This is a genomic window from Tenuibacillus multivorans, from assembly GCF_900103915.1.
Lineage (GTDB): Bacteria > Bacillota > Bacilli > Bacillales > Alkalibacillaceae > Tenuibacillus > Tenuibacillus multivorans.
On the sequence record NZ_FNIG01000002.1, the window covers coordinates 18,608 to 76,278 of the forward strand.

The following is a 57,671-nucleotide window of genomic DNA, read 5'->3' on the forward strand; positions in this document are numbered from 1 at the left end:
CAATTAAAATTGTAAAATTATCAAATGACTTGAGTACACCGCGTAATTGGAAACCATTCGTTAAAAAGACAGTTAAAGGTACCTTTTCCTTCCGCAATTTGTTCAGATACGTATCCTGTACATTTGTTGAATTAGCCATTACAAACTCCTCCTCTATCTCTGCTACTAATACCTATTCGATAAACAATCAATCATTCCTTCTACTTTTTGAAAAATATTTTCAAATGTATCCATATAGTAATCTGGGTCAATATTGTACCAATAGACATCAGGGATTTTATTGCGATAATACGTCAACTGTCGTTTAGCAAACCGCCTCGTATTTCGCTTAATGAGTCGGATAGCTTCTTCTTTTGAATATTCATCTTCAAAGAAAGGAATCCATTCTTTATAACCAATACCTTGCATTGGTTGAACGTCTCCACCATAACGTGAATATAATTCCCGAACCTCTTCAATTAAGCCTTGTTCAACCAATTGATCGACACGCTTATTAATTCGTTCGTATAACGTTTCTCGTTCCATATTTAAACCGATGATGATCGGTTGGTATGCTGACCCTTCCTTCTGGTTACTTTCGATTTCGGATAAAGTTTGACCAGATGTCGCATAAACCTCTAGCGCACGAATGACTCTTCTAATATTATGCGGATGAACTTTCTCGGCTTGTATAGGGTCCACTTGTTTCAACTTCTCATAATATGGCTCAATTCCATTTATTTTGATTTCTTGAAGGGCTTTTTCAACATAATCAGAATCCCGCTTGACATCTGAAAATTGAAAATCAAATAAAGCAGAATGGACGTAAAAGCCTGTACCACCTACAATTAAAGGTTGCTTTGACCTTTGGGTTAGTTCCTGTACTTTGTCATATAGATCTGACTTAAATTCAGCAGCAGAGTATTCATCGAGAGGATCTAAATGGTCGATTAAATGATGTGGAATGCCATCTGCTTCATCTTCCGTTACTTTAGCTGAACCGATATCAAAGCCTTTAAAAAACTGCATCGAATCCGCATTTATAACTTCTCCATTTATGCGTTTGCTTAATTCAATCCCTAGTTTTGTTTTTCCAACAGCTGTCGGTCCAATAATACTGATTACAATTGGTTGATCCATGATAAACTCCTCAGGTTACATAATTCGTTTAAACATGCGTTGTAATTCATATTCACTAAAATGAATCACAATCGGTCTACCATGCGGACATGTAAATGGGTCATGGCAAGTCCGGAGCTCACTCAATAAGTATTCCATTTCTTGATGATTCAAATAGTGGTTTGCTTTAATGGAACGTTTACAAGACATTAAAATTGCCGCTTCTTCTCTAATTTTTTCAATATCAATCGAACGGTTTTGAATTAAATCTTCAACCATATCTCGAATGATTTGTTCCTCTTCGCCATTTGGGAACCAACTTGGATAAGATCTTACAATATAACTATAATCTCCAAATGGTTCCAAAAATAAACCTACCCGTTCGAATGCCTCTTTATGTTCTTCGATGATAATAGCCTCTTTACCTGTGAACTCAAATGAAATCGGTACGGATAATGCCTGAACTTCATTCGGCGGATCACCAAGCTTCTTCTTAAAAAACTCATATTTGATCCGTTCTTGTGCTGCATGTTGATCAATCATATAAAGCCCTTTTTCATTCTGAGCTAAAATATAAGTGCCATGCAGTTGACCGATTGGATACATAAGAGGCATGCGTTCCGTTTCTTCATCTAGTTCTTCACTCTCTGATCCTATATCGTTAGGATAAGGTGGTTTCTGACCATTTTCTACTGGATGATTGTCAGCATCATCAAAGTGACTCGTAAAAGATTCCTGTATATGAAAACCATGGCCAATATCCTCTAACTGTTCTTTCTCATCATGTGTTTTATCTTGGCGTGTCATCGGATCAAATGATAATGTTGTTTGTGTCGATTTAGGCTTTTCCTTTTTAGCACCTGATGGAATTAATCGTTGTTTATGTAGGACATCATAAATCGACTGCTTCACCACATCAAATAATTCTTTTTCCTTACTAAAACGGACCTCGGTTTTTGCTGGATGAACGTTGACATCGACTAAGTATGGATCCATTTCAATTTGCAATATAACAATGGGATAGCGTCCAATTGGTAGAAAGGTATGGTACCCATCAAAAATCGCTTTGTTAATGACAGGATTTTTTATAAAACGCCCATTAACAATAAGCGAAATAAAATTGCGATTGGATCGCGTCACTTCAGGTTTACAGATATAACCCGAAACCTTATAATCTAATGAATCATCTTCTAGTTGCAACATATTTTGGGCTATCTTTTTGCCATAGATTTGTTGAATCACCTGCAGTAAATTCCCGTTACCCGGCGAAAAAAAGATTCGTTTACCGTTGTGATAACATTCAAAACGAATATCAGGATGGGATAAAGCCATTTTATTGATCGTATCTGTCACGTGCCCAAGCTCAGTATGAATCGTTTTTAAATATTTTAAACGAGCAGGTGTATTATAAAATAGATTCTCGACTATAATTTCTGTCCCTTTTCGTTTCGTGTGCTTTTGCTTGTCTTTAATGTCGCCCCCATGTACGACCAACTCATTTCCGGATTGGTCACCTGTTGATGTTCTTAATGTTAATTGGCTAACGGATGAAATACTAGCGAGCGCCTCGCCTCTAAACCCTAGCGTTTTGACCCGAAACAAATCAAATTCATCTTCTATTTTACTCGTCGCATGGCGGAAGAAGGCCGTCTCACAATCATCAGGGTCAATGCCATCACCATCATCAATAATTTTAATTGAGCGAAGCCCCGCTTCTTCAAGTTCAATTTTAATCCACTGACTATTCGCATCTACACTATTTTCTAAAAGCTCTTTAACAACAGATGCTGGACGTTCTACAACTTCCCCGGCTGCTATTTTATTTGATAATTCATCTGGTAATTGAACGATTTTACCCATTGATTATCCCCCTTTAGTCCAGCTTTTTCTTAATTTCATATAGAAGGTTCATCGCGTCCATTGGTGTCATATTCAGTAAATCGCAATCTTTTATTTGGGTTAATACCTCGATATCTTTCGTTAATTGGATGTCACGTTGCTCTTCAAAAAGTGTTAATTGTTCTTCTGTAGATTCTTGCTCGCGTATCGAACTCGTAGCTTCAAATGTTTCTAATAAGTAGTTAGCTCGGCTAATAATGTCATCCGGTAGATTTGCCAGCTTAGCTACGTGGACACCATAGCTTTTATCTGCCTTACCTGGTTTTATGTTGTGTAAAAACACGACTTCTCCTTCGTGTTCGTCAACCTCAACATGGACATTTTTTAAATGCGTCAATGAATCTTCTAATGAGGTTAATTCATGATAGTGGGTGGAGAATAACGTCTTAGCGCCAATATGATGGTGTATATATTCAACGATTGATTGGGCTAAAGCCATGCCATCGTACGTACTTGTCCCTCGACCAATTTCATCAAATAAAATTAGACTATTTTCAGTAGCGTTTTGAACCGCATGCTCAGCTTCTAACATTTCCACCATAAAAGTACTTTGTCCAGAAACTAAGTCATCGGCTGCACCAATACGGGTGAAAATTTGATCAAATACCGGTAATTGAGCTGCTTTAGCTGGGACAAAGCATCCGATTTGAGCCATAATCACAATTAAACCGAGCTGTCTCATATATGTACTTTTACCCGCCATGTTTGGTCCAGTGATGAGAAGTATATCTGTTTCTTCATCTAAGTTAAAATGATTCGGTACAAACTCTTCTTGCATTACTTTTTCGACCACTGGGTGCCGTGCATCTTCTATTTGAACGACATGTCTGTTAGCCATTTCAGGTTGAACATAATTATTTTCTTCACTAATAATCGCAAAGCTTAATAAAACATCAATTTGACTGATTTTTTCTGCCAATAGTTGAAGTGCCGGAATGTACGCTTTCATTTTCTCTCTAATATCGATAAACAGATTGTATTCTAATGCCATGCTTTGATCATTGGCTTCTAAAATTAAGCGTTCCTTTTCTATCAATTCTGGTGTGATAAATCGCTCGGCATTCGTTAAGGTTTGTTTTCGTTCATAACGCGATAAATCTACATTCGCAAGATTAGCTTTCGTTACCTCAATATAGTAGCCGAATACTTTGTTATAACCGACCTTTAGTGATTTTACTCCGGTTTTTTCTCGTTCTTCTGCCTCTAAATTCGCTACCCATTGTCTACCGTTACGTGATGCTTCACGGTATTGGTCTAATTTTTCATGATAGCCATCTTTAATAATACCGCCTTCCATAATCGATATCGGTGGCTCTTCCGCGATTCCTTCTTCTAATAATTGATAGATTTCTTCATACGGCTTTAAATCAGGTAATAAGGCTTGAATCGATGGATGATCAATCGTTTCGATAATCCGTTTAATGTTTGGCAGACTACTTAGCGAACGTTTTAGCTGTAATAAATCACGAGCATTAACATTTCCATATGAAATACGACCCGCTAGACGCTCAATGTCGTAAATATCCTTTAATGCCTCTTTTAGTTCGTCCCGTTCAAAAAAGTGATCGATCAAAGCCTGTACCTGCTTGTGTCGCTCTTCAATACTTAATTTAGATAGTAATGGGCGGTCTAACCATTTTTTAAGACGTCTCGCCCCCATCGCGGTAGATGTTTTATCTAAAACGGTTAATAAGGTTCCTTTCCTACTTTGGTCGCGAATGGATTCCATTAACTCTAAGTTTCGCTTAGAATACAAGTCAAGTTTCATATATTGTGTGAGTTCAATATATTGGACTTGTTGGATGTGAGATAAGAAACGCTTTTGTGAATGATAGATATATTGAAACACACGACCAAAACCACGTATTAGCCGTTTGTCCGTTAGATTGCCGAGTAAATATTGATAATCTTCCATAACGTCTTCCCCGTCTTCGATTGAAATCGTCACATTTAAGTAGTGAGACAGCTGTTCTTTTGCTTCAGAATCAAAAGCCTCAGGAATGACAATTTCTTTAACAGGGCGATTATATAACTCACTTAAAACATCTTTAAACTCGTTTTCAATTAAACTAACAAAGCTCTCGCCCGTAGATAAATCAATATAAGCAATCACATAATCTTGTTGAATAGGCGTAATCGAAGCGATGAAGTTATTTTCGTCTTCTGTTAGCATGCTTCCTTCCATTATTGTCCCAGGTGTTATAACTTGTACAACTTCACGTTTCACAACACCTTTAGCTACTTTAGGATCCTCAACCTGTTCACAGATTGCTACTTTATAGCCTTTTTCAATTAATGTTTTAATATATCGCTCAGCTGAATGGTATGGGACGCCGCACATCGGAATTTTTTCTTTTCCGCCATCACGTTGTGTCAGCGTAATTTCTAATTCTTTTGATGCTTTTAAGGCATCATCGAAAAATAATTCATAAAAGTCACCGAGTCGGAAAAATAAAAATACATCTTGGTTGGCTTGTTTAATCTGTATATATTGTTCCATCATTGGCGTGTATTTAGCCATGTATGTAATCCCCCAATTATCCTGTATCTCATCGTCATTATAGCATAGATAACCATTATTTTTCATAAGCAGATGATCATTCATCGTGATAAGGCAAAAGAAAAAAGGCTGAAAATTTTCAGCCCTTCTTCTAATCTTTTTCATCGACTTCAATCTCTTGAAATTCTGCTTCGAGTTCATCAAAGTCCACATCATCTTCATCGAAACCATTTGGCTCAACTTTTGCCCATACTTTTGTTTCTCCAATGATGTCAACGACAAATTCGCGCTCTAGCTCAACTTTGATTCTACCATTATCATCAATCGTGCATTCAAGCGTATTAGGTTGTTGAGTTGCACGAGCTACCACGTCAAATTTGTTAGAGATACATTTTTCATCCTTCATGACGACAGGTACTTTATCGACATATTGTTTTCTTTCAGTCACAACTTCTGTCTTGGTATTGTCATTATATGAGTACCATACGTTGATGTCATATGCTCCTGACACCTCTACAACATTCCCTTTTTTCTTCGCTTCATATTGATGGTTAATCACCCAGCACCCTAATATGCTTGTTGATTTATGATTAGGTGAAACCATATGAAGTGTTTCGGTAAATTTTTTACCTTTACCACAAACCGCTTTCGTAATAATTTCGCGATAATCGCGGTCGAACATGCCTAATCCTCCTCCTTTATTAGCCATTTTATTTTATGCGAATTAGGTATTTGTTGTGATTCAATGCCGCGATGATTTATGTTTTATACTCATTCATATGTCAATGCCCATAAATGTGTTAATAAAGAAGGTTATATTTATAAAAATGATGTGATGAGCTGAATTTATTCAGAAAAAGCCCCATGGTATACCCATGGGACTTCGTTAATGTTATTGATATCGTTTCACTTTTGAGCCGGTTTCACCTTTTAACACGTCTCCACCGGTGGAGCGGATAATTTCATCCGTGACTTCATTAGCAATCGTATTCGTAATTCGTTGTAAGATATCGTTAACCACAACCTGTGAATCTTTAAATTCTTGTACAATCGGAATTGCATCTAACTCCTGTTGGAACCGATCTAATTCTTCCTCTACTCGTTTTAAAGCTTCGCCCTTACCGTAATGCTGTAAATTAACAGCTTGTTTTTGGAGAGCTTTAATTTTTGTAATATAGCTTTGCACCTTATTATTATCATTTATTTTGGCTTCAAGTTGCTTAAAACGTTCTATTTCATCAATATTAGCTAGTTTTTTAGCTAAGTCTTTTGCTTCTGCTACAATTTGTTGTCGTGTATATTCAGCCATTTAAATCACCTCTGCTGGCTCTGTGACAGCTTCATCGACCATTTTGCCGTCTAATGTCCATGTTTTTGTATCTGTAATTTTAACATTCACAATATCACCAATGACTGATTTCGGTCCGACGAAGTTAACAAGCTTACCTCTTTCAGTATAGCCTGCAAGTTTTTCTTCATTGTTTTTACTTGTACCTTCTACTAAGACCTTAACCGTTTTGCCTTGGTATTGTTCCATTGCCTTTTTAGAATAGTCGTTAACCACTTTATTTAATCGCTGAAGACGTTCTTTCTTAACATCCATAGATACGTTATCCTCAATGCGGGCAGCTGGTGTACCGTCACGTGGTGAGAAAATAAATGTATAGGCGCCTTCAAAACCAACTTCATGGTATAACGTTAATGTCTCTTCAAATTGCTCATCAGTTTCATTTGGGAAACCTACAATGATATCTGTTGTTAACGCAGCATTTGGAATTTGTTCTTTAATTTTTCGAACTAATTCTAAATAGCTTTCACGTGTGTAACGACGTGCCATAACTCGTAATACTTCAGAGCTACCAGACTGAACCGGTAAATGAATGTATGGCATAAGGTTGCCGCCTTTTGCTAAGACTTCGATTAAACGATCATCAAAGTCTCTAGGGTGTGAAGTCGTAAACTTAACACGTGGAATATCAATTTTACGAATTTCATCCATTAGGTCACCTAAGCCGTAATCAATATCTAAGTCTTTACCGTAAGCATTGACGTTTTGGCCTAATAATGTAACTTCTTTATACCCTTTTGCCGCTAAATGACGGATTTCTTGAATAATATCTTCAGGGCGACGACTACGTTCTTTACCACGCGTGTATGGCACGATGCAGTATGTACAGAACTTGTCGCAACCGTACATAATATTAACCCATGCTTTTATGCGACCTTCACGACGTTTTGGTAGGTTCTCAATAATGTCGCCTTCTTTAGACCAAACTTCTACGACCATCTCTTTACTCATAAGTGCGTTGTAAACGAGATTTGGTAGTCGGTGAATATTATGTGTACCGAAGATTAAGTCAACATATTGATATTTCTTCAATATTTTATTAACAACCGACTCTTCCTGCGACATACAACCACAAACCCCAATAATTAAGTCAGGGTTTTCACGCTTAAGAGCTTTTAAATGACCGATTTCACCGAACACTTTATTTTCCGCGTTTTCACGAATCGCACACGTGTTTAACAGAATAATGTCAGCTTCCTTTTGATCGATTGTCGATTCATAGCCCATTTCGGATAAAATACCAGACATAACTTCTGTATCGTGTTCGTTCATCTGACAGCCATAAGTACGGATTAAAAATTTCTTACCTTTACCTAAGCCTTGCATTTGCTCTGGAATTTCAAAATCATCGTGGTATTGAACTTCTTTTCGCAAACGCTTTTTAGCTTTTTTCATATTTGGTGGTTCATAGGTTGCTTCAAAGTATTTTACAAAATCATCAGAAGATTTCTTTTTCAAACGCTCCAAGTTACCCTGGTCGGATTTTACGTCCGCTGGATCAACTTGCTTAATTTGGCTCTGCTCTTTCCGTTGCTCTTCGTTCATTTATTTAAACTCCTTTCATACAAAATAAAAAACACATGTATACATTATTACAGTATAAATCCTATCCATGATTTTAACAATACAAGACAACGGATTACAAAGATTTCACCTCTAAATGTCATCGTTCATACACATTTAAAGAACAAAAGCTCAAGCACCCGTTTAGCGACGTATGGACTGGACTGAGTCGCAGGAGATAAAGGAAACACGACGAGGATACGAGTCGATGTTGACTTATCATACGGAGGCGAGGGAAGTCTCACTAGTCGCTGGGCGCTGGAGCTGGATGTGACTAACGAGTAAAATTAAATGTCAACATACCAACAATTTTTAATTTCATAGGCATTAATAAAAAAACGTCCAAACCTATATGCTAAAAGTTTGAACGTATACATTCATGATTGTTCCCTATCTTGGTTCAACAATGAGTTTAATGGCCGTTCTTTCTTCTTGGTCAATCATGATATCTGTAAATGCTGGAATACAAATTAAGTCAACACCACTAGGAGCAACAAATCCTCTTGCAATCGCTACTGCTTTAACAGCTTGGTTTAGCGCACCCGCACCAATTGCTTGAATTTCTGCCGATCCGCGTTCTCTTAAAACGTTCGCTAACGCTCCAGCTACAGAGTTTGGATTTGACTTTGCTGAAACTTTTAATATTTCCATTACTAGTTCCTCCTTAATTGACTATTATGATTTTCATAACTAATTTATTCAGCATTCTATTGTTCTATTCCTTTTATTATGAACTAGTTTTCCGAAAAATTCAAATATTCAATAAGGTTTATTCAAAATTTATATGATCCGGATTAATTAAAATACGTTTAATACTCTTAGTTTTACCCGTTTTATCATCAACTGAAACGGTTATACCACTTAAAACAGTTCGTTCAGTTTCAGGAATTTCAAATTTAACAGGTAATCCGGTCTTAAATTTTCGAATAATGGAATCCTTCTCCATTCCTAAAATACTATCATAGGCACCTGTCATCCCAACATCTGTAATATAACCAGTTCCATTAGATAAAATACGTTCATCAGAAGTTTGGATATGAGTATGGGTACCTACTACCGCTGTAACTTTACCGTCTAAATACCACCCCATCGCCTGCTTCTCACTCGTCGTTTCGGCATGAAAATCAACAAAAATGATATCCGTTTTTTTCTTTGCATTTTTAATTAAATAATCAATGACTTGAAATGGATCATCTAAAGGGTTCATGAAGGTACGGCCTTGAAGATTAATAACAGCAACTGTTATCTGATTTACATTAACAAATTGCATGCCTATACCAGGTGTCCCTTTTGGATAATTTGCGGGCCTTACTAGTTTTTCAGCATCATCAATAAAATCAAAGATTTCTTTTTTATCCCAAGCGTGATTACCTAACGTTATGATATCTGCACCCAATTCTAAGAATTGGTGATAAAACTTCTTCGTTAACCCTTTTCCGTGCGCTGCGTTTTCACCATTTACAATTGTTAGATCAGCACGATGCTGTTCTTTAAGTTGATGGATGTGCTGCTCTAAAGCAACCCGCCCTGGTTTACCTACAATATCACCTATAAATAGAATATTCATACTTTGTTTCCTTCCTAATTATGAATTTACTTAAATCGTTACATAAACTCATTTTGAAGTCAAAATAAAAACGGCCTACTATTGGCCGTTTTTATTTCGCATATTCAACTGCTCTTGTTTCACGAATGACTGTCACTTTAATATGTCCTGGATAGTCTAGTCCATCTTCTATTTTCTTACGAATATCTCTTGCTAATTGTGTCGCCTTTGCATCATCAATGTCATCAGGTCGAACCATGATACGAACTTCACGTCCTGCCTGAATCGCAAATGATTTTTCAACACCTTCATAAGTATCAGCAATTTCTTCAAGCTTTTCAAGACGTTTAATATAGTTTTCAAGTGACTCACTTCTAGCACCTGGTCGAGCAGCTGAAAGGGCATCCGCTGCAGCAACTAGTACGGATATAATACTAGTTGGTTCTTCATCACCATGGTGTGAGGCTATCGCATTAATAACAACCTCATGCTCTTTGTACTTTTGTGCTAATTCCTTACCGATTTCAACGTGACTACCTTCAACTTCATGGTCGACTGCTTTACCGATATCGTGTAATAAGCCAGCACGTCTTGCTAAGTTCTCATCTTCACCAAGTTCGCCTGCTAATAATCCGGATAGGTAGGCTACTTCTAACGAGTGTTTTAAAACATTTTGACCGTAACTCGTGCGATATTTTAATCGACCGATAATTTTGATTAAGTCTGGATGAATGCCATGTGATCCAATATCAAATGTCGCTTCTTCACCAACTTCGCGAATATACTCATCAACTTCACGACGAGATTTTTCAACCATTTCTTCAATTCTAGCTGGGTGAATACGTCCATCTTGCACAAGATTCTCTAAAGCTATTCTTGCAATCTCTCGACGGATTGGATCAAAACCAGATAAAATAACGGCCTCTGGAGTATCATCTATGATGAGATCAATACCAGTTAACGTCTCTAACGTACGGATATTACGACCTTCTCTACCGATAATACGACCCTTCATTTCGTCATTCGGTAAATTAACTACTGATACGGTAGTTTCAGACACATGCTCAGCTGCACAACGCTGTATCGCAAGTGATAATACGTGTTTCGCTTTCTTATCTGCTTCTTCTTTCGCACGATTTTCTGCTTCTTTAATCATAAGAGCCGTTTCGTGCTCCATTTCTTTTTCAACACGATCAATAATCACCTGTTTTGCTTGATCTGTTGTCAAGCCTGAAATGCGTTCAAGTTCAGCTTGCTGTGACTCTAATAACTCATCCACTTTGCTTTCGGTTTCATTTAGTTGTTGTTGTTTTTCATTCAACGATTCCTCTTTCTTTTCCAACATTAGCTCACGTTTATCTAATGTTTCACTTTTTCGATCAAGCGTTTCTTCTCTTTGTAAGAGTCGATTTTCTTGTTTTTGAGCTTCAGTTCGTCTTTCTCTCAACTCGTTTTCTTGCTCTTGACGTAATCGATGATTTTCATCCTTCGCTTCTAAAAGAGCTTCACGCTTTGCCGACTCTGCATTTCTTCTACCTTCTTCGACAATCTGTTTTGCAAGTTCTTCTGCGCTGGAGATCTTTGCTTCAGCGATCGATTTTCGAATCATATAACCAACAACAATACCGACAACTGCGAGCAAAATGGAGATGAGTATTGCCGTAGGATCCATACCTTCACCTCCTCTTGCTATTCCAAATTTCTTTTTCTTTCATTCATTTCAGTCGGTAATGTACAATCATTCATTTCATCATTTTTATAAGCAAAAATGAAAATTATACAATTTAATTTTAAGCTTGTCTATACCTCATGTCAAGGAATGGTCACACTATTTCAGTGTTTGCCAGTTATTCTGTCCAAAAAATATGTGAAACTTTTCATGCTTATGCCCTTTTATTTGACAAATTCTTTTCACATATTAAAAAACTCTCTCAGCTAACGACTATTAACTGAGAGAATCAATATAGCAATATTAATCTAATTCTAGTTCCTCTTGCCCCTCTGCAACTTCCTCTGCATCCTCATCAATATTAAAGTGTGAGCGGATCTCACCATTAACCTTTTCATACACATCGGGATTATCTTTTAAGAATTGCTTAGCATTTTCTCGACCTTGACCAAGCTTCTCACCTTCATAAGAGAACCAGGCTCCACTTTTCTGTATAATATCTAAGTCTGCACCAACATCTATTAATTCGCCTTCTTTAGAAATACCTTCTCCATACATGATGTCCACCTCGGCTTTTTTGAACGGAGGTGCGACTTTGTTCTTCACAACTTTAATTCTTGTTTTATTACCTACCATATCATTACCTTGCTTTAATGTTTCAGCACGACGGACTTCAAGTCGAACTGAAGAATAGAATTTCAATGCACGCCCACCAGGTGTCGTTTCTGGATTACCGAACATAACCCCAACTTTTTCACGAATTTGGTTAATAAAAACAGCAGTTGATTTTGATTTATTAATCGCACCCGATAGCTTACGAAGTGCTTGGGACATTAAACGTGCCTGTAAACCGACATGTGAGTCTCCCATTTCACCTTCAATCTCTGCTTTTGGAACTAAGGCAGCTACTGAGTCAACAACAATAATATCGACTGCTCCACTTCTAACAAGGGCTTCGGCAATCTCCAATGCTTGTTCTCCCGTATCCGGCTGTGAAAGTAATAACTCATCAATATCAACACCTAGTTTTCTAGCATAAACAGGATCAAGAGCATGCTCTGCATCGATAAACGCAGCTTGACCACCCTGCTTTTGTGCCTCTGCAATCGCATGCAGTGCAACAGTCGTTTTACCAGAAGATTCAGGACCATATATTTCAACCACACGTCCACGTGGATAACCACCTACTCCTAATGCAACATCTAATGATAATGAACCACTAGAAACGGTTGATACGGTCTGTCCTTCCTGTTCACCGAGCTTCATAATAGAGCCTTTACCAAATTGCTTTTCTATTTGCTTTAGGGCCATATCTAACGCTTGTTTTCGATCACTCATTATAAAAAATCCCCCTTCGACTTAAGTACTTCTATCATACTATGATTTTATCACTTTGCCAACAAAAAAGCGAATATTTGTTCTGTTTATATGTGATGGAAAATGCGTTTTTCCCTAAAGGAAAAATCAATTTCCTCCTAGAGAAAAACTTTTTTTCTTATCAATTAAAATTTTTTATAAAACGAATTAAATGTTTAATTCCTTCAGTTACAGCTTCTTCACGGATAGCATTTCGATTTCCTTTTAACTGAACCCGTCTGACAATTGTTTGGTTTAGGTTACTTATACCGATAAAAACCGTTCCCGGTGGATAACCATTCACCGGTTCTGTTCCTGCTATACCAGTAAAGCTAATCGCGATATCACTCTGCAATTGTTTTCTTGTATGTTCGGCCATGGCATCCGCACATGGCTCACTTACAGCACCGTATTCTCGTAAAATATGTTCAGGTACTCCAACGGCGTGTTGCTTTACCTTATTTGTGTAGGAAACAATCGAGCCATTAAAAATAGATGAAGCGCCATCATGCTGAATAATGGTTGAGGCGAATAATCCACCTGTCACACTCTCACATGATGACAATGTTAGCTGCTTTTCCTTTAATAATTGCATTAAACCAACCTCTAAAGAGATTTGTCCATAGCCGACGAAATATGAGCCGACACGATTTAAAATGGATTCTTCCAAATCACTTATTAATTGCTCGCCTTCGTCCCTCGTAATAGCTCTTGCCGTTATACGTAGGGTTACATAACCATTTCCCGCAAGAGGAGCAATCGTTGGGTTCGTTTGGGCTCGAATAATATCTTGTAATTCAGTCTCAAGTGCAGATTCTCCAATACCTTGAAAGCTCAACACCCGACTATAAAGTTGTTTTGTTAATAGCCCTTCATCTTTTAAATAAGGTAAAATCTGCTCATCAATAATCCATTTCATTTCCTTAGGAACTCCTGGTAAGAAGAACCACGAAGCACCCTCATGTTTCATATGTAATCCTGGCGCCATACCAACCTCATTTTCGAAAACACGTCCACTAGGAAAACATTGAGCCTGTTTTCGGTTGTTTTCAGTCATAATCTGTTGACGACGTTTGAAAAAAGATTCAATCTTATTTAAGGTTGGCTGATGTATGTCTAGTTCACAATTAAATAGTTTGGCTGCTACTTCTTTTGTTAAGTCATCATCAGTCGGGCCTAATCCACCTGTTACAAAAATGATATTGGACCTTTCTTGTGCCTTTTCAAACACAGAAAAAAGGCGATTAAAATTATCGCCTACAGTCTGTTTATAATACACGTTAATTCCAGCTTCCGCTAATTTGTTCGATAACCAAGTTGAATTCGTATCATTGATTTGGCCAAGTAATAACTCGGTGCCAACTGTAATAATTTCACACTTTGTATCCTCAATCATTTAGAATCCCTCATAACATGCCAGTTTTTCACAAAGTAATCTAATCCGGAAATTACCGTAATAAGTGCCGCTAAATATAACAAAATCGTACCAATCGGTATGCTCATATAAGAAAACGGAAAGTGATGTAATAGTAAAAAACCTGCTGCTGCTATTTGTAAGGTCGTTTTTAATTTTCCCATTTGACCAGCTGCCAAAACAATGCCTTCGCCAGCTGCGACTAAACGTAATCCTGTCACGGCAAATTCACGACTGATAATAATGATGACAAGCCAAGCAGGTGCTAATCCGATCTCAACCAAACAGATTAAAGCAGCGGAGACTAATAACTTATCGGCTAATGGATCGAGAAACTTGCCTAGATTTGTAACAAGATTATATTTTCTGGCATAGCGTCCATCTACCCAGTCGGTTAACGATGCGACTAAAAACAATATAGCCGCCACCATATGGTGAACGGGTAATTCATATTCGCCAATCGAATAAGTACCCCAATCAAATGGTACCGCTAATAGTACAATAAATATTGGGATTAAACAGATGCGAGAAATCGTGATTTTGTTTGGTATATTCATTTGTAGACCTCCATTTAGTAAAGAAAACTCGTCGATTGACAAGCTTTTTTAGGCGAAGTCAGAGACGTAGTTGCGCTAATGCAGGTAAAATAATTTTTTTACTACCTGCCACGAAATAAATCCTTTGCGTTTAGCATTGCAAAGGATTCTATAATTATTCTGTCTTTAATTCTATTAAAATATCTTGAGAAATATACTGCCCGGTATCAAGGTTCGGTACCAACGTATATTCTAAGGTATTTCCATTCACTGTAATGGTTAAGTCTTGAGCCCGACCGATATTTAAAAGCACTTGACTCTCTTCAATACTATATTCTAAAGGAGAGTTACCGGTTTCAGCAAAGCCTGAAAAGTAATTAGTTTCTTTTTGACCTTGATTAGCACCATCTACATCTAACCAACTCTTACCGCTCGATTCAATTACAAGGTTTAAATGATCGGCGTTTGTTAATTGATAATGTGTCAATGCTTGATTTTCATCTGATGATACAACTTCTAAAGTCGGGACAGGCTCTTCCTCAGTTTCCTCAGACTCAGGTTCTTCGGGAGTCTCTTCCTGAGGTTCTTCTTCTGTGTTATTTTCCTCTTCATCTTCATCTGGTGCTGTTACAATATCGTTATTATTGGGTGACTCATCGTCTGACGAATTAGGCTCAAATAAACTAATGATGCCATAATAAATCCCAAAAGCAATCGCAATAACTAGAATAACCACTAATAACTTTGGTAAAAATTTAAAAATTGGACTGGATCCACTAGAAGCATGACGACTTGCTCGAGAAGGCGCCACATATTCATACTGGGTGTCAACCGTGGATGGTAATTCATTGGCATGTTCTTCTAACAGGGAGTCCCCATCTAAACCAACGACAGCTGCATACTCACGTATAAAAGCGCGCACGTAAAAACTGCCTGGAATTGAAGACCAGTCATTTTGTTCAATAGACTCTAAATACCTTTTCTGAATTTTAGTTTCATTTTTGATATCTTCAATCGCTAAATCCTTCTCTAATCTTGCTTCTCTTAGCTTTTCACCTAATTCCATTCATAACACCGTCCAATTTTAAAAATCAAACATTGAAAATCCATCTTCTTCATCAAACTGTGGTTGATTGATTTCCTCATACGTGATCTCTTCATCTACATTATTCCGTAATTCAATAATATAGTCAAAATCATCAAGTGAATACTCGGTGTGTTGTACGAAAACATCTGGGTGTTCAACGACTTTCACAGCTGGTAGCTGCATCACTTCTCTTATAACCTGCCAATGTTCCTCATTCGACCTTTTAACAGATACAATGCCATCAACAATATATAAATTATCATTGTGGTATTCATGTTTAATCAGTTTACTTCTTATGGTTTGCTTCAATAATGTACTCGATAAGAAAAGCCATCTCTTATTTGCACATACGCTAGCTGCCACTACAGATTCTGTCTTACCGACACGTGGCATTCCACGTATTCCAATTAATACGTGACCATCTTTATTAAATAATTCAGCCATAAAATCAACTAAAATACCTAATTCATCACGTACAAATCGAAATGTCTTTTTATCATCCGTATCACTTTTTATGTATCTGCCGTGCATAACGGCTAATTTATCCCTTAATTTTGGGCGACGTATTTTTTTAACCTGAATGGTTCCCATCGTATCCAAGATTGTAATCAATCGCTTCATCTGTCGGTCTTCTTTGCATAATAATAACATGACACGATGATCATCTTCGACACCGTTAATCATGATAATGTTAATCGACAGCATACCTAGCAATGATGAAATGTCGCCTAACAAACCTGGTCGGTTATAAAGAATTTTATATTCTAAATACCAGTCCTTGCGCTCATCCATCGTTTTTTGCCCTCCAACCAAGTTCTATTATACGCATCAGCCAAAATATGATGTTATTTATATCATAAATTATTTTTCGCTATAATAAAAGGATGTTTGTCATATTTTACATAGAAAAGTTTAATTTTGTAAAGAAAACTTGCCGAGTGGCGAGCCTTAAGGCTAAGACAGAGGCCTAATTGCCCTTATACTTTTATCCTTTAAAGAAATTAATCTTTCTTAAAAGTGTAAAGAAAATCCCGAAAGATGTTTGACACCTTTCGGGAGTTGGTTTTAACGATTGCCCTCATTTTGTACTAATTTTACCATTAAACCTGCAATCGCGTGGCGCTCATCCTCAGAAGCCACATTCCATAAATCACGTAGAATCGCTTCCTCATCATTTTTGGCATCAACTTGAGACGCTAAGTGTTCACCAACTTCATAAGCGAGTTGATTAATCGTCTCATTCGGTACGCCACTGTCTTGAGCTTGATTTAATCGGTCACTCAGGAAATTCTTCCATTGGTCAAAATTATCTAACACGGACATGATTCATCCTCCTTTACTTACTTTCAATTCTTATTTTTAACGGTAGATGAAACATTATACATTCTTTTTAAAGCTGGCCACCGTTCACCCTAAACACTTGTCCGTGAACGTATTGATTATCATGAGAACAAAGAAATCGGACTGAATTTGCTACGTCCTTAGCTGTTCCAATACGTTTAAGCGGAATAGATTCTACGAATGCATCCCGATCTTCAGGCTCAAGCACATCATTCATGTGTGTATCAATTAAGCCAGGACTAACCGCATTTACAAGTACACCTGATGAACCAATTTCTTTGGCTAAAGCTTTCATAAACGAGAGTTGGGCTCCTTTCATCGTAGAATAAACCACTTCATGGCTTGCACCAACCTCTCCCCAAATCGACGATATAATAACGATTTTGCCGTTTCTTTGTTGAATCATTTCTGGTAAAAATGCCTTTGATATTAGCATGGTCGATTTGACATGAGTATGATATAGTTCATCCATTTTATACGGATCTGTATCCTGTAGTAATTGATAATAGGCTTGACCTTGAGCAAAGATGATAATGTCGATATTAAATGGAATCGAATCAATCAAATTCTGAATACCTTTTTCATGTGACAGATCCGCTTGCGCTGTCATTAACACTTGATCTGAAGCTAATACATTTACAAGATTGTGTATTGTGTTTTCATTTTTAAAATAATGTAAAACAAAATGATAAGGTGAATTCGCTAATTCGCAAACGACTTCGGAGCCTATTTCCCCACTTGCACCTATAACTAACACGGTTTCTCTTCGTTCCAAATCTTACTCATCCTCTGGTAAGATCATAAACATGGTCATTCGATCTTCATCGATCCATTCATCTACAATCTGACTAACTTCATCAAGGGTTATCCGTTCAAGCACGTCAAATACATCACGGTAATCAATCCCTAAATGATGAAAGTGAATAAACGTATTAGCCGTTCCTTCTAATTCGTTAAACTCTCGAATGAGTTCACCATATTTTTTATTCCTTGCACGTTCAAAGTCATCCTGATCGATGTTCCCAGTTTTAATTGACATAAACATTTCTTTTACCCGTTCGCCAAATTGTTCAGGTTTCGTCGTACTTCCACCTATAGCGGTAAATCCAAATGACTCCTCTAGATATAATTCAATTCGTAGTTTATCAATAACTAAACCTTGTTGATAAAGCTCTTCATAATAAGATCCACTCTTTGAGAAATAAAGATCTAAAATCATATCACGTACGAGCTCGTTTTTCAGTATATGATCCTTATCTAATTGGTCTTGCTTTTCTTTAACCGCGACCATACATTTTGGTGTACTGACGGGCATCTTAATTTTTTCAACCGATTTATAGACCGTATCCTTTTCATCACCATAAAAACGATCTATACCATTTGGTTTTTCAAATGATTTTTGTTGTTGGTTTTCGCGAATTAAATTTGCCATGCTGTCTAAATCAAAGTTTCCAACAACAAATATGGACATGTTAGATGGATGATAGAACGTTTCATAGCACGTATAAAGGTCCTCATGTGTAATTTTATAGATAGAGTCAACCGTCCCAGCTATATCAATTCGAACTGGATGATTCTCATATAGTGAACCAATTGTTCCAAAAAACAAACGCCAATCCGCTTGATCATCGTACATTTTGATTTCTTGTTCAATAATACCTTTTTCCTTTTCTACCGTTTGTTCAGTGAAATAAGGATCCTGAACAAAATTAAGTAACGTTTCAACGTTGTCTTCCTCAGAGTTTGTACTCGAAAAAAGATAAGCTGTTTGTGTAAAAGATGTAAAGGCGTTGGCTGAAGCACCACGCTCTGAAAAATATTGAAATACATCACCATCTTCTTTTTCAAACATTTTGTGCTCTAAAAAATGAGCAATACCATCCGGAACCGTTACCTTATCGGTTTTCCCAAGAGGCGTGAATGTTTGATCAATCGAACCATACTTCGTTGCAAAAATAGTAAATGTTTTCTCGACCTCTTTCTTCGGATATAGAAAAACATCTAAACCATTATCTAATTTTTCGTGATACATCGTTTCATTAACGCGAGGGATTTCAATTTTATTCACTTGCCTCACCTCCGTCTTCAGCAGTTAAGAAATAAACGGTGTCTAATTCAACTCGATTAGCAACACGAACGACGTCTTCTTTCGTTATGCTTTCAATTTCTTCTAGCATATCTTGCGTATCAACACGATGATCTGCGATGACTTGTTGATAGAAGAATTCAACCATACCACCAGCACGATCAATGTTTTCTTTTATTTGGTGTATAATGGCCTTTTTGGTTTGATCGATTTCTTCATCTGTGATGTTACCCGCTTTCATATCTTCATGTTGCTGGATGATGATTTCTCTTGCTTGATCATATTTATCAGGCGCAATACCACTAAAAACTAACATTAAACCTTTATTACTTTCAATTCGCGATGCTGCATAATAAGCTAAGGAATGCTTCTCTCGCACATTTAAAAATAGCTTAGAATGTGGAAAACCACCAAATATCCCGTTAAACAGCTGTAAAGCAGGGTAATCTTGGTCGCTGTAAGTTATACCTGTTCTATAGCCCATGTGCAATTTCGCTTGTTGGACTTTCTGCTTTTCCGTCACATCCTCAACCTCATTCACTTGCTTCGGTTCTGAACGGAAAATCTCTGTTTTTGGCTGGCGATTGAATGTAAAGACATCTTCAATCACCTGTTTAACTTGATCTTGTTCAAAATCACCAACGAAAAAGATATCTAATGCATCTTCATTGATCATTTGTTCATATGTTTCATATAAGCTTTGTGCATCAATTTGATCCATGTCTTCTAAGTAGCCATGTGCATGGACGCTGTATTTTTCATCCTTACACATCTCATCAATTAAACGCATATTGGCATATTGCATTTTTTCATCAACGATTGATTTAATTTTATTGGTCAACGTCTCTTTTTCTTTGTCTACGACATTCTCATCAAAAGCCCGATTTTCAACATTGGGATTGGCTGCCACATCATACAAAAAGGTTAAGCAGTCTTTAACGAGGTTATGAGCATTAGGGATAAACTTGTCATTAGGAAAATCAAGCACAAATGTGATGACGTGATTTTCACCTTTTTTACCTGAGTTAATCGAAAATTTTGAGCCATAAAGCGCATCTAACTTTAAGCGTAATTCCTTCTCTGTTGGATATGTCTTAGTCCCTTTTTGCAAAACAAACGGCAATAGTGCACGCTTTGTTATCGATTCTCGATCTAATGGTTTTGCAAATTTTAAAGCGACTAAGTTTGTTTTAAATTTTTTTGTCTCAATTAAATGTAAATGATATTCATCTTGTTTGTATTCACGATTGGTGAGCTTTTGCATAATTTACCTCCTTCACCTACTTTATCTTATATTCTACCCTAAATAACCAATCAATACGAAAAATCCCCCTTTAAGGTTTGTCAAAAACCTAAAGGGGAATTGTATTATCTGGAACCTTTAATAAAAGGTGTACCTAAAGCTTTTGGTGATTCAGCACGACCAACTAAACCAACTAAAGCTAAAATCGTTAATACATAAGGTGCGATTTGTAAGTAAACAGAAGGAATATTTTCTAATAACGGAATACCACTACCGATTACACTGAGACTTTGGGCCACACCAAAGAAAATCGCAGCTCCTAATGCACCTAATGGGTGCCATTTTCCGAATACAACAGCAGCTAAGGCGATAAAGCCTTGTCCACTTATCGTTCCGTGTGAGAAATTTTGAGCAAAGGTTAATGCGAATACAGAGCCACCGATTCCACCGAAAAATCCAGAAAGCATGACGGCAATGTAGCGCATTTTATTAACATTTATACCGACTGTGTCCGCCGCAATTGGGTGTTCACCAACGGAACGCAGACGTAAGCCAAACGGTGTTTTAAAAATAACGTACCAAACGACAAAGGCTAGGATAACAGCTAACCAGTTCGTGTAATATGTTCCTTCAAAAAAGATAGGACCAATAAACGGAATATCACTTAATAACGGAATGTCCGTTGAATTAAGTGGTGCATCAACCATATCGGTTTGACCTTTTCCATAAATTTGTTTAATTAGAAACAACCCAACTCCTAATGCTAGAAAGTTAATCGCGACACCTGTTACCACTTGATCGGCTCTAAATGTTACGGTTGCAATAGCATGTAAGGATGCAAAGAGAGCACTTACAATCGCTGCTACTAATATCGAAATCCAAGGGGTTAGTAATTTACCGGTACTCCCGAAGTTTTCCATCATGAACGGAGCTAATTCTAAGTTAACGACAATTCCGACAAATGCCCCCATGACCATTAAACCTTCTAGACCGATGTTAATAATACCTGATCGTTCACTTAGTACACCGCCTAATGCTGTAAAAATAAGAGGGGCAGCAAATAAAAACGCTGACGGTATAATCTCTTGAAGTACACTCATTTATTTCCCCTCCTTACTACTTATATTAGAAAGCTTATGCTTTAACTTGTGATACATCGATATAATTTGCTCTCTAAATAGAATAATCATATAACTTGCTGCAACAAAGAAAATGATTAGGGCTGTGATAATATCGACTAATTCATGGGGTACACCAGCACTTGTTGGCATATTGAGTGCGCCATTCTTTAACACACCAAATAAACCAGAGGCTAATATAACGCCAATAGCTGTATTTCCACCTAGTAATGCAATCGCAATACCATCAAATCCAATATTCGTAAACGAGTTCTGTAATGACATATAACCGAAAGTACCGAGTCCTTCCATTGCGCCTGCTAACCCAGCAAACCCGCCTGAAATCACCATGGACATAATAATGCTACGTTTAACACTCATCCCGGCATATTTAGACGCATCACGATTAAAACCAACTGCTTTCAATTCAAAGCCATACTTTGTCTTTTCGATAAAATACCAATAAAATAAGGCTGAAAAGATAGCTAATATTATACCAAAGTGTATATTAGAAAATTCCATAAGCTCCGTTAACCAGGCTGATTTCAGTGAAGCTGATTCTGCGATGTAATCAGTGCGTTCACCTTGATCTGTGAGTACATTACGGATTATCGCATTCGTTGAATAAAGGGCGATATAATTCATCATAATCGTAATAATAACTTCATGAACTTGATATTTTGCTTTTAAATAACCTGGAACAAACCCCCATAATCCACCGGCAACAGCTGCTGCTAAAATCGCTAATGGTAAATGGATAAAAGCAGGAAGCGAAAATGCAGTACCTACCCAAACAGCCGCTAACCAGCCTACAAAGACTTGTCCTTCAACTCCAATATTTAATAAACCCGATCGGAAAGCAAAGGCTACGGCTAATCCAGATAATATATACGGCGTCATTAAACGAATCGTTTCACCAGTAAAATAGGGATTTTCAAACGCTCCATTCCACAAAGCAATATAACCTTGTATCGGATTATAACCAAATAAAAGCATGATAATCGCACCGGCTAAAAGACCAAAGCCTATGGCAACCAGAGGTATCCATGTACCTTTTAATTTTTGTAAAATCATTGTGGTTCACCAACTTTCTGCCGCTGACTACCAGCCATCAACAGACCTAATTCTTGATCATCTGTTTCATCTGGTTCCACGTTAGCCACGATTTTACCTTCATAAATAACGGCAATACGATCACTTAAATTCATAACTTCATCTAATTCAAAAGAAACAAGTAACACAGCTCGTCCTTTATCACGTTCTTCGATTAACTTTTTATGAATAAATTCAATCGCCCCAACATCTAATCCACGTGTCGGTTGAGCAGCAATGAGTAAATCAGGAGAACGATCAACCTCACGACCAATAATAGCTTTTTGTTGGTTGCCGCCCGATAGCGAGCGAGCCATTGTTAATGAATTTGGTGTACGGACGTCGTATTCCTCAATAATTCGTTCAGCGTAATTATAAATTTCATTAAAGTTTAATCGGCCATACGTTGTAAAAGGTGGTTGATAATAAGTCTGTAAAACCATGTTTTCACCAATCGAGTAATCAAGTACAAGTCCATATTTATGACGATCCTGTGGTATATGAGCTACACCATGCTCATAGATTTTCCGTGGTTTCATATTTGTAATAGATTGATTATTTAATAGAATTTCACCGTCTTCTGATGGCCTTAGACCCGTAATGGCTTCGACTAATTCCGATTGACCATTTCCATCAACACCAGCGATACCAACAATTTCTCCTTGTTTTACTTGAAGGTCAAGTCCTCTAACCATATCAACATCGCGGTTATCTTTGGCAACAAGGTTCTTAATATCTAATACAACATCTTTTGGAGCTGCTGGTTGCTTTTCAGTTTTAAAGCTTACTTCGCGTCCGACCATCATGGAGGCAAGTTCGTTTGTGGATGTTTCATTAACATTAACAGTGCCTATGCCTTCACCACGACGTATAACTGTACAACGATCAGCCACAGCCATAATTTCATTTAATTTATGTGTAATTAAAATAATTGATTTTCCCTCTTCAACGAGTGATTTCATGATGCTAATGAGTTCATCAATCTCTTGAGGTGTTAAAACAGCTGTTGGTTCGTCAAGAATTAAAATGTCAGCTTTCCGATATAGCATTTTTAAAATCTCTACGCGTTGTTGCATCCCAACTGAAATATCACGGACTAAAGCTTTCGGATCAACTTTAAGGCCATATTGATCAGAAATTCTTTGGACTTCTTTTTCTGCCTCGGCAATATCAACTTTCAAACCTTTTTTTGGTTCAGATCCTAATACTATATTTTCTGTGACGGTAAACGTATCCACTAACATAAAATGTTGGTGAACCATACCAATTCCTAAGTCATTTGCTATATTTGGGCTTGTTATATTTACATCCTGACCTTGGACACGGATTTGCCCGCGTTCAGGCTGATAGATTCCAAATAGCACATTCATCAAGGTTGATTTTCCGGCACCATTCTCACCTAATAACGCGTGAATCTCACCTTTTTTTACCTGTAAATTAATATTGTTATTAGCGACAATACCTGGGAATTCTTTTCTAATATCTAGCATTTCTATAACATAGTCCATATTCTCACCCCTTACTCATCTAATTGAAAATTACTCAAATGAAACGTATATTTATATCAAATTATGTAACCGTTTTTAATAACAAAAAATATAGAAAAGGCTAGATAGACTAGCCTTTTCTTTCAGACAAATATGAAATCTACCTGTCTATCTCTTATAAATTGTTTAGAAATTCTTCTAGTTCATCGTGTGTTGATGGAATATCTAATTCCCCATCGATAATTTTTTGTTCCCATTCACTAACGGCTGTTGCGATTTCTTCAGTGTAAGCTTCTTCATTAGTATCAGCAACGCTTACACCTTCATCTGATAAACCATATTCAATGTTTTCGCCGCCTGGAAAGTCTCCCTCCATCATACGTTCTGCAACGTCTTGTACCGCAATGTCAACTCGTTTAACCATTGACGTAAACGTCACATTATAATCTGTACCGTCTACTGTAACAGTGCCTTCATCATATTGGTCACGGTCAACTCCGATTACCCAAACATATGATTCAGGATCGTTTGTTTTAATATCTTTTGCTTCACTGAAGACACCATTTCCAGCGCCACCAGCAGCATGATAAATAATATCTACACCACTGTTGTACATACTATTAGCGATTTGACGACCTTTACCGGCATCGTCAAAGCTTTCCGCATAACGCACGTCTACCTCAATTGATGGATCAATAGATTTAACACCTGCTTCAAAACCAACTTCAAATTTGTTAATGAGTGGGCTATCAACACCACCAACAAATCCTACTTGATTAGATTCAGTTTTAAGTGCAGCCGCTACACCAACTAAGAATGAACCTTGATGTTCTTTAAACGTGATACTCGTAAGATTATCCATTTCCGATGCTACTTCGTCTACTAAAGCATAGTTCGTATCAGGGTTTTGCCCAGCTACTTTTTCGATTGCCTCAGTTAACTTATAACCAATACCATATACAAGTTCATAGTCTTGACCTGTTAAACGGTTAAGGTTTGGTTCATAGTCAGCGTCTTGAGTAGATTGAGCGTAGTCATAATGCTCATCCTCTTCTAAGCAATACTCCTCACCATAAGCTTGTAATCCTTCCCAAGCTGATTGGTTAAAGGATTTATCATCTACACCACCAACGTCAGTAACCATTGCAACGTTAATCGCATCGTCTGATGGTTCACAGTTTTTCTCTTCACCACTGTCTCCATCTGCGTTTCCTTCATCTGAAGTTCCACATGCAGCTAGAATCAACGTAAATGATAGGAATAAAGTTACTAGAAAATTACGCTTTTTCACCTAAGATTCCCCCTTGATATAAAAAATTGAGAAGGCATTTCTATGTACTTCGACATGAATCTTCTACCTCCTCAAATACTATATCATGGATAACCCACAAATGGAAATATTAAATTAATTTTTAAAATTATGAACTAGTCGTCGTTTGTTCCTCCTGTTGGTAATTGCTGACTAGCACTTTTCTAGGCTTACTACCTTCATAAGGACCTACAATCCCGCGTTCTTCCATGGCATCTATTAATCTTGCGGCACGCGTATATCCAACACGGAATTTTCGTTGTAGCATGGATACACTAGCACTTTGCATCTCAACAATTAAATGAACAGCATCTTCATATAAATCATCATCGACATCATTCACAACCTCATTCGTTTCATCTGGAATCATGTCCTCTTGATATTGTGCCTTCTGTTGTTCAATACAGAAATCAACGATTCGTTCAACTTCTGCATCTGATAAAAACGCACCCTGTATTCTTGTTGGTTTAGAAGCACCAACTGGAATAAAGAGCATGTCCCCTTTTCCTAGAAGTTTCTCAGCTCCGCCACCGTCTAAGATCGTTCTAGAATCGGTTTGAGATGAAACACTAAAGGCAATTCGTGATGGAATATTCGCTTTAATAACACCCGTAATAACGTCAACGGAAGGCCGTTGTGTCGCGATAATGAGGTGAATTCCTGCTGCACGAGCCATTTGCGCTAGTCGCGTAATCGAATCTTCAACTTCATTAGAAGCTACCATCATTAAATCGGCAAGCTCATCGATTAACACCACAACATACGGTAGATGCGGATGATTTTCATCCTCTTGTTCATTAATTTTATCGACATATTCGTTATAGCCTTCGATATTCCGTGTACCTGTTTCAGAGAATAAATCATATCGTCTCTCCATTTCAGAGACAATTTTCTTAAGCGCTTGAGAAGCCTTCTTCGGATCTGTTACAACAGGTGCTAATAAGTGCGGAATACCATTATAAACGTTTAGTTCAACCTTCTTCGGGTCAATCATCATCATTTTGACCTCGTGTGGCTTGGCTCTTAATAAGATACTTGTAATAATGCCGTTGACACACACACTTTTACCGCTACCCGTTGCACCAGCAATTAATAAGTGCGGCATCTTATTTAGCTCAGACGTCACCGCTTCACCTGCAATATCTCGGCCTAAACCAAATAATAATTTGGAAGGATGGTTCTGTGCGTTTTGAACGACTTCACGTAAAGATACTTGAGCAACCTCCGTATTCGGCACTTCAATCCCTATTGCTGATTTACCTGGAATTGGTGCTTCTATACGAATGTCTTTAGCTGCAAGTGCTAGGGCTAAATCATCATGCAAATTAACAATTTTACTTACTTTAACCCCTACGTCTGGATAAACTTCATATTTCGTGACAGCTGGTCCAACATGAACTTTGGTAACTTTGGCTTTAACTCCAAAGCTATGAAAGGTACGCTCTAATTTGTTCACGGTCGATTGAATTTGCGATTTTTCATGCTGTTGTGAATGAGCGACTGGATTTTTTAATAGTTGTATAGATGGTAGTTTATAAGATTCATTTTCTACCTCTGTTAACGGCAGATCCTCCATCTCCTCTGATGATTGTTCGTTATCCTCTTGTTTTAGTTGCTCTGTCCATTGCTTCGTTTCTAGTTCTTGTTGACCATCATTTTCAACATATTGCTGAAAATCTTCAATCACGGGTTGGGATTCTGTCGGTTTAATTTCATCGTTTTCGATACTGTAAGTTGTCTCAAGCTTTTCATCCTGTTCCTTGGCTTCTTGTTTAGCTTGCTTCTTTTCTTTACGATTAGTAGAAGCCTTTTGGAAAACCGCACCAAGTCTCTTAAACACTTTCTTAAATAAATCAGAGATCGATTGTTCTGTTAATAACATAAATCCAATAAGAACACCAAATACAGCTAAAACTTTTGCTCCAGCAGCGGATAATAAATAATAACTTGAAGCAAATAGTAGGGCTCCAGCCATACCTGCACCTATGTATCCATAAGACACCTGACCTTCTTGGTAGGCTTCAAAATAGTCCCATGTTAAACCAAAAATATTTTGATGAGGTATTTGATTAATTATGGGTTCAAATGATTGTACGTGTGTAAATAATAAAACAGCAGCAAACATGATATAAAAACCTATCCATCTTGGTGCTGAAAATTCTGGCCATTTACGTTTTGTCATTAAATAGATTCCTAAGATTAATAGAAATAAACTAACAGCAATGTACCAGAAGCCAAACAACCATTTAAACAACGTTGTAAAGACGTGAGGAATGACACCTTCACCTATCGTACTAATACCGCTTGAAAAAATAGCGAATAAAATAAGCACTAAACCAATGAGTTCAAACTGCAAAACATTACGTTTTTTTCTTTTTGTCTGTTTTTTCTTTTTTCGTTTTGCCATCATAACCACCTCAATAGAAAAACATGGCTTATCTTTTTTATAAAAATAAGGAAGCAGCCGGTAGTGGCTGCTTGGATGTGTTAATTATTATACCATAGATATCCAGTGATTTGGATAAGTCTTTATAAGTAAAATGTCGTTCCAGGCTGTAAATCTTTGTTTAAATAATCAGCTGGATCCGTTGATACCATGTGTACAATTTGGTATCCGTTTAAATCTGGATCTCTTTTTAATTTAACTGTCGCATGATTTAGATTAACAAATTGATAGACCCCATCATCTTCATCTTCAAAAATTTCTTCTTCATGCAATGGTGTATATAAAATCATTGTATCACCTGCTCCCCTTTATTAGACTCAATTAATTCATTAAGCTTAACGATAGCTTCATGAACGCCTCCGACATCGTCAATCAATCCAGAATCTACAGCAGTCTTCCCAACTACATTTGTTCCAATATCACGTGTTAAATTTCCTTTAGCAAACATTAACTCTTTAAAGTCATCTTCACTTATATTTGAATTCTTAGTTACAAAATTGATAACACGGTCTTGCATTTTGTCTAAATATTCAAATGTTTGCGGAACACCAATAACTAACCCAGTTAGACGAATTGGATGAATCGTCATCGTGGCTGTTTCTGTAATAAATGAGTGGTTAGCCGATACGGCGATAGGAACACCGATTGAATGTCCTCCACCTAACACAATAGAAACAGTTGGTTTAGAAATCGATGAAATCATTTCTGAAATAGCTAAGCCTGCTTCAACATCTCCACCAACAGTATTTAATAATAAAATTACACCTTCAATTTTTGGGTTTTGTTCAATGGCTATGATTTGCGGTATGATATGCTCATACTTTGTTGTTTTATTCTTTTGTGGTAATTGAAGGTGACCTTCTATTTGCCCAATAATTGGCATCACATGAATATTGGATTCTGGAGCTTGTGGCACATTAGTTTGACCTAACTGTTTAATCTTATCAACTAATGAATTGGATCCATCTTGATTATTTTGATCATTTTGTTGATCATCATTTTGTTGATCTTGTTTCTTATCTTGATCTGACATGTTAAACACCTACCTTTTCCCCTAGTGTTTAACAAATGATTTATCTTCATACAAAAAGAGCCCATTCTCATCGTAAGAATGGAACCCTTTTCTTTTATAATCCTACATCCTGATACAGCTGTTTTTCTTCCTCAGCCGATAAAGGCACTAATGGTAATCTGACTGAACCAACTAAAATACCTGCTTTATTCAATGCCGTTTTAACAGGTGACGGTGAAGGGGCTTTAAAGAACGCTTCCATTTTAGGTAATAAATATCGATGCATGGCCGCGGCCTTTCCAACATCCCCTTGGAAATAGGCCTTAACCATTTCTTGCATTTCATTACCCAATAAATGCGAGGAAACTGATACAATTCCCTTCCCTCCAACTGATAATACCGGCAACGTAAATCCATCATCACCACTATATAGCATAAAATCGTCATCCGTTTGATCAATAATTTTAGTCATCATAAATAAATCTTGACTAGACTCTTTAACAGCAACGATATTAGGGATTTTGGATAAAGCAATGGTTGTTTCGGGTTCAACATTAATGACTGAACGACCAGGAATATTATATAGCATGATTGGCAACGTGGTTGATTCTGCAATGGCCTTAAAATGTTGATATATACCTTCTTGATTAGGTTTATTATAATACGGCGCAACCGTTAAAACACCATCAACACCTAAGCGCTCAACTTGTTTCGTAAATTCAATCGACGCAAAAGTATTATTACTTCCAGTTCCAGCGATTACCGGAATTCGACCATCAGCAATTTCGACAACCCGTTTATATAACGTTAATTTTTCGGCATTTGTTAAGGTAGGCGATTCACCAGTCGTACCACCTACCACTAAACCATCCGTACCGTTTTTTAGCAAATGTTCAACTAAAATTTCTGTTCGTTCTAAATCTAATTCATTCTGATCATCAAAGGGAGTCACCATTGCTGTTAAAACATTCCCGAAAGTCATGATGTCTAGACTCCTTTCTTACTCAAAAAGCTATCATGAAGGGCGTTGACCGCTTTTTCCAAGTCTTTTTCTTTAATTAATACCCAAATCGTTGTGTGACTATCTGCAGACTGTAAAATTTGGATATGGTTTGTTGCCAAAGCAGTCACAATTTTTGAGGCCACTCCTGGTACACCTTGAATAGCTGCACCGACTGTGGACACCTTAGCACAATCCTTAACAATATTATAACTCAATTCCATCGATTCAATTATAGACTGAGTTAATGACCATTTATCCTTTGGAATGGTAAAGGTTATACCATTAGTTGATATGTTGAAAAAATCAACCGATATATTTGCTTCAGCCAATTTTTGAAACACGTCATCATGAAATTGAATGAGCTGATCTGTAGCTTCAATATTGATTTGAATTAATCCTGATACTTGGGCAATACCTGTTACGAGTCTCTCTTGAATATCTCGATCAATCGTATTATTGACCTTTGATGTAACTAAGGTTCCAGCATTTTCTGAGTAAGTTGAACGAACGCGTATTGGTATTTTTTCTTGCATCGCTATTTCAACAGCACGCGGATGAATAACTTTAGATCCTTGGTAAGCTAAATGTACGATTTCATTATAGGTCATGGCTTTCAATGTTTTGGCATGCTTTACTAAAACAGGATCAGCTGTTTTTATGCCGTCAACATCTGTAAATATATCAACATACTTCGCTTCAAGGGCAGCGCCTAATGCAATCGCAGAAGTATCTGACCCTCCACGCCCTAACGTTGTTATATTGCCAAATTGATCTTGCCCTTGAAAACCGGCTACCACAATGACCTGATTTGTTTGAAGTAACGTTTCGATAAGTTCTGTGTTTATTTTATTGATTCGTGCATCAGTGAAATCATTTGTTGTCAGTATTCCCGCCTGAGCACCTGTAATGGACGCGGCTGAGATACCGTGTTGAATGAGTTCATTCGTAAAAATGACAGATGAAATAACCTCTCCACATGACATGAGTAAATCCAATTCTCTATTGGTCACATGGTTATTTGGATAATTAACCAATCCAAGTAATGTATCCGTTGCATAGGGTTCATCTTTTCGACCCATAGCTGAAACAACAGCGACAATTTGGTGTCCTTCCTCCACAGCGTTTTTGACATGCTCGATCGCATGACTTCTTACTTCTGAATTCCGGACCGATGTTCCGCCGAATTTTTGTACTAAAACTGTCATTTCACACCTCTATGATGTTATTAGTCTTGTTGAATAAATGCCTGTGCGATCTGCACTGAATTCCAAGCTGCTCCTTTTAATAAATTATCTGATACAACCCAAAAATGAAAACCATTTGGAACATCTAAGTCTTTTCGAATTCTTCCGACAAAGACATCCGTTTTTCCTTCTGATGATAATGGGGTTGGATAAACCTGATTAGCGATATCATCCTCTAATACGATTCCCGGTTGATCTCTTAATGCATCTTGTAAATTTTCAATTGAGACATCATCACCATCAACTTCGATATAAACACTTTCGGCATGTGAATAGAAAAATGGTAGACGTACACATGTTGCAGCCACTTTTAGCTCAGGCTGATGCATGATTTTTTTCGTTTCATTAATCATTTTCATTTCCTCAAATGTGTAGTGATTATCTTCAAATACATCGATTTGAGGCAGTGCATTAAATGCGATTGGATAATGCTTTTCTTCAGACTTAACCGGTAAAATACTGGCTTCAGGCTCTTGACCATCTAACATTTTTCTTGATTGATCTTTTAGTTCTTCTACCGCAGCATTACCCGATCCAGAAACAGACTGATAGGTTGAAACAATCACGCGATTTAAACCAAACTTTTCACGAAGTGGCTCTAATGCAACGACCATCTGAATTGTAGAACAGTTTGGATTTGCAATAATTCCGTTATTTTCATTTATATCCTCTTTATTTACCTCTGGGACAACTAATGGTACATTCTCATCCATTCGGAATGCACTCGTATTATCAATAACGACTGCCCCACGTTCAACCGCTTCATGTGCTAATTGACGTGAAACAGAGCCTCCAGCAGAAAATAAGGCAATTTCAACTCCTTCAAAAGCTTCAGGTTTGGCTTCTTTTATTTCAACTTCTTCTCCTTTAAATACAACATTTTTTCCTGCTGAACGTTTAGAAGCTAATGGATGTAACTGTTTGATTGGAAAGTCGATTTCTTCCATCATTTCTAATATTTTTTGACCCACTGCACCAGTTACACCGACAACTGCTACATCATATTGTTTTTGATTTGCCACAATAATCTCCTCCCTCGAACTAACGTCATTTTATCATATTCTCTAGTTCTTTAAAGGGTTTTATCGATATTCCCTTAAGATGGGTTGAAGTTGTTCCCCGTCAATTGCCTGGTCGATAGTCTCTGGTAACAGATCCATATGAGAGACGAGAGATGTGGCTTTTTTAATTGGATTATCCTGACCAAAAGGTACAAAATAAACATTTTTGGCCACTAATAGCTTCGCTAAATTGGCGCCATTTAATGCTAAAGCATCATTTGTTGATATGGCTAGAACAACAGGATTACGATTTCTTAACGTCGCTTTAGCAGCCATTAGGACGGGTGAATCCGTTAATGCATTCGCAAACTTACTAAGTGAATTTCCCGTTAATGGTGCAATAACCATACAATCTAATGGCTCTTTGGGTCCTAACGGTTCTGCTTCAGGAATACTAGAAATTAAATTTTTATCAGTTATCTCTTGAATTCGGTTTAAATGTTCAGCTGCTTCACCAAATTTCGAATCCGTTGATTGAACGGTATACGATACGATTGGCACAACGTCTGCACCTAAATCCATTAATCGTTGCATCTGAGGAAAAACATCATCATATGTGCAATGTGAGCCTGTTAAACCAAAACCAATTCTTTTTCCTTCTAGATTCAATGAGATCATGCCCCTTTCTTACGCATTCTCTAAAATGATGTTATGAATGACGCGGGCTAAGATCTTCCCAGCTGTGTTAGATGCCACTAAACCAGGTAAACTGGGTGCTAAAAATGCCTTGATTCCTCGCTTTTTAGCAAATCGAAAATCGACTCCACCTGGTTTTGATGCGATGTCAATGATTAGACTATTTTTCGGTAATGCACTAATAATGGATGGTGTTACCACTAACGCAGGAATGGTATTAATTAAGATATCACAATGTTTCATGGATTCCTGAAGATCCTCTTCGGCAATTGGTGTTGCTTGATATTCATAAATTCGTGCTAGTTCATCTGCGTGTTTTGAATAGACAGAAACATTGGCTCCTACTCCTTGAAACGTGTGAACCAGCGTTTTACCGACTCGACCTAAGCCAAGAATCGTAACATTGGAGTTATGAATCGTAAAGTCAGTATGCTGAATCGCAAACATCAATGTTCCTTCTGCCGTTGGAATAGAGTTATAAATGGCAACATCATTTCGATCAAATAATTTAATGATCCGGTTCTCGAATTCCTTTAATTCACTTAAATATGGCGTCATAATTCCTGTAAATAACAAGCAATCTTCCGGAAATTGATTGAGCCACTCTTCTGTGATTAATGGAGATTCTTCTGTAAAATGCGCTTCCGCATAGCCTTCCTGATCCAATCCCGTAATAGGCAAAATAATCGCATCGATTTTTTCTTGTGGAATACTATCTAAATCAGATACATAGATCCCATTTAAGTCATCTTCAACTTCATCAAATCCAATTACATACACCGATGCATCCTTTTCCACTAATTGATGCATCATCTCAATATAGCGCGCATCTCCACCAATCACGACAACTGTTTTACCCGTTAACAATTTTATCACCTCACCAGCGTCATTCAGCCCAATATATCCTATGACATAACCCTAAAAAAGTGAAAAAACTGACTCACATATTTTAATGAGAGTCAGTCTGAAAGGGTATTTGGCTTAACAATTATCATATCATCACCAATTACCTCAATATCCTTCCATTTAATTTTTGCTCTTGATTCACCTTTTTTAAGACCTAACATTGAAAAATCTTGAATAACAATCGATTCAATACGACCATTTGTGGGATTAATTTCAAGATCTGTATGCCCTAAAATTCCAAGTCGCTCTCCTTTATAGGCATCAATTAATTCTTTTCCCGTTAAATCCTTGTATCGCATAACATCACCTTCACTATGACGTATTACTACATTATACGTTAGAAGGTAAAATACATGCCTTTGAAGGTTGATTTTTAAATATATAATCAGCTATTTTTTGTATTTCATTTAACGTTACGTTTTCAAAAGCTTGAATTAACTCATTAACAGTCAGATGAGACTGCTCAAGTAATTCATTTCTACCATTATGATGCATACGACTATTTGGATTCTCCATTCCAAGAACAATTTGTCCATTTAATTGCTGTAATGTTTTATCTAATTCCTTACGCGTTATTCCATGCTGTTTTATATCTTCAATGATTTTATATATTTCATCTTCTAATAAATCCAATTGCTCTGTTGTTGTCGCACCATAAATCGTTAATAAGCCATTATCACGAAACGAACTATGATAAGAAAAAATGGAATAGGTTAAACCCATTTCCTCGCGTATTTTTTGAAAAAGACGCGAACTCATGCTTCCGCCAAACACATTATTGAGTACCGTTAAAGCATAAATCGAATGATCACCGATATGAACACCGGGATAACCTAAGCATAAATGAGCCTGTGATGTTTCTTTCTTTTTTAATAGTGTTTCATTAGAATAGCTTGTCGTAAGCAAATCATTCGATGATGACTTATCTGGAATAGTTGAAAATAGCTTATCAATTTTATTATCAAAGCCTTCTGGAATACTGCCTGCAACCGAAATAACAATTCGATCTGAAGAATAATATTGGTCTTTATAGCTTAGAATTTTATCCCTGTCTATTTGTTTTAGAGCTTCCTCATCACCGAGTATAGGGAAGGATAAAGGGTGATTTCCAAAACTAACGTTATGTAAATAATCATGAATGATATCATCGGGTGTATCTTCAGTCATCGCAATTTCTTCATAAATAACATTCTTTTCTCTTTCTAATTCTTCCTCATTAAAACTTGAATTAAAAAACATATCAAACATAAGGTCTAATACTTCATGCGCGTTTTGATCCAAAACCTTAGCATATAAACACGTGTATTCTTTAGATGTGAACGCATTAGCGTGACCACCGATGGTATCAAACGATTCGGCAATATTTCGTGCTGAACGTGTTGGAGTTCCTTTAAACAACATATGTTCAATCAGATGTGAAATACCATTATTGCGGTTTGTCTCATTTCTTGAACCAGATAATATCCATATGCCAATCGAAGTAGAGCGTATTGATGGCATTGGTTCCTCAACGACACGTACCCCGTTTGATAATTGATATCTGTTTATCAACTTTCTCCCCCCACTCATTAAGAAACTCGCCTTTAGGCGAGTCGACTGAAGCATTTTCTTTCATTTTTTGAATGAATCGATGTTATTTCGAGCTATCTTCAGTTTCTTGTTGATCCTTTAATGCAGCTTTACGTGACAAATTAACACGACCTTGTTGGTCAATTTCCTTAACTTTGACTAACATTTCATCGCCAATTTTGGCTACATCGGTTACGTTTTTTACGTGCTTTTCGTCCAATTCGCTAATATGGACTAATCCATCTTTTCCACTAAACAATTCAACAAATGCACCGAATTTTTCGATACGTTTAACCTTACCAAGGTAAATTTGCCCGACTTCTACCTCACGTACTAAATCTTGAATAATTTTAATAGCTTGTTCGATTTTTTCTCGGTGTGGTGAAGAAATATAAATCGTACCATCTTGTTCAATGTCAATTTTGACGTCAGTTTCTTCAATAATTTTATTAATTTGCTTACCGCTAGGACCAATAACATCACGGATTTTATCTGGTTTAATAGACATAGACTCAATTTTTGGCGCGTATTCAGATAATTCTTCTCTCGGTTCTTCAATCGTGCTTAGCATGTGATCTAGTATATCCATACGACCTTTTTTCGCTTGGGTTAAAGCTTCTTCTAGGATTTCTCTAGATAATCCTTCTACTTTAATATCCATTTGTAGAGCTGTAACTCCTTGAGATGTACCTGCAACCTTGAAATCCATGTCGCCAAGTGCATCTTCCATGCCTTGAATGTCTGTTAAAATGGTGTAATGTTCACCAGATTTCACTAATCCCATAGCAATCCCTGCTACTGGTGCCTTAATCGGAACACCGGCATCCATCATTGCCATTGTACCAGCACAAATACTCGCCTGAGAGGTTGAACCATTTGATTCGAGAATCTCAGATACAACACGCAATGTATATGGAAATTCACTTTCATCTGGAATAATAGGATCTAAAGCTCTTTCACCTAATGCACCATGTCCAATTTCACGACGACCTGGACCTCTGATTGGCCCTGTTTCTCCAACACTATATTGTGGGAAGTTGTAATGATGCATGAAACGTTTTTCTTCTTCTAAATCAAGTCCATCAAGTACTTGTACATCACCTAATGCACCTAAAGTACAAACACTTAAAGCTTGAGTTTGACCACGAGTAAACATGGATGAACCATGAGTGCGCGGTAATACACTTGTACGAGATGATAATGGACGAATTTCATCAACCTGTCTTCCATCAGGGCGAATTTTTTCCTCTGTGATTAAACGTCTCACTTCTGCTTTAACCATTTGATCCAACACGGCTTTAACTTGAGAAATTTTTTCTTCTTCTGCCTCAGACGCTTCATAATGTTCAACAATCTCACCTTTAACCGTATCAATGGCTTCTTCTCGAGCCTTTTTATCATGTGTCTGAATAGCAGCTATAAGCTTATCTTTAGCTACTTCATTCACTTCCATGATAACTTCCTCATCGGGTGTGAATAATTCTACTTCCATTTTTTCTTTACCAACCTCTTGTGCAACCTCTTCCTGAAATGCGACAAGTCTTTTAATTTCCTCGTGTCCAAACATGATAGCCTCAAGCATGATATCTTCTGGAACCTCTTGGGCACCTGCTTCAACCATATTAATGGCATCTTTCGTACCCGCAACGGTTAAATCGATATCGCTTTCTTTCGCTTGTTCAATAGTTGGATTAATAACAAATTCACCATTAATTCGACCAACGTTTACCCCAGCAATCGGACCTTCAAATGGAATATCTGAAATGGAAAGGGCTAACGAAGATCCAATCATGGCCGCAATTTCTGAAGAACAGTCTTGATCAACACTCATAACTGTACTAATCACTTGAACTTCATTACGGAAACCGTCAGCAAACAATGGTCGAATTGGACGGTCAATTAAACGTGATGCTAATACCGCTTTCTCACTCGGTTTACCTTCTCGTTTAATGAATCCACCCGGTATTTTACCAACAGCATATAATCTTTCTTCATAATTAATTGTTAACGGGAAAAACGGAAGGTCCTTTGGTTCATTTGAAGCTGTTGCAGCTACTAATACAGATGTATCGCCATAACGTACCATACATGAGCCATTAGCTTGCTTGGCTACTTCGCCTACTTCGAACGTTAAGGTTCTACCTGCTACATCAATCGAAAAAGATTTCATTTCATTGGACATTGATTGAATACTCCTCTCAAAACTGTAAAACTATGTAAACGTAAAGAAAAAGCGGGTGTATCCCCCGCTTTTCCGTTATTATCTACGTAGTCCTAATTTGTTAATCAAATCACGATAGCGTTGGACGTCTTTATTACGTAAATAGTTTAATAAATGACGTCGTTTACCAACCATTTTCATCAATCCACGACGAGAGTGATGATCTTTATTATGCTCACTTAAGTGTTCATTTAGCGTATTAATTTGCTCAGTAAGGATAGCTACTTGAACTTCTGGTGAACCTGTATCATTTTCGTGAGTTTTGAATTCTTTAATAAGCTCTAGTTTACGTTCTTGTGAAATGGCCATCCCTTTTCACCTCCTATTTTTAATCCCCTTGTTCCTCGCACCCGTCGGTGAATCGTAATGCCAAGAAAAAGGTTATTTAAACACATTATTACGATACATTCTTTTAACTGAAAATGCAAGTGATTTTATGTCTGAATTTGAAAGAAATTTTTCGTTTCGACTTCATCTTCTTTCATTCGACTAATGAGTTGTTCTGCATTGTCAAATTTTTCCTCGTCACGAACATAATAACGGAATTCAACATCTATCATGATACCATAGATATCCTCATTAAAATCGAACAGATTCACTTCAACAAGCGGGCGTGGAACATCATCTGTGAAAGTCGGATTATAACCAACGTTAGCCATTCCATAATAGTATTTATTATTAACCAATGCCTGAACAGCATATACGCCTACTTTGGGAAGTTTATGTTCAAGAGGGACAGCTAAATTCGCTGTCGGATATCCAATCGTCCGTCCTCTTTGTTCGCCTTTAACAACTTCTGCAGATATTAGATATGGGTGACCTAACAAATTTTCAACTAAGGTCATATCTCCTTGGTCTAAAGTTTCCCTTATCCGAGTTGAACTGACTTTCTCTTGTTTATAAGTGACCTTATCTACGACTGAATATGTGAGTTGTTCACCAGCATACTGCTTCATGTTTTGAATTTTTCCTGCTCCTTTATGACCAAAGGAAAAATCATATCCGCCTACGACATGTTGAACATTTTGCTCTATAAAAAACTTTTGCACAAAATCCTCCGGTGATAATTGAGCCAACTCTTTATTAAAAGTCACAATAAACATATAATCAACATTCATACTTTCTAAGTACTTCTTCTTTTCTTCTAAACTTGTAATTAAGAAATCTTCTAGCTGTGTTTGTTTTAACACAGATAACGGATGTGGATGAAAGGTCATAACGGCACTTTTAAACCCACGATCATTCGCTACATCAATCGCTGTTTGAATAACTTGCTGATGACCTTTATGTACGCCGTCAAAATAGCCGACAGCCATGCTTGTTTCTTCAATATCTTTTACAAGGTGGTTTGGATAGGTTAACTCAAAGATCTGCATTAAACATCACCTACTTTCTTATTGAAATACTTTAAACGGCTTCATTTTCCCATCTTTAGTTGGATGCATTTGATAAATGGCTATCAGTTCATCTGATTGATTTAATACTTTAACCATAGATGCAGTGTTTAAATCGGTAGGTATATCTAGAACTTGTCCATGTTTGAATCTATATTCTACATCCGGACTCACCGTGTATACCGGAAGCTGTAGGGCTTCAGACATCGTTTTAATCTTCGTATGAACCTCGTCTGCTTCTATGTATTCTAGCTCAGATAAGGAAACTGTATCTGATAGATGGAAGGAACCGGCTCGTGTACGGATTAAATGAGTCATATGGGCTGGGTAGCCTAGATACTTCCCTATATCGACGCATAAAGTCCGAATATAGGTACCGCTTGAGCATAATACTTTAAACGAGAATCTGACATCATCATGATTATACCAAGATAATTTGTCTGATAACATTGAAATGTCATGTATATTGACTTTCCTACTTGGACGGTCGATCACTTGTCCCTCTCTAGCATATTCATAGAGTTTCTTTCCATTAACCTTTACAGCGGAATACATAGGAGGCGTTTGCTCTATTGTACCTTGAAACATAGTCAAGGCATGCTGGCAATCGGTGAGTGTTAAACTTGTATTAACTGATTCTTCTAACACGACTTCTCCCACTTGATCTTCTGTCGTTGTTTGTTTTCCAAGTGAGATTTCGGCATCGTATTCCTTTTCTTGCTCAGTTAATAAAGAAGCTATTTTAGTTGCCTTTCCAACACATATCGGTAAAACACCTTCAGCTTCAGGATCTAATGTTCCCGTATGTCCGACCTTTTTTGTTTTTAAAATTTTTCGAATCTGTACAACACAATCATGTGATGTTAGCCCTTTAGGTTTACAAAGGGGGATTACACCGTTCATAGGGCTCCTCCTAATTTTATCTGTTATGTACATTAGGAAAGGATAGACGGCCGTCTATCCTTTCGATTCAATCAAAATATCACTACACTAGTGACCGTTTCTGTGACACTTACTGTTCCTCATTTAAATCATGAATAATTCGTTCGATTTTATTACCGTATTCAATGGCTTCATCAATTTCAAATGTTAACTCTGGCACTTTGCGCAATCGAATTCGATTACCGATTTCTGAACGAATGAATCCTTTAGATTTGGCTAATCCAACTAATGTTTCTTCCTTTTTATTTTCATCACCAAATATCGAAATAAATACTTTTGCCTGCTGTAAATCACCTGATACTTCTACAGCTGTCACCGTTACAAAACCAACTCTTGGATCTTTAATTTTTCTTGATAAAATATCTCCAAGCTCTTTTTTCATTTGTTCTCCTACGCGATTAGCTCGAATATTACTCAAGATGATCACCTCAAACGTAGAGGTTAAAGCCACTCATATTCAATGACTGTGACTTCTAAATCCGTACGTTGATCAATCCAACGTACAACCTCTTGTAATGTTTTTTCATTGATAACTTGACGACTAGATACAGTAGCGATACCAAAGGCACAGCGCTGCCATAGGTCCTGATAATCCATCTCAGTAATGCTTACATTAAATCGATTTCTCGTTTGATGAATCACCTGTTTGATAATGGATCGCTTTTCTTTCAATGAATGTACATCATAAAGCATACACTCAACATAGACATAGCCAATCATTAACGTTCAATTTCCTCCATGACAAACGCTTCAATGATGTCACCAACTTTAATGTCATTATAGTTTACCACAGTAATCCCACATTCATAACCTTGTTGAACTTCTTTTACATCATCTTTATAACGTTTTAATGAGTCAATTTCTCCTTCAAACTGAACAACACTATCCCGAATGACACGAACCCCAGAATGACGTGTGATTTTACCATCAGTGACATAAGAACCGGCAATGGTTCCAACTTTTGATACTTTAAAGGTTTCACGTACTTCCGCCTGCCCGATGACTTTCTCCTCATATTCAGGATCGAGTACACCTTTCATCGCTGCTTCCATCTCTTCAATAACTTTGTAAATAATACGATGAAGACGGATATCAATGTTTTCAGCTTCAGCTGTGCGTTTAGCATTGGCATCTGGACGTACGTTAAAACCAATAATAATAGCATTTGAAGCGGATGCTAAAATGATGTCTGATTCTGTAATCGCACCGACACCTGTGTGAATGATTTTAATCTTGGCACCTTCAACTTCAATTTTTTGTAGAGATGAAGCCAACGCCTCTACTGTACCTTGTACGTCTGCTTTGAGGATAACATTAATTTCTTTAATGTCGCCTTCCTGAATGTGCTTAAACAATTCATCTAGATTAACTTTACCTGATTCTTCACGCTGTGATTCAATTTCTTTTTCTTTTCTGAGTTCAGCAATTCGTTTAGCATCTTTTTCATCACCAAAGACAACAAAACGATCACCAGCTTGTGGAACATCCTGTAAACCAATTACCTCAACTGGCATAGACGGTCCTGCTTCTTTTACACGTTTACCAATATCATTAGTCATTGCACGTACTTTACCATATGTGTTTCCGACAACTAATGGATCACCTACTTTTAACGTCCCATTCTGTACTAGGAAGGTGGCAACCGGCCCACGACCTTTGTCAAGTTCAGCCTCAATCACTGTACCATCTGCTAAACGGTCTGCATTTGATTTTAATTCCTCAACCTCTGACACTAATTTAAGCATTTCTAATAGGTCGTCGATGCCGTCACCTTTTAGCGCCGATAATGGAACGAAAATCGTATCTCCACCCCAATCTTCTGGTACGAGCTCATACTCCATTAGCTCTTGCATGACACGATTAGGGTCTGCACCTTCTTTATCCATTTTGTTAACCGCAACGATAATCGGTACTTCAGCAGCCTTCGCGTGGTTGATTGCCTCTGCTGTCTGAGGCATAACACCATCATCTGCAGCAACGACAAGAACAGCGATATCTGTTACTTGCGCACCGCGTGAACGCATGCTAGTAAAAGCTGCGTGACCAGGGGTATCAAGGAATGTCACTTTTTTACCATCTGTTTCGATTTGGTAGGCACCAATATGCTGTGTGATACCTCCAGCTTCTCCTTCTGTAACTTTCGTATGGCGGATGGAGTCTAATAACGTTGTTTTACCATGGTCAACGTGCCCCATGATCGTCACAACTGCTGGTCTTTCCGCTAGATCTTTAGGGTCGTCTTCTTCAATATATATACTTAAATCCGTTTCCTCTATAATCTCTTCTTTTTCAACTTCTACCCCATAATCTTCACAAATTAATTCAATTGATTCTGGTTCAAGAGTTTGATTAATAGTGGTCATAACGCCTAACATCATTAATTTTTTGATGATTTCTGAGCTATCTTTATTTAATTTTTCAGCAAGCTCACCAACTGTTAATGTATCTTGATAGGTAATTTTCTCTGGTGTTTTCTTCGATTCATCTGTCTTAGTTGGTTGTTGCTGATTTTGTTTTTGGTTATTGTTTTTGTTATGTTTACCTTTTTGTTGCTTCGCCCGATGTTTTGATTTTTTCTCTTGTTGTTTAGCTTGATTATTTTTCTTGGAGTTGTTATTTGGTTTTTTACCTTGATTAGAATTGGTTTTGCTTTGTTCTTTCGTGGATTGTTTCGTTTCATTGGATTTATTATCATTAAGCTTATTATTAAGCTGTCGGATGGCATTTTCATTAATCGTTGACATGTGATTAGATACTTCTATATCTAGATCCTTTAAATGATTAATGACCTCTTTACTTGTTAAATTACTTTGCTTAGCATATTCATATACTCGCATTTTCTTCATACATTCACCCCCGAGATTAATCGTTAATCAATTGCATTAACTTCTTTGCGAATCCTTCATCCTTTACTGATACTGCTACTCGATCTTCTTTTCCCAGTGCATGAGACAATTCTTGCCGACTCCCAACAATGCGGTAGGGTATATCATAACTATTGCATTTATCTGTCAATCTTTTTCTAGTATTGCCTGAAGCGTCATTTGCAATTAAAACTAACGTTGCCTTCCTTGAACGAATATCCTGTAAAATGGAATCCTCTCCTAAGGACACCTTTCGTGCTCTGTAAGCTAAACCGATTAAATTTAAGTATTTTCCCAAGATTTACTCACTTCTTCTAATAATTCATCATATAAAGTAGACTCAATCGTTGTGTTAAGGTGTCTTTGTAAAATATTCGTTTTTTTGGCCTTTTCAATAACTTCTTTATCTTTGCTTAAGTAAGCACCTCTCCCATTCTTCTTGCCTGTATCATCGATAAAGACTTCGCCATCTTTATTTCGGACGATACGAATGAGCTGCTTTTTTGGGAGCATTTCTTGCGTAACCACACATTTGCGTAATGGTTCTTTCTTCTTTGCCACAGCTACTCCCTCCTTACTCAAGATTCAATAAATCATTATCTTCTTCTCCATCTAATAAACCATCTTCTCTAGCTTCAGATTCACTTTTAATATCAATCTTCCAGCCTGTGAGTTTCGCTGCAAGTCTTGCGTTTTGTCCGCGTTTGCCAATAGCTAATGATAGCTGATGATCTGGTACAATAACTGTTGTAGCATTATCTTCTTCATCCACTAGTACTTCAATGACCTGTGATGGACTTAATGCATTGGAAATATAAACAACTGGATCCTCTGACCACTGGACAATATCGATCTTCTCGCCACGGAGTTCATCAACAATTGTTTGAACCCGCTGACCACGCTGACCCACACAAGCTCCAACTGGGTCGATTTCTGGGTCTTCAGCATACACACTAATTTTAGAACGATCGCCCGCTTCACGTGCAACTGACCGAATTTCGACGATTCCTTCATATATCTCTGGTACTTCCATTTCAAATAATCGTTTTAATAATCCTGGATGAGTACGAGAAACAAATACTTGTGGACCTTTACTCGTTTTCTCAACTCGTGTGACATAGACTTTAATACGGTCGTGGATTTGGTATGACTCATTTGGCATAACCTCATTAACTGGAAGTTTACCTTCAATCTTACCTAAATGAACGTATAAGAAGCGTTGGTCCATTCGCTGAACTTTCCCTGTCATGATGTCTTCAACACGATCGATAAAATCATCGTAAATGACACCACGCTCTGCTTCCCTTACACGTTGTGTCACGACTTGTTTAGCAGCCTGGGCTGCAATTCTTCCAAAATCTCGTGGTGTAACCTCTTTTTCAACTACTTCGCCAGTCTCATAGGATGGATCTATTTCCTTGGCATCATCTAGTGATATTTCAAGCTGATCATCTTCTACTTCATCCACCACTTCAAGTCGTGCAAATACCTTCATACCTTCCGCTTCATTCAACTCTACTCTTACATTTGTTCTGGAATTGAAATTCTTCTTATACGCCGAAACTAAAGCTACATCTAAAGCTTCTAGTAAAACCTCTCTGTCAATCCCCTTCTCTTCAGATAAATACTCAATGGCTTGATAAAGTTCCGAACTCAACAGACTTACCTCCTCTTATTAAAATGTCACAGCAATATTTGCTTTTGCAATTTTATCAAATGGTATTTTAATATCTTTTTCTCTTGTTTTTTCTTTAACTGTTAGTGTGATTTCATCTTCTTCAAAAGCAAATAAGTCGCCATAAAACTCTTTATCACCATGAATGGGCTCATACGTTTTAACATAAATATGAGACCCAATAAAACGCTCAAAGTCTGAACGGGTTTTCAACCTGCGTTCGACACCTGGAGATGATACTTCAAGAAAATAAGCTTGCTCAATTGGATCGGCTTCATCCAATTTTTCACTTAAACGCTCGCTTACCTTACCACACTCCTCAATGTCGATTCCACCCTCTTTATCAACATATACACGAAGGAAGTGATTCTTTCCTTCCTTCACAAATTCGACCTCAACCAATTCTAGGTTCAGCTCATCGACAATAGGTTGCACGAGTTCCTCCGTTAAAGCAACAATCTTTTTACTCAACTGAATGCCTCCTTTAACAAACAGATACAATAAATTTCCCTGCTGATGCCAGCAGGGAAAAGATAAAAACGAAAGAGTGGGAAATCCCACTCTTTTCATACTTTACCGTATCTTTTGCGTAACCAATTGAAAATATACCATAATTGCAGCTTAAATGCAACTGAAAATGGTAATGAACGGTGTTTTGGTACTAAAATAATGACAACTGGTTTTGATCAGGTAAACCTTCGAGACATCCATGTTGATCAAGGTACTCTAAAACCGTTTTAGATATTTTACTTCTTTCCCTTAAATCTTGTTTAGATAGAAATTCGCCGTCTTCTTTAGCTTTCACAATGTTAATGGCTGCATTTGTCCCTAATCCATCAACAGCATTAAACGGTGGAATTAATGTATTGCCATCGACGATGAATTCTGTTGCGGTAGAACGGTATAAATCTACCTTTTGGAACGTATAACCGCGTTCACACATCTCAAGCGCAATTTCCAGTACGGTTAATAAACTCTTCTCTTTAGGGGAAGCGTCATTCCCCTTCTCTTGGATTTCCTCAATTCGTGCGCGAATCGTTTCTGATCCATGGATCATCGTATCAAGCTCAAAGTCACTCGCTCTAACCGTAAAGTAAGCAGCATAGAACTCAATCGGATAATGCACTTTGAAATAAGCAATACGGACCGCCATTAAAACATATGCGGCAGCGTGTGCTTTCGGGAACATATATTTAATTTTTAAGCATGAATCAATATACCAATCTGGAACACCATGTTTTTTCATTTCCTCGATCCATTCATCCGATAAGCCTTTACCTTTACGAACATGCTCCATGATCGTAAAAGCGAGTGAGGCCTCTAATCCTTTATGCATTAAGTAAACCATAATGTCATCACGACAACCGATAACATCACCAATTTCACAAATACCATCATTAATGAGTTCTTGTGCATTTCCTAACCAAACATCAGTCCCGTGAGATAAACCGGAAATAATCACAAGCTCAGCAAATGTGGACGGTTTAGTATCCTCTAACATTTGACGAACAAATCGTGTACCGAATTCCGGAACGCCAAGTGTACCCGTTTTACACATGATTTGATCTGGTGTCACGCCTAAAGGCTCTGGCCCTTCAAAAATCTTCATCACGTCAGGATCATTCGTAGGTACATCATAAGGGTCAATCCCCGTCAAGTCCTGTAACATCCGAATAACAGTCGGATCATCGTGTCCAAGTATATCTAATTTCAAAAGGTTAGCATCAATCGAATGGAAGTCAAAGTGCGTTGTTTTCCATTCTGAATTTCGATCGTCTGCTGGGTATTGTACCGGTGTAAAATCATAGATCTCCTGGTCATCAGGGACAACGATAATCCCACCAGGGTGTTGCCCAGTTGTTCGTTTGACACCTGTACAACCTTTAACGAGCCGAGAAATTTCAGCCTGTCGGAACATTAATTGCTTGTCCTGAGCATATCCTTTCACATAACCAAATGCTGTTTTCTCCGCGACGGTACCGATTGTTCCTGCGCGATAAACATTATCCTCACCAAATAACACTTTTGTATAATGGTGGGCCTGCGGCTGATATTCACCAGAGAAGTTCAAATCAATATCCGGAACTTTATCACCTTTAAAACCTAAGAACGTTTCGAATGGTATATCCTGACCATCACGTATTAAATGTTGACCACAATTCGGACACTCTTTTTCCGGTAGGTCAAATCCGGAACCGACTGACCCATCATTATAGAATTCATAAAAGCTACACGTATCACATACATAATGCGGTGGTAATGGATTGACTTCAGTAATATCTAGCATGGTGGCAACAAATGATGACCCGACTGAACCACGTGACCCTACTAAGTAACCGTCACTTAACGACTTTTTAACCAGTTTTTCAGATATTAAATAAATAACAGAGAAACCATTTTCTATAATACTTTTGAGCTCTTTTTCAAGACGGTTAACAACGATGTCTGGAAGTTCTTCGCCATAAATTGATATCGCTCGGTTATAGCAGGTCTCGCGAATTTCATCATCTGCACCTTCAATATTCGGTGTATAAAGGTCGTCTTTAATCGGTTTAACATCTTCTATTTGATCAGCAACCCAATTCGTATTCGTCACAACGATTTCCTTCGCTCTTTCTTCCCCTAAAAATGCGAACTCGTCTAGCATTTCATGAGTCGTTTTGAAATAAACATCTGGAATCGTTTGTCGATTGAGTGGATTACCACTTTGCGATGCGATTAAAACCTGACGATAAATTTTTTCGTGTGAATCTAAATAATGGGTGTTTCCGGTTGCTACTACCTTTTTCCCTAGTTTATCACCAATTTTAACTAGTTTTTTAATCAATTGTTTAATATGTTCTAATGATTGAGCTTGTTCCTTTTCAATTAAATGATAGTAGTTCATTGTTGGTTGGACTTCAATATAATCATAGAACTCGGCTACCTTTTCAGCCTCCTCTTCTGATTTTAAAGCGATCGTGTCAAACAGCTCTCCCTGATCACACCCAGATCCGACTAAAAGACCTTCACGATGCTTGACTAATTTGGATCGTGGAATTCTTGGAACACGGTAAAAATAATCGACATGTGCTAATGACACGAGTTTGAAAAGGTTTTTTAATCCTTCTTGTGTTTGGGCTAATAAAATAACATGTGATGGTCGTGAGCGTTTGAAAGCATCGCCTTCACCAACATGGCGGTTAAGTTCCTGGTGGTTCATGAGTTCTTTTTCCATCGCAGATTTAACCAAGCTCCAAAGTAAATAACCGGTTGCTTCCGCATCATAAATAGCTCGGTGGTGCTGTGTGAGTTCAATATTTAATTGCTTACAAAGTGTGTTTAATCGATGGTTTTTTAACTCCGGATATAAGAATCGTGCTAATTCTAGTGTATCAATAACAGGATTGGTTACCTTTTCTATTCCCATTCGTTGAAATGCAGCATTAATGAATCCAATATCGAAACTTGCATTATGGGCAACGAGAACGTTTTGCCCCATCCAATCATAAAAATCCTGCATGACCTCTTCAATCTCCGGTGCATCTTTAACCATATCATCTGTAATACCCGTTAAGTCGATCGTCGTTTGACTTAATCTCTGATGTGGATTAGCGAAACGTTCAAAACGATCGATAATTTCACCCTGGTAGACTTTAACCGCCGCCAATTCAATTATTTTATCGTAGGAAGCAGAAAGACCCGTTGTTTCAACGTCAAAGACGATATAATTAGCTTCGTTCAAATCAACATCCTGTTCATTGTAGGCGATTGGAATACCATCATCGACTAAGTTTGCCTCAAGACCGTATAATACTTTAACGCCGTGCTTCTCACCAGCTCCGTGTGCTTCTGGGAAAGCTTGGACAACAGCATGATCCGTAATCGCAACCGCTTTATGTCCCCACTTAGCAGCCCGTTCAATAAGATTTGAAGCTGAGACAGTAGCGTCCATTTGACTCATGGTCGTGTGTGCATGTAATTCGACGCGTTTCTCATCCGTTTGATCTAAACGTTCTTTGGGGGCTATTTCATGTAAGTCGTTTCCCATCATCATTAATTCATTTGTAAAGGTATCCGTTTGAATACTTCCACGTGCTTTAATCCACATGCCTTCCTTAACATTTTGGAATAAGACTTTTTGTTCATCACCTTTTGAGAACATTTTAACTTGAATCGAATCAGAATAATCTGTCACGCTCACAATTAATAAATCTCGACCAGATCTTAAATTTCGAATATCAACGTCAAAGACATAGCCTTGAATGGCCATCCGTTTTTCTTCTTCTAGAATGTTTTGAATCTGTTCTGTTTCATCTTGAATGTCTTTACCAATTTTCACTGGCTGATTCGTTGCGACATTTTCTTTTTCTTGTTTTGCACGCTCTTCTTTTTCTTTAATGGCTCTTTCGATGTAATGTTTCTCTTCTTCTTGTTTTTGCTTTTGAAATTGTTGAATTTCCTCATCATTACGGGAGATTTCGAATTGGATTTGATAATTTTTCAATCCTCTTTTTTGACAGAATGCAGTAAATAACGGATCGATTTTCTTTTTCATTGCGTTAGCTTCCGTCTCATTTCGAGCGTAAATTTTAAGTTGAGCACCATTTATCTCTGGGACTTGACTATAAATGAAATCTCGATAAGCAGGAAATAAATCATTAACGGAATGAATGAAAAACTTCCAGTATGATTTTAAAGTTTTTTCATCGATTTCTTTTTCATCTGTCGTAACGATAATGTCCACGTTTGCAATATGACGGAAAGCTTCTTCAATTCTAGCAATGAACACTTCCAAAGCCTCGCTGTTAAAAGGTTTCGTGTTATGTATATAAAACTGCCAAAGCTTTTCATTTTTTAAGACCATTAATTTATTTAGATAAGCCTCTTGAAACTCCTGATCAACAATATCCTGAGGCATACCAATTTGTTTTAATAACAAATCTAGCTTCTCTTTTTTTGTTAGGTCCATAATTCTTCCCCCGTTTAACCTAAATAATGAGTGAATAAACCCTTGTCTATTCTACGACAAGGGCTGTGTCTATACCTCTATCTTGTTTTACATAGATTGTATATGCTGTATTAGATTCTCTATATGGACATCCTCTTGTTCACCTGACTCACGATGTTTAAATTCAACATACCCTTCGCCTGCTCGTTTACCAACAACGACACGATAAGGAATTCCAATTAAATCACTATCGTTAAACTTAACGCCTGCTCGTTCATTACGATCATCATATAAAACATCAATGCCTGCTTGTTGTAATTGATTATATAATTGATCGGCTAATTCAATTTGCTCTTCCTTCTTAACGTTCAAGTTGACAAGGTGAACATGAAATGGAGCAAGCTGTTTAGGCCATAGCATACCATTATCATCATGGTATTGTTCAACAATAGCTGCTAAGGTACGTGATACACCGATGCCATAACACCCCATTATATATGTTTGCGCTCGGCCGTCTTTATTCAAGAATGTAGCATTTAAAGCATCTGTGTATTTCGACCCAAGTTTAAAGACGTGACCCACTTCAATACCTCTAGCAAACTCAATGACACCTTGACCATCTGGTGACGGATCGCCTTCTTGGATAAAACGTAAATCAGCGTATTGGTTGATCTCAAAATCACGTTCTGGATTAACATTTTTGTAATGGTAGCCATCCTCATTCGCACCACAAGTCGCATTGACTAAATATTTAACGGCATGGTCGGCTACCACATCGACTGAATCTGGTACATTAATCGGTCCAAGTGAACCAAATCCAGCTCCCATGATGTCTCTTGTTTCATCTTCCGTTGCTAATTCAACAATATCAGCCTCATATAAATTTTTAAGTTTGACATCGTTAACCTCATGATCACCACGTGTTACGATCATCACAAACTGATCGTCCACTTTAAACATAATCGCTTTCATCCCTTGGTCTAATGTATGACCGAGATAATCAGCAACCTCTTGCATGGTTTTTACGTGAGGTGTATCGACTTTTTCTAATGGCAGCTTGGATTCATCTATCTTCGTATAATTTGTTACAACTGGCGCCATCTCAATGTTGGCTGCGAAATCAGACTCATTTGAATAAGCAATCGTATCTTCACCAACATCTGATAAGACCATAAATTCATGTGTATCCTTACCACCCATGGTTCCTGAATCGGCTATGACAGCACGGAAGTTAAGACCGCAACGTTCAAAGATACGTTTATAAGCATTAAAAATAATTTCATAGGTTTCATCTAGCGATTCAAAATCTTCATGAAAGGAATAAGCATCCTTCATTAAAAATTCACGACCGCGTAATAGACCAAAACGCGGACGCTTTTCATCTCTAAATTTAGCTTGTATTTGATAGAGTGTAAATGGCAATTTTTTATAAGAATTCACTTCATCGCGAACTAAGGCTGTGACCACCTCTTCGTGCGTTGCTCCTAAGGCAAAGTCACGTTCATGACGATCCTTTAATCGCATTAACTCTTCACCCATGGTTTCCCAACGCCCTGTTGTTTGCCACAATTCTGCTGGCTGTAAAGAAGGCATTTGAATTTCTTGAGCACTGGCACGGTCCATTTCTTCACGCACGATGTTTTCAACTTTTCTTAATACTCTTCGTCCTAATGGTAGAAAGTTGTAGACCCCTGATGCTAATTGTCGAATAAATCCGGCTTTTAACAATAACTGATGACTTTTTAAATCTGCTTCTGCTGGGTCTTCTCGCAAAGTTGGTATCAATACGTTACTTTGTCTCATAGATTCTACACCTCTTTATTCGTTAATTTTATCATTTACATAAATAAGCGTTCAATATCGTTCCATGTCACAACGATCATTAATAGCATAAGTAAGGCAAAACCAATGAAATGTACGAACCCTTCTTTTTCTGGGTCAATAGGCTTTCCACGTAAACCTTCAAGAAAGATAAACATTAGACGACCACCATCAAGTGCCGGTAAAGGAAGTAAGTTGATAATCCCAAGATTTATGCTCAACATCGCAGTCCAAGTCATGAAGGTTAAAAATCCAGCTTGAACAAATTCATCTGTCGCATCATAAATACCAACCGGTCCGGCTAATGCATCGATCGATAATTGTCCAGTTACAAGTTGGCCAACAGCATCTAAAATTAAAACACCGACTTCATAAGTCTGTGTAAAACCAAACTTTAAAGCCTCTGTCGGTTCTTCAACATAATGACGTGCCACACCTAATTGGCCGACATTTTCACCATTATTACCTTCAACGGATCGAGTGGTTAACGATTGTTCAATGATATCTCCATTACGATCTATGGTGAGATTGACCTCTTCATTTGGACGGTCTTGTATATAGTAAACAAAATCAACCCAACCATCCATGGACTCACCATCAACTTTTAAAACCTCATCTCCAGCCATTAATCCAGCATCATCAGCAGGCGCTCCGTCCTGAACTCCGCCGATCACGGCCTCTTCATCAGGAACCCCTTGAATTAATCCGAGTCCAATAAATATCGCAATGGCTAATAAGAAATTCATCATTGGACCTGCAAAAACCTGCATCGCTTTTTTACCAACTGTTTTAGATGCAAATTGGCGGTCATACGGGGCAATTAAGGTTTCTTTTTCATCCATGACAAATAATGCCTTGCGATCAACAGAGAATTGATAACGGTCATCAGAATCAAGGTCATAACAATCAATCTCAAGGTTATGGTCTAAATCAATCCGTTCAACCTCGACTAATTTGGCATTGGGATATTTAGATTTATTGTTAACGATTATTTTACTCACTTTATCCTGTTCATTAAATTCTAAACCGATATGATAACCAGGTTTTAGCTCTATAATCTCTGGGTCTTCTCCAGCCACCCTTACATAACCGCCGATCGGTAACAGACGAACCGTATATAATGTTTCATTCTTACGATAAGAAAATATTTTAGGTCCGAAGCCTATAGCAAACTCCCTCGCTAACATACCAGCGCGTTTAGCAAAAATAAGGTGACCTAACTCATGTATAAAGACTAATAACCCGAACATGAAAATAAAAGCAATAATGGTATCAAAATTCAACAAGAGCACCTACCTTTTTAACACGTCACGTCTTACATTTCTTCTAATTTCTTCGTCAATTGTTATAATCGTTTCTAAATCTGGATCTTTTACAGTTTCATGTTTTTCTAATTGTAGTTCGATTAATTGCTCAATCTCAAGAAATGTGATTTGATCATCTAAAAACAATGCAACTGCTTCTTCATTCGCTGCGTTTAATACGGTTGGTAGTGAACCACCAATCCGGCCAGCTTCATAGGCCATCTTTAGACATGGATAACGCTCAAAGCTCATTTCCCTAAAATGAAGCGTTCCAATTTCAGCTAAATCTAACGAATCACTTAATTGATACGGAAAGCGATTCGGATAAGTTAACGCATATTGAATCGGTATTCGCATATCCGGTGTACCGAGCTGAGCCATCACACTTCGATCGAGATACTCAACCATAGAGTGTATAACACTCTCTTCATGCATGATGACTTCGATTTTGTCATAAGGAACATCGAATAACCAATGGGCTTCAATAACTTCTAACCCTTTATTCATCATCGTGGCAGAATCTATCGTAATTTTAGCACCCATACTCCAATTTGGATGTTTTAACGCATCTTGTTTCGTCACACCGACTAATTCATTACGTGTTTTATCTCGAAAACTACCACCGGAAGCTGTTAAAAGAATTCGTTTTATTTCGTTACGCTGTTCTCCTTTTAAGCTTTGATGAATTGCTGCATGTTCACTATCGACTGGTAGCAATTCAACTTGGTGTGCATTAGCTTCCTTCATGACGAGATGTCCAGCTGTCACTAATGTTTCTTTATTAGCAAAAGCAATTGATTTGCCAGAGCGAATAGCTTGTAAAGTCGGTTGCAAACCGACACTACCAAGCACAGCATTAACAACAATATCGATTTCAGGCAACGATACCATTTCATTTATAGCTTCAACGCCATATGAAATACTAGCGTTATAACTCATTTTATTACTTAGCTTATCCTTTATTGCATGATTTTTAACAACAATGAATTTCGGTTTCAGATTTTCTATTATAGGAAGTGCTTGTTCAATGTTTGAGCCAAAAGCAAAAGCATATAATTCAAACTGTTCAGGATGTTCTTTGATGACATCAATCGTTTGTACGCCTATTGACCCTGTTCCACCTAATAATGCAATCTTTTTCATCGTAAACCCTCATTCACTATGTTATAAATTGAATAAAATGTAAAAAAGGAACCATAAATATTAGACTATCAAATCGATCCAAAATACCTCCGTGTCCAGGAAGTATGTTTCCAGAATCCTTTATATCATAAATTCGTTTAAAGGCAGACTGAACTAAATCTCCAATTTGTGCTAGAACGGAAGCGATAATAGCCACGAAGATAATAATTAGTAAACTGGCATCTATTGGATAGATCCATTGTAGGAAAATCGCTATAACGATAGCTGATAAAACACCGCCTATAAAGCCTTCAATTGTTTTTTTCGGACTTATAATGGGCCAAAGCTTACGTTTACCCATAGCTCGTCCAACAAAATAAGCCCCTGAATCTGTGAACCATATAATGAGTAAGGCAAATAAAATATACTCCAAACCAGCCTGTCTTGTCTCAATCAAATAGCTAAACCCAATACCTACATAAAAAATGGACAGTAAAACAAATGATACATCATCAAATGAAAAACGATTTTTTACGAATACTGTATAAGATAGAAGGATAAGTACAAAACAATATAGGATTTCTAAATTATTCAAAGGTATTTTGTTAATCAGAGTATATAATTCCTCATTCAATAAAAACATCCACAACAGGGCTATTCCGATTAATGTCGGAAATGAAAAAAACGGTATTCTTTTCATTTTCAACATTTCTAATAATCCAATTGTGGCGATTAAATATATAAATACCGTAAAAGGCCATTTACCGTATAAGACAAAAGGTAGGAATATGGCTAAACCTATAATTGCAGTTATGATACGTGTCTTCATCATTCATCACACCTTACAACCCACCAAACCTTCTTTTTCGGTTTTGGTATTCGATTATTGCTTCATCTAAAGCCTTCTCGTCAAATTCTGGCCAAAGCTTTTGAGTAAAATAAAATTCAGAGTAGGCGACTTGCCATAACAGATAATTACTTAATCGTTGTTCGCCACTCGTACGAATGACCAAATCCGGATCATTTAGCTGATTCGTATATAAATACTGAGATATTATTGACTCATTAATGTCTTCAATTTTCAAATCATGGTCTTTAACATCATGACATATATGTTTAACGGCTTCAACAATTTCAGAACGACTTCCGTAATTTAAAGCAAAATTCAATACTAATCCTGTGTTTTTTTTAGTTTGATCGACTGAGTATTGAACCGCTTTTTTCGTGGCTTCTGGTAACCCTTCGTAATCACCAATTGTGGTTACTTTTACATTATTTTTCTTCAAATCTGGTAAATATGTATCAAGAAACTGGGATGGTAATTTCATAATAAATTCAATTTCTTTTGGAGGTCGTTTCCAGTTTTCAGTTGAAAAGGCGTAAAGCGTTAAGGCTTTTAAATTTAAATTAACGGCACGCTCGACAATTTTTTTGATTGTTTTCATACCTTCCCGATGGCCTGCCACTCGCGGTAAACCTCTTTTTTTAGCCCAACGTCCATTACCATCCATAATAATGGCTACGTGCTCAGGGACATTTTGCAGATCAACCGCTGTAATCGCCTGATCATTTTTTGTTCGAAACTTCATAATAATCCCCCGCCAAATACTTTAGAAAAATTTAGCTTTCGCATCATACGCGAAAGCTACTATCATTATATCATGAAATATTCAAATGTATTTCATTTTTTATACTTCTGTAATTTCTTTTTCTTTTTCCTCTAACATTTGGTCAATCTCATCAATATGTTGATCGGTTTCTTTTTGCACATCATCTTGATAAGCTCTTAATTCATCTTCCGTAATGTCCCCGTCTTTTTCTAATTTTTTTAACTGGTCATTCGAGTCACGACGGATATTACGTACTTGAACACGCGCGTCTTCCGCATATTTTTTCGTTACTTTCACAAGATCTCTACGGCGTTCCTCAGTTAATGCAGGAATGCTAATTCGAATAACATTACCGTCATTATTAGGCGTTAGACCTAAATCAGCTTTTAAAATCCCTTTTTCAATATTTTCAATAGCTGATTTATCAAAAGGTGTAATGACTAATAATCGCGGTTCAGGTGCTGATACCGTTGACAGTTGGTTTAATGGTGTGTTTGCTCCATAATAATCAACGTACACATTATCTAGAATTGTTGGGTTAGCTCTTCCGGCACGAACAGTTGATAGCTGTCTCGAAAAAGCTTGGGTTGCTTTTGTCATTTTTTCACGGCACTCTTTGACTACTGAATCACTCATGGTAATCCTTCCTCCTAATAATTGTTCCAATATTTTCGCCAGTTACGACACGTCTAATATTGTCTTTATCTAGTATTGAGAATACAATTAAAGCAATATTATTGTCCATACATAACGATGAAGCCGTTGAATCCATAACGCCTAAACCTTCATTTAATAAATCTAAGTATGAGAGCTCTTCGTATTTCATCGCATTTGAATTAATTTGTGGGTCATCATTATAAACGCCATCCACATTATTTTTCCCCATTAAAATTACATCTGCTTCCGTCTCTGCCGCTCGTAAAGCTGCTGTTGTATCTGTTGAGAAATATGGATTTCCCGTTCCGCCAGCGAAAATGACGACACGCTTTTTCTCTAGATGACGAATGGCCCTTCTGCGGATATATGGTTCAGCTACCTGTCTCATTTCAATAGATGTTTGCACTCGTGTTGGTATATCTAAGTTTTCTAAACCATCCTGTAATGCTAATGAGTTCATAACTGTAGCTAACATCCCCATGTAGTCAGCATTAGCGCGATCCATACCGACTTCACTACCTATTTTACCACGCCAAAGGTTTCCTCCGCCAACAACAATTGCAATTTCTACACCTAATTTGTGAACTTCTTTTATTTGCTTAGCAATTGATTTAATAAACTTCGGGTCAATCCCATAACCTTTATCTCCACTTAATGCCTCACCGCTTAATTTAAGAACAATTCTTTTATATTTTGCTGTCGACATAGTTACCTCCGATATGTTTGCAAATTTTATAAGTTTGCTTGAAAAATAGGGAACACATAGTGTCCCCTATTCACGTTCAATGGAAATTGAATTTACTTATTTACTTGGTTCATAACTTCGTCAACAAAGTTGTCATCACGTTTTTCCATACCTTCGCCAACTTCATAGCGAACGAATGATTTAACGGTTGCTCCTTTTGATTCTACATATTGTTTAACTTTTTGATCTGGATCTTTAACAAATTCTTGATCTACTAAACAAATTTCTTCAAAGAATTTTCTTAAGCGGCCTTCCACCATTTTTTCAACGATATTTTCAGGTTTACCTTCATTAAGTGCTTGTTGTTTAAGTACGTCACGTTCTTTGTTCACTTCTTCCTCAGGCACTTCATCACGCGAAACGTAGCGTGGGTTAACTGCAGCGATATGCATGGCAACATCTTTAGCGACTACCTCATCTGTTGTTCCTTCTAAAAGAGTTAAAACGCCGATACGTCCCCCCATGTGAAGGTAAGCACCAAAGGCATCTTGATCACTCTTTTCTACAATTTCAAAACGGCGTAATGAGATTTTTTCTCCGATTTTAGCGATCGCTTCATTAATATATGTTTCAAGTGTATCGCCTTCACCGTGAAGCTTTTGACCCATAGCCTCTTCTAATGAAGCAGGATTTTGGTTAAGTAAATGTGTTGCGATTTCGTTTAATAATGTTTTAAATTGATCGTTTTTAGCAACGAAGTCTGTTTCACTATTTACTTCGATAATAACAGCCTTGTTTCCTTCAGTTACAATGTGCGCAGAACCCTCAGCAGCAATACGATCAGCCTTCTTAGCTGCTTTAGCCATTCCTTTTTCAC

53 protein-coding genes (1 of these 53 cut by a window edge) are annotated in these 57,671 nt (G+C 37.4%); all 53 read right to left on the minus strand.

Going from position 1 to position 57,671, the window contains the following annotated elements:
• Positions 1-139: RNA chaperone Hfq (gene hfq, locus BLP77_RS02770; protein ID WP_093855975.1), on the minus strand; the 139-nt coding region annotated here is incomplete at its 3' end.
• Positions 140-165: 26 nt separating this feature from the next.
• Entirely contained in the window at positions 166-1,119 is a 954-nt protein-coding gene (gene miaA, locus BLP77_RS02775) for a tRNA (adenosine(37)-N6)-dimethylallyltransferase MiaA (protein ID WP_093855597.1), read from the minus strand.
• Positions 1,120-1,134: 15 nt separating this feature from the next.
• Positions 1,135-2,958: a DNA mismatch repair endonuclease MutL gene (mutL, locus tag BLP77_RS02780; RefSeq protein ID WP_093855598.1), complete on the minus strand. Its 1,824-nt coding sequence runs from the start codon at positions 2,956-2,958 to the stop codon at positions 1,135-1,137.
• A 13-nt stretch (positions 2,959-2,971) separates the two neighbouring features.
• Positions 2,972-5,518, minus strand: a complete 2,547-nt coding sequence (gene mutS / locus BLP77_RS02785; protein ID WP_093855976.1) for a DNA mismatch repair protein MutS — start codon at positions 5,516-5,518, stop codon at positions 2,972-2,974.
• Between the two features lie 130 nt (positions 5,519-5,648).
• The gene (gene cotE, locus BLP77_RS02790) at positions 5,649-6,179 is read right to left on the minus strand and encodes an outer spore coat protein CotE (RefSeq protein WP_093855599.1); all 531 of its coding nucleotides are present in this window, start codon (positions 6,177-6,179) and stop codon (positions 5,649-5,651) included.
• Between the two features lie 210 nt (positions 6,180-6,389).
• Entirely contained in the window at positions 6,390-6,806 is a 417-nt protein-coding gene (locus BLP77_RS02795; protein WP_093855600.1) for a YlbF/YmcA family competence regulator, read from the minus strand.
• Positions 6,807-8,390 carry a tRNA (N6-isopentenyl adenosine(37)-C2)-methylthiotransferase MiaB gene (gene miaB, locus BLP77_RS02800; RefSeq protein ID WP_093855601.1) on the minus strand — a complete coding sequence of 528 codons (1,584 nt, stop codon included), beginning with the start codon at positions 8,388-8,390 and terminating at the stop codon, positions 6,807-6,809.
• A gap of 408 nt (positions 8,391-8,798) precedes the next feature.
• A complete protein-coding gene (spoVS, locus tag BLP77_RS02805) occupies positions 8,799-9,059 on the minus strand; it encodes a stage V sporulation protein SpoVS (protein WP_093855602.1) in 261 nt (86 codons plus the stop codon).
• A 118-nt stretch (positions 9,060-9,177) separates the two neighbouring features.
• The gene (locus tag BLP77_RS02810) at positions 9,178-9,975 is read right to left on the minus strand and encodes a TIGR00282 family metallophosphoesterase (protein ID WP_093855603.1); all 798 of its coding nucleotides are present in this window, start codon (positions 9,973-9,975) and stop codon (positions 9,178-9,180) included.
• 91 nt (positions 9,976-10,066) lie between these two features.
• The gene (rny, locus tag BLP77_RS02815; RefSeq protein ID WP_093855604.1) at positions 10,067-11,626 is read right to left on the minus strand and encodes a ribonuclease Y; all 1,560 of its coding nucleotides are present in this window, start codon (positions 11,624-11,626) and stop codon (positions 10,067-10,069) included.
• Between the two features lie 300 nt (positions 11,627-11,926).
• Positions 11,927-12,961 carry a recombinase RecA gene (recA, locus tag BLP77_RS02820; RefSeq protein ID WP_093855605.1) on the minus strand — a complete coding sequence of 345 codons (1,035 nt, stop codon included), beginning with the start codon at positions 12,959-12,961 and terminating at the stop codon, positions 11,927-11,929.
• Between the two features lie 160 nt (positions 12,962-13,121).
• Positions 13,122-14,375, minus strand: a complete 1,254-nt coding sequence (locus BLP77_RS02825) for a competence/damage-inducible protein A (protein ID WP_093855606.1) — start codon at positions 14,373-14,375, stop codon at positions 13,122-13,124.
• Positions 14,372-14,950 carry a CDP-diacylglycerol--glycerol-3-phosphate 3-phosphatidyltransferase gene (gene pgsA, locus BLP77_RS02830; protein WP_093855607.1) on the minus strand — a complete coding sequence of 193 codons (579 nt, stop codon included), beginning with the start codon at positions 14,948-14,950 and terminating at the stop codon, positions 14,372-14,374. Before pgsA ends, BLP77_RS02825 begins: the two co-directional genes overlap by 4 nt.
• Positions 14,951-15,104: 154 nt before the next feature.
• Positions 15,105-15,995, minus strand: a complete 891-nt coding sequence (locus BLP77_RS02835; protein ID WP_093855608.1) for a helix-turn-helix domain-containing protein — start codon at positions 15,993-15,995, stop codon at positions 15,105-15,107.
• Positions 15,996-16,013: 18 nt separating this feature from the next.
• A complete protein-coding gene (locus BLP77_RS02840; RefSeq protein ID WP_093855609.1) occupies positions 16,014-16,808 on the minus strand; it encodes a DUF3388 domain-containing protein in 795 nt (264 codons plus the stop codon).
• A 273-nt stretch (positions 16,809-17,081) separates the two neighbouring features.
• On the minus strand, positions 17,082-17,339 hold the full coding sequence (locus BLP77_RS02845) for a DUF3243 domain-containing protein (protein WP_093855610.1): 258 nt from the start codon (positions 17,337-17,339) through the stop codon (positions 17,082-17,084).
• A 67-nt stretch (positions 17,340-17,406) separates the two neighbouring features.
• A complete protein-coding gene (ymfI, locus tag BLP77_RS02850) occupies positions 17,407-18,132 on the minus strand; it encodes an elongation factor P 5-aminopentanone reductase (protein WP_093855611.1) in 726 nt (241 codons plus the stop codon).
• A gap of 3 nt (positions 18,133-18,135) precedes the next feature.
• The gene (gene yfmH, locus BLP77_RS02855; protein ID WP_245686792.1) at positions 18,136-19,425 is read right to left on the minus strand and encodes an EF-P 5-aminopentanol modification-associated protein YfmH; all 1,290 of its coding nucleotides are present in this window, start codon (positions 19,423-19,425) and stop codon (positions 18,136-18,138) included.
• A complete protein-coding gene (gene yfmF, locus BLP77_RS02860) occupies positions 19,418-20,707 on the minus strand; it encodes an EF-P 5-aminopentanol modification-associated protein YfmF (protein WP_093855612.1) in 1,290 nt (429 codons plus the stop codon). The genes yfmH and yfmF overlap by 8 nt, the downstream gene beginning before the upstream one ends.
• Before the next feature lie 104 nt (positions 20,708-20,811).
• Complete coding sequence (locus tag BLP77_RS02865; RefSeq protein WP_093855613.1) at positions 20,812-21,786, minus strand: ABC transporter permease; 975 nt, start codon at positions 21,784-21,786, stop codon at positions 20,812-20,814.
• Positions 21,787-22,878, minus strand: coding sequence for an ABC transporter permease (locus BLP77_RS02870; protein WP_281180285.1), 1,092 nt, complete (start codon positions 22,876-22,878; stop codon positions 21,787-21,789).
• Positions 22,875-24,404, minus strand: coding sequence for an ABC transporter ATP-binding protein (locus tag BLP77_RS02875; protein WP_093855614.1), 1,530 nt, complete (start codon positions 24,402-24,404; stop codon positions 22,875-22,877). The genes BLP77_RS02870 and BLP77_RS02875 overlap by 4 nt, the downstream gene beginning before the upstream one ends.
• Positions 24,405-24,558: 154 nt before the next feature.
• On the minus strand, positions 24,559-25,674 hold the full coding sequence (locus BLP77_RS02880; RefSeq protein WP_093855615.1) for a BMP family lipoprotein: 1,116 nt from the start codon (positions 25,672-25,674) through the stop codon (positions 24,559-24,561).
• 127 nt (positions 25,675-25,801) lie between these two features.
• Entirely contained in the window at positions 25,802-28,102 is a 2,301-nt protein-coding gene (locus BLP77_RS02885; protein WP_093855616.1) for an FtsK/SpoIIIE family DNA translocase, read from the minus strand.
• Between the two features lie 119 nt (positions 28,103-28,221).
• Positions 28,222-28,428 carry a YlzJ-like family protein gene (locus BLP77_RS02890; protein ID WP_093855617.1) on the minus strand — a complete coding sequence of 69 codons (207 nt, stop codon included), beginning with the start codon at positions 28,426-28,428 and terminating at the stop codon, positions 28,222-28,224.
• Positions 28,425-29,171 (minus strand): ClpP family protease, encoded by a 747-nt coding sequence (locus tag BLP77_RS02895; RefSeq protein WP_093855979.1) that lies wholly within the window; start codon positions 29,169-29,171, stop codon positions 28,425-28,427. Before BLP77_RS02895 ends, BLP77_RS02890 begins: the two co-directional genes overlap by 4 nt.
• Positions 29,172-29,265: 94 nt before the next feature.
• Positions 29,266-30,135: a 4-hydroxy-tetrahydrodipicolinate synthase gene (gene dapA / locus BLP77_RS02900; RefSeq protein ID WP_093855618.1), complete on the minus strand. Its 870-nt coding sequence runs from the start codon at positions 30,133-30,135 to the stop codon at positions 29,266-29,268.
• A gap of 2 nt (positions 30,136-30,137) precedes the next feature.
• Complete coding sequence (gene dapG / locus BLP77_RS02905; RefSeq protein ID WP_093855619.1) at positions 30,138-31,358, minus strand: aspartate kinase; 1,221 nt, start codon at positions 31,356-31,358, stop codon at positions 30,138-30,140.
• Positions 31,359-31,378: 20 nt separating this feature from the next.
• Positions 31,379-32,419 (minus strand): aspartate-semialdehyde dehydrogenase, encoded by a 1,041-nt coding sequence (locus BLP77_RS02910; RefSeq protein WP_093855620.1) that lies wholly within the window; start codon positions 32,417-32,419, stop codon positions 31,379-31,381.
• A 60-nt stretch (positions 32,420-32,479) separates the two neighbouring features.
• Positions 32,480-33,067 carry a dipicolinate synthase subunit B gene (locus tag BLP77_RS02915; protein WP_093855621.1) on the minus strand — a complete coding sequence of 196 codons (588 nt, stop codon included), beginning with the start codon at positions 33,065-33,067 and terminating at the stop codon, positions 32,480-32,482.
• An 18-nt stretch (positions 33,068-33,085) separates the two neighbouring features.
• Positions 33,086-33,961 carry a dipicolinic acid synthetase subunit A gene (gene dpaA, locus BLP77_RS02920; protein WP_093855622.1) on the minus strand — a complete coding sequence of 292 codons (876 nt, stop codon included), beginning with the start codon at positions 33,959-33,961 and terminating at the stop codon, positions 33,086-33,088.
• A 92-nt stretch (positions 33,962-34,053) separates the two neighbouring features.
• A complete protein-coding gene (locus tag BLP77_RS02925) occupies positions 34,054-34,299 on the minus strand; it encodes a YlmC/YmxH family sporulation protein (protein WP_093855623.1) in 246 nt (81 codons plus the stop codon).
• 31 nt (positions 34,300-34,330) lie between these two features.
• Positions 34,331-35,551, minus strand: coding sequence for a M16 family metallopeptidase (locus BLP77_RS02930; RefSeq protein ID WP_093855624.1), 1,221 nt, complete (start codon positions 35,549-35,551; stop codon positions 34,331-34,333).
• Positions 35,552-35,633: 82 nt separating this feature from the next.
• A complete protein-coding gene (pnp, locus tag BLP77_RS02935; protein WP_093855625.1) occupies positions 35,634-37,751 on the minus strand; it encodes a polyribonucleotide nucleotidyltransferase in 2,118 nt (705 codons plus the stop codon).
• A 78-nt stretch (positions 37,752-37,829) separates the two neighbouring features.
• On the minus strand, positions 37,830-38,099 hold the full coding sequence (gene rpsO, locus BLP77_RS02940) for a 30S ribosomal protein S15 (RefSeq protein WP_093855626.1): 270 nt from the start codon (positions 38,097-38,099) through the stop codon (positions 37,830-37,832).
• Between the two features lie 125 nt (positions 38,100-38,224).
• The gene (locus BLP77_RS02945) at positions 38,225-39,166 is read right to left on the minus strand and encodes a bifunctional riboflavin kinase/FAD synthetase (protein WP_093855627.1); all 942 of its coding nucleotides are present in this window, start codon (positions 39,164-39,166) and stop codon (positions 38,225-38,227) included.
• 18 nt (positions 39,167-39,184) lie between these two features.
• Complete coding sequence (truB, locus tag BLP77_RS02950; RefSeq protein ID WP_093855628.1) at positions 39,185-40,087, minus strand: tRNA pseudouridine(55) synthase TruB; 903 nt, start codon at positions 40,085-40,087, stop codon at positions 39,185-39,187.
• A 109-nt stretch (positions 40,088-40,196) separates the two neighbouring features.
• Positions 40,197-40,544, minus strand: coding sequence for a 30S ribosome-binding factor RbfA (rbfA, locus tag BLP77_RS02955; RefSeq protein WP_093855629.1), 348 nt, complete (start codon positions 40,542-40,544; stop codon positions 40,197-40,199).
• Between the two features lie 23 nt (positions 40,545-40,567).
• Positions 40,568-40,846 carry a DUF503 domain-containing protein gene (locus BLP77_RS02960; RefSeq protein WP_093855630.1) on the minus strand — a complete coding sequence of 93 codons (279 nt, stop codon included), beginning with the start codon at positions 40,844-40,846 and terminating at the stop codon, positions 40,568-40,570.
• Complete coding sequence (infB, locus tag BLP77_RS02965) at positions 40,846-42,972, minus strand: translation initiation factor IF-2 (protein ID WP_093855631.1); 2,127 nt, start codon at positions 42,970-42,972, stop codon at positions 40,846-40,848. The genes BLP77_RS02960 and infB overlap by 1 nt, the downstream gene beginning before the upstream one ends.
• Before the next feature lie 16 nt (positions 42,973-42,988).
• On the minus strand, positions 42,989-43,288 hold the full coding sequence (locus BLP77_RS02970) for a YlxQ family RNA-binding protein (protein ID WP_307723619.1): 300 nt from the start codon (positions 43,286-43,288) through the stop codon (positions 42,989-42,991).
• Entirely contained in the window at positions 43,273-43,551 is a 279-nt protein-coding gene (gene rnpM, locus BLP77_RS02975) for an RNase P modulator RnpM (RefSeq protein WP_261753238.1), read from the minus strand. Before rnpM ends, BLP77_RS02970 begins: the two co-directional genes overlap by 16 nt.
• 13 nt (positions 43,552-43,564) lie before the next feature.
• Positions 43,565-44,647, minus strand: coding sequence for a transcription termination factor NusA (nusA, locus tag BLP77_RS02980; RefSeq protein WP_093855633.1), 1,083 nt, complete (start codon positions 44,645-44,647; stop codon positions 43,565-43,567).
• Positions 44,648-44,665: 18 nt separating this feature from the next.
• Entirely contained in the window at positions 44,666-45,136 is a 471-nt protein-coding gene (rimP, locus tag BLP77_RS02985) for a ribosome maturation factor RimP (protein WP_093855634.1), read from the minus strand.
• Between the two features lie 190 nt (positions 45,137-45,326).
• The gene (locus BLP77_RS02990) at positions 45,327-49,616 is read right to left on the minus strand and encodes a PolC-type DNA polymerase III (protein WP_093855635.1); all 4,290 of its coding nucleotides are present in this window, start codon (positions 49,614-49,616) and stop codon (positions 45,327-45,329) included.
• Positions 49,617-49,703: 87 nt separating this feature from the next.
• Complete coding sequence (locus BLP77_RS02995; RefSeq protein WP_093855636.1) at positions 49,704-51,398, minus strand: proline--tRNA ligase; 1,695 nt, start codon at positions 51,396-51,398, stop codon at positions 49,704-49,706.
• A 35-nt stretch (positions 51,399-51,433) separates the two neighbouring features.
• Complete coding sequence (rseP, locus tag BLP77_RS03000) at positions 51,434-52,666, minus strand: RIP metalloprotease RseP (RefSeq protein WP_093855981.1); 1,233 nt, start codon at positions 52,664-52,666, stop codon at positions 51,434-51,436.
• A 42-nt stretch (positions 52,667-52,708) separates the two neighbouring features.
• Positions 52,709-53,863, minus strand: a complete 1,155-nt coding sequence (gene dxr / locus BLP77_RS03005) for a 1-deoxy-D-xylulose-5-phosphate reductoisomerase (protein WP_093855637.1) — start codon at positions 53,861-53,863, stop codon at positions 52,709-52,711.
• Between the two features lie 16 nt (positions 53,864-53,879).
• Positions 53,880-54,671: a phosphatidate cytidylyltransferase gene (locus BLP77_RS03010; protein WP_093855638.1), complete on the minus strand. Its 792-nt coding sequence runs from the start codon at positions 54,669-54,671 to the stop codon at positions 53,880-53,882.
• Positions 54,672-54,684: 13 nt separating this feature from the next.
• Positions 54,685-55,431 carry an undecaprenyl pyrophosphate synthase gene (locus BLP77_RS03015; RefSeq protein WP_093855639.1) on the minus strand — a complete coding sequence of 249 codons (747 nt, stop codon included), beginning with the start codon at positions 55,429-55,431 and terminating at the stop codon, positions 54,685-54,687.
• Positions 55,432-55,530: 99 nt separating this feature from the next.
• Positions 55,531-56,088 (minus strand): ribosome recycling factor, encoded by a 558-nt coding sequence (gene frr / locus BLP77_RS03020; protein WP_093855640.1) that lies wholly within the window; start codon positions 56,086-56,088, stop codon positions 55,531-55,533.
• Positions 56,081-56,815, minus strand: a complete 735-nt coding sequence (gene pyrH, locus BLP77_RS03025) for a UMP kinase (protein ID WP_093855641.1) — start codon at positions 56,813-56,815, stop codon at positions 56,081-56,083. Before pyrH ends, frr begins: the two co-directional genes overlap by 8 nt.
• A 92-nt stretch (positions 56,816-56,907) precedes the next feature.
• Positions 56,908-57,671, minus strand: the 3' portion of a protein-coding gene (gene tsf / locus BLP77_RS03030; RefSeq protein ID WP_093855642.1) for a translation elongation factor Ts. Its footprint extends 121 nt past the window's final position; only the last 764 of its 885 coding nucleotides appear in the window; the start codon falls outside the window, past its right edge; it ends in the stop codon at positions 56,908-56,910.

Bases quoted from the DNA above. Each gene is read 5' to 3' on its own strand.
- BLP77_RS02945 (WP_093855627.1), bottom strand. From the start codon at position 39,166: ATGCAGATCTTTGAGTTAACCTATCCAAACCACCTTGTAAAAGATATT.
- BLP77_RS02885 (WP_093855616.1), bottom strand. From the start codon at position 28,102: ATGATGGCAAAACGAAAAAAGAAAAAACAGACAAAAAGAAAAAAACGT.
- BLP77_RS02795 (WP_093855600.1), bottom strand. From the start codon at position 6,806: ATGGCTGAATATACACGACAACAAATTGTAGCAGAAGCAAAAGACTTA.
- rny (WP_093855604.1), bottom strand. From the start codon at position 11,626: ATGGATCCTACGGCAATACTCATCTCCATTTTGCTCGCAGTTGTCGGT.
- BLP77_RS03010 (WP_093855638.1), bottom strand. From the start codon at position 54,671: ATGAAGACACGTATCATAACTGCAATTATAGGTTTAGCCATATTCCTA.
- yfmF (WP_093855612.1), bottom strand. From the start codon at position 20,707: ATGCAAAAGCTCACCAATCGTGAATACAAACAAGATGAATATCATTTA.
- BLP77_RS02835 (WP_093855608.1), bottom strand. From the start codon at position 15,995: ATGGAATTAGGTGAAAAGCTAAGAGAAGCAAGATTAGAGAAGGATTTA.
- rseP (WP_093855981.1), bottom strand. From the start codon at position 52,666: ATGTTCGGGTTATTAGTCTTTATACATGAGTTAGGTCACCTTATTTTT.
- BLP77_RS03015 (WP_093855639.1), bottom strand. From the start codon at position 55,431: ATGAAGTTTCGAACAAAAAATGATCAGGCGATTACAGCGGTTGATCTG.
- mutS (WP_093855976.1), bottom strand. From the start codon at position 5,518: ATGGCTAAATACACGCCAATGATGGAACAATATATACAGATTAAACAA.
- BLP77_RS02960 (WP_093855630.1), bottom strand. From the start codon at position 40,846: ATGATTGGCTATGTCTATGTTGAGTGTATGCTTTATGATGTACATTCA.
- infB (WP_093855631.1), bottom strand. From the start codon at position 42,972: ATGAAGAAAATGCGAGTATATGAATATGCTAAGCAAAGTAATTTAACA.
- rpsO (WP_093855626.1), bottom strand. From the start codon at position 38,099: ATGGCCATTTCACAAGAACGTAAACTAGAGCTTATTAAAGAATTCAAA.
- BLP77_RS02840 (WP_093855609.1), bottom strand. From the start codon at position 16,808: ATGGATGAGCGCAAGGACTGGTATTTAGAATATAAAATTCTTTATAAC.
- BLP77_RS02925 (WP_093855623.1), bottom strand. From the start codon at position 34,299: ATGCGATACAAGGATTTAACGGGAAAAGAATTAATTGATGCCTATAAA.
- pnp (WP_093855625.1), bottom strand. From the start codon at position 37,751: ATGTCCAATGAAATGAAATCTTTTTCGATTGATGTAGCAGGTAGAACC.
- BLP77_RS02895 (WP_093855979.1), bottom strand. From the start codon at position 29,171: ATGTCAGATCAAGATAAGAAACAAGATCAACAAAATGATGATCAACAA.
- BLP77_RS02875 (WP_093855614.1), bottom strand. From the start codon at position 24,404: ATGGACTATGTTATAGAAATGCTAGATATTAGAAAAGAATTCCCAGGT.
- BLP77_RS02890 (WP_093855617.1), bottom strand. From the start codon at position 28,428: ATGATTTTATATACACCATTGCATGAAGAAGAAATTTTTGAAGATGAA.
- pyrH (WP_093855641.1), bottom strand. From the start codon at position 56,815: ATGTCGACAGCAAAATATAAAAGAATTGTTCTTAAATTAAGCGGTGAG.
- dxr (WP_093855637.1), bottom strand. From the start codon at position 53,863: ATGAAAAAGATTGCATTATTAGGTGGAACAGGGTCAATAGGCGTACAA.
- BLP77_RS02990 (WP_093855635.1), bottom strand. From the start codon at position 49,616: ATGGACCTAACAAAAAAAGAGAAGCTAGATTTGTTATTAAAACAAATT.
- truB (WP_093855628.1), bottom strand. From the start codon at position 40,087: ATGAACGGTGTAATCCCCCTTTGTAAACCTAAAGGGCTAACATCACAT.
- dapG (WP_093855619.1), bottom strand. From the start codon at position 31,358: ATGACAGTTTTAGTACAAAAATTCGGCGGAACATCGGTCCGGAATTCA.
- pgsA (WP_093855607.1), bottom strand. From the start codon at position 14,950: ATGAATATACCAAACAAAATCACGATTTCTCGCATCTGTTTAATCCCA.
- BLP77_RS02825 (WP_093855606.1), bottom strand. From the start codon at position 14,375: ATGATTGAGGATACAAAGTGTGAAATTATTACAGTTGGCACCGAGTTA.
- miaA (WP_093855597.1), bottom strand. From the start codon at position 1,119: ATGGATCAACCAATTGTAATCAGTATTATTGGACCGACAGCTGTTGGA.
- BLP77_RS02810 (WP_093855603.1), bottom strand. From the start codon at position 9,975: ATGAATATTCTATTTATAGGTGATATTGTAGGTAAACCAGGGCGGGTT.
- BLP77_RS02995 (WP_093855636.1), bottom strand. From the start codon at position 51,398: ATGAGACAAAGTAACGTATTGATACCAACTTTGCGAGAAGACCCAGCA.
- frr (WP_093855640.1), bottom strand. From the start codon at position 56,088: ATGAGTGATTCAGTAGTCAAAGAGTGCCGTGAAAAAATGACAAAAGCA.
- BLP77_RS02865 (WP_093855613.1), bottom strand. From the start codon at position 21,786: ATGAGTGTACTTCAAGAGATTATACCGTCAGCGTTTTTATTTGCTGCC.
- BLP77_RS02870 (WP_281180285.1), bottom strand. From the start codon at position 22,878: ATGATTTTACAAAAATTAAAAGGTACATGGATACCTCTGGTTGCCATA.
- spoVS (WP_093855602.1), bottom strand. From the start codon at position 9,059: ATGGAAATATTAAAAGTTTCAGCAAAGTCAAATCCAAACTCTGTAGCT.
- miaB (WP_093855601.1), bottom strand. From the start codon at position 8,390: ATGAACGAAGAGCAACGGAAAGAGCAGAGCCAAATTAAGCAAGTTGAT.
- BLP77_RS02845 (WP_093855610.1), bottom strand. From the start codon at position 17,339: ATGTCCGTGTTAGATAATTTTGACCAATGGAAGAATTTCCTGAGTGAC.
- mutL (WP_093855598.1), bottom strand. From the start codon at position 2,958: ATGGGTAAAATCGTTCAATTACCAGATGAATTATCAAATAAAATAGCA.
- cotE (WP_093855599.1), bottom strand. From the start codon at position 6,179: ATGTTCGACCGCGATTATCGCGAAATTATTACGAAAGCGGTTTGTGGT.
- recA (WP_093855605.1), bottom strand. From the start codon at position 12,961: ATGAGTGATCGAAAACAAGCGTTAGATATGGCCCTAAAGCAAATAGAA.